The following is a 57,671-nucleotide window of genomic DNA, read 5'->3' on the forward strand; positions in this document are numbered from 1 at the left end:
TACGCAAAATAGTCGTCTGGGTTCAGGTCGCCAGTGCCCACCTATCGCATGCTTGAGGCCGAACACTGGCGTAAAGGAGGCCACGCTGATGCAATCCCAGGAAAAGGACCTGTCTTTTGTTAACCACCTCTCGCTCAGCAGCGACGAAATCGAAGCATTTCGTCGCCAGGGGTTTATCAAACTCAAAGGCTTCTTATCTGAGCACGCCGTTCAATCCTTGAAGCAGGCGGCCCGTTCAAAAGTGATCTCTGCACGGGAGTCGAAGTCCGCCTACGGGGACTCCTTCAGCCGGTTGACCTACGATCTGGGGACAACCGATGCGGTGAAAAACATCTATTCCTCGATCGCTTTCAGGACGGCCCTGGTGACGTTAATCGGGCATCCGCTGATCATGACCGAGTCCCAGAGTTTCGAGCTTACCCCGCATAAAGAGGGTTTTGCCTGGCACTACGATTCCCTGAGTTTCAGGTACATCCGCCCTCAGGACGCAGCCTTCAGCGTGTGGATCCCGTTGGATCCTATCGACAATTCAGGCCAAGGCGGGGGCATGGCTTATCTAGCCGAAGACATCTATAGCGCGAAGGCGAATTTCCAGATGGCCAGCCTGCTTTCCAAACGAATGGCTGCCGGCGTTGCCGTGGAGGATTTTTCCGCGCATTTGAGAGCTGTGTTCCAAACGCCCAGCCTGCTCACAGACCTGTTTGAAGCGTATAAAACCCAGGACGATTTTGCATTGGGCGACGTACTGCTGTTTACCAAGTCGATGTGGCACCGCTCTGAACCGCTCTTGCCAGGGCCGCTCGCGACTCGACTGGCGGTGACCATGCGTTTTCTCGATTGGCGTTCACGATTGGACAAAACAATGTTCGAAGGCGAGTCTGAAAGCGGTGGCGGCGTAGGGATGGGGGTCAACTGGGGCAGGCCGACCCAGACCGCCTATGGCTCGCAATTTATCGACATCAATGACGGCGAGGAAATACGCACTTCCACGTATTGTGGGCCTGTCATCTGATGTCCCTGAAGGTTGCCTACTGAGGAGCGCTAATGACCAGATCCTACGCGCTGGGGGTGGCAGCTGCGGTATTTGCCACCTTCAGCTGGGCGCTTAATTTTCTATCGCCCTACATGATGGGCGCGTTCGGTCCGATTGACTTCATCACCCTGCGGTTCATCGTGTCCGGCTGCATCGGCCTGGTGATGCTGCGCATCTATTGGCCTGGCGACCCTGCTTTAAGCAGGCGCTCAATCCTCAACGCCGGGCTACTTGGCGTGCTTGGCTATGCGGTGTACATCGGCTGCATCATGGGCAGCGTGCTCAATGGCGGCGCTATCATCGCACCGGCATTCCTGAGCGCTACACCGGTCATCATTGCGGTCGCGGGCAATATGATCGAGCGCACCACCACCTGGAGCAGCCTCGCTGTCCCCATCATCCTGGCGGTTTGCGGGTTGGTCGCGGCAAACTATGGCACCTTGGTCGGGGTGTTAGACAATGACCTGACCTCCTACCTGGTCGCGGTCAGCTACGCCGTGGGTGCGGTGCTGACTTGGCTGATGTTCAGCATACTCAACCAGAAGATGCTGGCGAAAATCCCCAAGGTACACGCAGGCCTATGGACCGGCCTGATGATGGTTGGCGCCGGTCTGAGCGTGGTTATTTTCGTGCCGTTCGGGCTTGTATTGGACCTGTACACCTACCCGCATTTGGACCTGCACTTGGGCAAAACCCTGCCGGTGCTGGCTGCTGCAGCGGCGCTGGCCTGTGTTGCCTCCGTTGGCGGCGCATGGGCCTGGAATTTTGCCAGCCAGAGGCTACCGATGGCCTTGTCAGGGCAGCTCATTTCAGTGGAAACCATATTTGCAGTCGCCTTTGGGCTGATCGCCGAGCAGCGCTTGCCTACCGGTCTTGAGGTTCTGGGGATTGTTGGGCTGTTGGCCGGTGCTTCGATTGCGGTGAGGGTGATGGCTCAGGGGGATCGCGAGGGGGTGAAGGTGCGGGTTTGACTGGTTGAACTGGCGGGTGGGGGCGGGGGTATGGCGATAGGTGAACAACAACGTTGATTAGAATTTAATCAGCCTGAAACGACAGGCCACGACCAGCACCGTTGGCCAGAACAGTGTATTGGCGATGTCATGGAGACTCGCGCCCCACCGCCAGTATCCCAAGCTCGCCTTATCATCCATAAGATCGAACAACTCGATGAGGCTCGCCCCCGCCAACACCACCAACCAACTGCTGAGGGAGCCCAGGGATTTTCGAGTGATGCAGCTGGCAGCGATCAGCAATGTCAGGCCTACATAGATATGCAGGGCATCCCTCGAAAGGCCAGTGGCTGAAATAATCCCAAGCTTGAGTGATTGCAGTGTGGAAGCGTCCATTGAGTGTTTCCTCGTTTATCGGGGCTTAGGTCCACAATAATTACTCGCGGTTTGATGGGTTGTCACGCTCAATAGCCGGACCTGAAAGCCCATTCGTTTCAGGGCAACGTTGGCTGTCTGGCTTACGATGGGCTGGGGGAGCGTGCATTGCTTTCGTTTGGCAGGACGCCGTAGAGGGGGTTGCTGAAAAAGGGGCTGAACCTTGCGAGAGTTCGCATCAATCGATAATCACCTGTCATGCGTCCAGATGCAGAGAAATCCGCATTGGGCGGGCTTCTCTGGTGTCTAGATTGGCCGGGGTAAGTTGAATCTGCTCGGTAAGTTATTGATTTATAGAGTCAATATTGGTTCCAATTTTTAGTTGGAATACCAATTGGAATGCCGTGCGAAATTGCACTCCACTTGACCACCCGCTTGCATTCGATCTGACCACCGATTGCATCGGAGCACGCCTCGTCACCATGATTGGCAGTGAACTGCCCGAAGCGGACATCCCGGTGCATGCTTTGTGTGAGCTCCCTAGTCCAATGCACGCCAACTGATTGCGTCTGACTGTTCCCAGATTTGACCTTGCTCAAAGTGAAGGTAGGCGCGCCACCCTTCGATGCTGTTGAATGGTAGATCGAAATCGACCTCAGCCACTGTGACATGGGGGCCACAGTACTGAGCCATGTACGAATTGAGTTGGTCAAAAAAAATGTCCGGTAGCTTGGTGCTACAGGTCATATAACACGAGGTTCCATTTTCGAAAAAGTCGCACGGCCGCACGACCGACCATAATGTGGCAGGCTCTTGATCGGGGTTTTCCGTTATCCAGCTACGGGCTGCCTGATGGATCAACTTATGCCAATTACCGTCAGCATATGGGCCCTCAATACCCCACGTATCAACGACAAATAGCAGTGCAATTTTTTCGGCCGACGGAGATTCGGAGTGAATTCAAGGGCGTCTGTCATTTAAAGTCCTTATTTATTGTGCGATGCTGATAAAATCGTGATGATGAGATTCCGATTACCGTCTATTTTCAGCCTGCATGGTTCCACTCTCACTCATACCCAGCCGCAGCATTCCTCAGCTTTTGCGCAATTTGCTCGCGTAGGTTCAGCGGCATTTCAACCACTAGCGCATCGCCCAGCGACAAGATCCACCACTGCAGTTGCCAGCTATCGCTGATCGTTGCTGTGACGCGATAGCCATCGCCATTGCCAAGGTCGGTTAGCGCCATATCTGCGCTCAGCGGCGTTTCTCGCAGCAGGCGAGCTTGCTTTTCACTTAGCCAAGCCTGGAAGGCGATTCTTTCTGTATTGCCGAACTGCAGCGCATCGCTATTCAAGTAGGCCTGTAGATTGAAATCCTTCAGTCCCTGCGTTGGGGACTCCAAGAGGGACAATTCGCGGAATCGATGGACTGCGTACTGGCGCACATCGGTGTAAGAGTCGGCGGTGCCGATCAGGTAAGTGATCAATCCACGTTGCACCAGGGCCAGCGGATTGAGTTTCAGTTGGCTGACTTTGTCAGAGTGTGCGGAGTAGTACTGACATTGCAACTGTTTCTCCTCCAGCAAGGCCTGTTGCAATGTCTCCAGAATTTCCTCTGGAATCTCCGGCGCTTGCAGGTTCAAGTCGGGGCGCACGCTGGCTACTTTATCCAGCCAGCGTGCGGCTTGATTCTCCTCGCCCAATTGCGCATTCCACGCCATCCGGCCACCCAGCCCACCAACATCCGGCCACCTATTCCACGCTCATCCGGCCGGGCAGTCGGAGCGCAGCGACGCAGGTTTGCATTGTTAGTCTGAAGTCTCTGTCGCCGTCAATTTCGTTGCGCGTCTGCGCATCGATTCGCCCTTCAGTTCGATCCGATAAGCGTTGTGCACCAGCCGGTCGAGGATCGCATCGCCCAAGGTCGGATCGCCGATCAGTGCGTGCCATTTGTCCACCGGCATCTGGCTAGTCACCAGCGTCGAGCGGTTGCCGTAGCGGTCGTCCAGCAGTTCAAGCATGTCGCGCCGCTGAGCAGCGGTAAACGGCGCCAAGCCCCAGTCATCCAGGATCAGCAGGTCGGTCTTGGCGTAGCCGGCCATTAGCTTGGCGAAGCGGCCGTCGCCGTGTGCCAGGCCCAGTTCTTCCATCAAGCGCGGCAGGCGCAGATAGCGCACGCTGTAACCGTCGCGGCAAGCTTTATGAGCCAGCGCGCAAGCGAGCCAGGTTTTGCCTACGCCCGTCGGCCCGCCGATGATCAGGTTCAGGCCATCGCGCAGCCACTGGCCGCTACCCAGTTGCAGGATCAGCGCCTTGTCCAGGCCACGAGGGCTGCGGTAATCGATGTCTTCCAGGCAGGCGTTATGGCGCAGTCGTGCGGCTTTGAGGCGAGTCGTCAGGCGGGCGTCTTCGCGCTCGGTCAGCTCGCGGTCGACCATCAGGCCGAGGCGTTCGTCGAAGCTGAGATCGTTGATGTCGGGCGTTGCGTGTTGTTCGCCAAGCGCCTTGATCATGCCGTGCAGGCGTAGGATTTGCAGCTTGTCGAGGGTCGGGTTAGGCAGCATGTTCGTGCTCCTTTTTCAGTCAGTGGTAGTAGCCAGGGCCGCGCAGATTGATATGTTCATCGGGCAGTAACGGCAGGTTTTGCTGGGCAAGAGGTAGCCGTTCCAGGCCTTGGCGCAGGATCGATTCGAGGCTCTTGTAACTGCATGCACCTAGGGCCAGCGCACGTTGGCAAGCGGCTTCCAGCCGCTCTTCGCCGTGCTGTTTGCTCAAGCGCAGGATGCCCAGGCAGGCGCGGAAGCCATGCTGCGGATGGATTTGGCGTTCGAGGATGTAGGCGATGACACCGGCCGTATTCGGGCCCGTCTGCTCAGCCCAGCGGATCAGCCGCTGGGGCGTCCACTCGGCGTGTTCGCGGTGACTTTTGGGCATGTGCTCGGTGTGGGTAGTGTGGCGGCCTTTGTGCGGCGAGCGCAGATGGCTGGCCACGCGCTGGTTGGCGTGGAAGCACTCGACGGTCTGCGCGGTCAGGCGTACTTCGAGTTGGTGTTTCACCAGTTGGTACGGCACGGAGTAAAAATGGCCGTCGACTTCGACGTGGTAGTCGATGTGGACTCGCACCTTTTTCCATTCGGCGTAGACATACGGATGTTCTGGTAGCGGTTGCAGCGCGGGTTGGTCGATGTTCTCGAAGGCCGAGCGGCGTGAGCCGGGCAGTTTCTTGAAGGGCTTCTGATTGAGGCGATCCAGCAGCAACGCGATGGCTGTGTTGAGTTCGCCCAAGGAGAAGAACTGGCGGTTGCGCAGCACCGCCAGTATCCACCGCTCGACGACCTGTACGCCGACTTCAACCTTGGCTTTGTCCTTGGGTTTACGCGAGCGCGCGGGCAGCACGGCTACGCCGTAATGCTCGGCGAGATCGCGGTAACTGGGGTTGATATCCGGCTCGTAGCGATGCGCCTTGGTCACGCCACTGCGCAGATTGTCGGGCACCAGGATCTGTGCGGTGCCGCCGAAAAAAGCAAAACAGCGGGCGTGCGAGCCCAGCCAGTCGGGCAGTTTCTGCGACCAGGTGGCTTCGGCGAAGGTGTAGCTGGAGGCGCCCAGCACGGCGACGAAGATCTGTGTTTGGCGAATTTCGCCGGTCTGCCGGTCGATGACTGGCACCGTTTGGCCGGCATAGTCGACGAACAGCTTTTCACCTGCACGATGTTCCTGGCGCATGACCACGTCGACCTTGGCGGCCCAGAGCCGGTAGTGCTCGCAGAACCAGCTGTATTGGAAGCCCTGCGGATGGGCGAGTCGATATTCTTGCCAAAGCAGGGCCAGGGTTACGCCGGGGCGGCGCAACTCTGCGTGGACATGAGTCCAGTCCGGCATCGGACGTTGATCGCTGGGGACGTCGGGTGGTGGCGGAAAAAGACGCTGCTGCAACTGCGCCTCGCTCGCCGCACACGGCCAAGTCAGCCCGCTGGCAGCAAAGCGATTGAGGTACTCACCGATAGTTGCGCGACCCACCTGCAAGCTGACAGCGATCTGGCGAGCAGATAGGCCGACCTCAAACTTGAGACGTAGCACTTCCTTAATTTTACGCATGGATAACCGCTCCACGACGACCTCTCTGCTTCGATAAAAGAGGTCGATGGTAGTGAATTAATCCTGCGTTGCTGCCTGCCTTGTGGGTGGCCGGATGGCCGTGGAACGGGTGGCCGGATCATCGTGGAATCAGTGGCCGGATGTTCATGGAATGGGTGGCCGGATGCCCGTGGAATCCGCACGCCCAATCACTTGAGTTTTTGTCGCGCGTGGTTGAAACGAGGCTCCAGCACTCTGAGCATGCTGTTAGGCAGCAGTGGGCGGATTGCGTCTTCGACTAGAGCCAGGCTCAACGCCTCGGTCAGGGTAACTCCCTGCAATTCGACGCTGACACCGGGTTGCCAGTACCAACCGTAAGGCGCGCTTGCGTCATTGCATTGCAGGGGGAACATCAGCGACAGATCGATCAGGTCGCGTTCAATCGTACGCCGGCTGATTTTATAACCCGATAAGTGTAGGCGCGTGGCGAGTTCGGCGGTGGTGATTCCGGGTGATCTGGATGGCAACTGGCGAAGCAATTCCCACTGACGGCTGACGGTGGATTGGGCTTTGGCAGGGCAAGACAGGCTTCCTTGTGTAGTGCTTAAGCTCGGTATGGCGACAAGGGTGATAGATGGCACTAAGCCAGTCAACACCCGTCCGAACGTCCGCTGTCAGTGTACAAACCCTATAGGTCTCTGCTTCCCGGCAGTTTTGAGGCGGGTTTCAGCGATGAGCGCGCTGGCCAACTCGTTCGCATTGGCGAAGGGTTTGAAGCGCGCTTGCCTGGCCACCGAGGCAAAGTCGCCTGGGGTCAATTGCTGTTCGCTTCTCAGCCGCAGGCTTGCCGTCTTGGTGGGGTCCTTGAGTTTAAGTGCCTGCAAGTGGGTGCTGAACAGCTGCTGTACCTGGGGTTGGTCCAGGTAACCAAAGTAGATTTTCATGTCGAAGCGGCGCAGCGATGCTTCGTCCAGATCACGGATCAAGTTCGTTGAGGCAATGAACAGGCCACGATAGCTTTCCATCTGGGTGAGCATTTCGTTTACCGCTGTCACTTCCCAGCTTTGCTTTGCCTTGCGTCGATCCTGCAAAAAGCTGTCGACTTCATCGAGGAGCAGTACCGCGCCGTCCTGAGTGGCTTGTGCAAAAGCTTCGGCAAGATTCTGTTCGGTCTGGCCCACATACGGGGAAACAAGATCAGATACCCGTTGCACCATCAGTGGTCTGTCCAGTTCCTGTGCTAACCAACAGCCGAAGGCGGTTTTGCCAGTGCCAGGAGGCCCGTAGAAACATAAGCGTGCTTCAGCGTGCTTGCGTAAACCTTCGACCAGACCATCGAGCGGTACATCGGTGTTGATCAGTTCAGGCGAGTAAAAGCTCGGCAATCGCTGGCCCTGTGCGCCCTCCAACTTGTCAAAACCTTGGGCTTTGAGTGTGCTGTCGACCAGGCACTCGCCCGTTGCATCAAGCTTTTTGCCGGCGCGGGGATTCAGGCTGCGGGCGATGCGAACCGCGCGAGTGATCACTGCCGGTGTTGCATGTTCATGATCGATAAGTTTCTCCACAAGCTCATTGCCCAGCTTGTCGGCGCTGCACTCCCTAATGATTTGCTCGCGCTGTGCCCGAGGCGGGTTTGGCAGGTTGATGACCAGATCAAAGCGGCGAATGTGCGCCGCATCCAGCGACTCGACACTGTTGCTCAGCCAAAAGCAGGGCAGGGCGTTTTCTTCGAGCATCCGATTGATCCAGCCTTTCTGTGCCTTGCTGCGGGCACCCATACCCATGGGTGTGGGGCTATCGAAAATGTCTTCGATTTCATCCAGGACCAGCAGCGATTTGTGCGAATGCAAGACGCTCATGGCCGAGCGCAATGCGCACAAGCGCTGGCTGGCACTGACCGGATCGCCGTCACTGTCGGTGCAGGCGATCTCATACAGATCGGTATTCAGTGTTTTGGCGAGCAGGCGGCTCAACTGTGTCTTACCCGTACCTGGCGGGCCATAAAGCAGAGTGTTTACCCCGCTTCGGCCTTCGACCAATGCCTTGGCCAGGTAGGCTTGGGCGATATCTACGTGCTGACGCAGGTGTTCGTATTTATCGAGCCCGAGCTCACCCGGCGGGCTAAGCCTGAACGCATACTTGAACAACTCGATGGGCTCGTCCTGATTGAAACGCATCAATCCCGGCAAATCAGAATTACCCACGCTCAAGCGGCTGCTCAGGGTGGTGACCGAGCAGGACAGGGTATTGACTTCAAGCAGACCCGACCGGACCAGTTGACCGTCGTTGCTCAGATACCGTGTCAGTTGCAGCTGTGGAATATCCAACAGGGTGCTGAGTACAGCGAGCATGCGGTTGAAACCGAGCATTCCCAGCTCGTCGGCAGCGTTGGTGAGCGTCGGATCGGTATGCATCAGGACACAAAAACCGAGAATGCGGAGTTCCGCCGCATCAAGTTCGAGCAACTCTCCCAGCGCCTCAAGATTTTCTTCCAGCATGTCGGGGTATCGTAGCTGGTGAACGTCTCATCAAACAGCTTGCGTTCGCCCTTCAAGCGCAAGAGCGCCTGGCGTGGGTGGAAATCCTCTTCATCGATCAGCGCTTGCAGGCCCAGTTCGATGGCCAGTTCGTCATCGTTAAAGCCATGCCGCTGGATAAGATTCCGATGCCCGCCAAGATCGAGCATCATCATGAACGACCACTTCAGGGTCAGGGCGCAGGTGTCCGCGTTATGGGGGCCGGAACTACGTACATTACTGCGATTCAGCGAACGCGGGATGGGCACGACGACTACTCCTGATACTGGCAAGACATGATCATGAGGCCAAGGTGCGTCGTAATGTGTCGCGCTCGGGTCAGGGGTGGAATGGCGATAGATGCCGTGTCGAAAGAGGCTGGCATTCTGATGCGCAGTCCTTGCTGGTGATGAATCAGAAGCAACGGGATGGACTCTCCTCACCTCGGGATCTTGAGTGTCAGACTGCAAGTGCGAACCTCAGTCAACAGTGAGAAGGGGGCCGGATTCCCGGCGTGGAAGTCCACGCCATCCACCACTTGAGCGTCAATCATTCATAAGCCAAGGCTTCAGTTCCTTGAGATTGGTCACCACGATTTGTTGCGCTTCAGGATTAGTGGTCAGGTTTCTGGGGTCGATCTGATAGCGTTGCAATACATACTTCACCAGCGCCCTGCGACTGGGCACAACTAGCTGGCCATCAACCATGCCGAAGTCGGTTTCGATGATTGACTTCTGCGCCGCGTTCAATCGCCCATCGGCGGCAAATATCACCGGTATTTCGGTGTTCCAGTCTTCATCCAGCTCACGAGTGTTTGGCGATTCGTCGAGCAAATCCGGCTGGCCCCGTAGACGGCTGAGCACAAAGTCGCGGTACTGGGCGTTCTTCTCGCAGTAAGCCCGCACATGCCAGCGCATACCGGTGTAGACCAACGTGTGAGGGGCGATGAGACGAATTTCCACGTTAGGGGTATTGAGCGACACGTACTCGGTTTCCAGGCGCAGGCCATCGCGACACGCTTTGAGCAGCGGGCGTAGTACCTCTGGGCGAATCGGGCGATCCGGGACCTCCAGCACCTTGGTGTGGGCGTAGGCTAGGGCGAGTCCATCGATGTGCGGGGCGCGTTCGTTGTTCTGATAAAGCAGGTGCAAATAGGCGCTGGCGCTGTCGTCGATGAACAGCGGGGTGAACGTCTTGCTGGGTACGTAACCCTTTATTTTTTTGTCATATGTAAGATTTTTGGGCGCATGTTCCGTGATGTAGGTGTTGATGTCCTTGGACGCCTGCTGACGGCTGATGCCGAAGCTCTGTATCAAGTGTCCCGTGGTCAACCGGCCCTCCCACCAGGCAACTGTCTCGATCAAGCGATAGCGAAGTGCCAGGTCCCAGCGGACCTGTTCGATGGATTGTTTGCGTTTCATACCCTCTCCATGTGCGTGAATACTTTACCTGTATAAGTCTACATTCTAGACCTGTCACTTAACACTACATATCTTGTGTCTGGCATTCGAAATGAATTGAAGTCACGGAAGGAAGTGGGCATGAGTATGTCGGAATTGGTTTCGACAGGGGCGTTGGTGATGATGGTGGCAATACTGCTGGTGTTACTGCATCAGTGGTTGAGGTTGCGTGACCTCTGGCAGATGGCTATGGATTGCCAAAAGAGTGCGCGCTGGGCACGGATTTGGGAGGCAGAGAACCGCGAGTTGCGTTCGGCACTGCGCGCTGAAAAAGCACACATCGAGCAGTTGCAAAGAAAGCTGGTGATTTTGCAGGAATTGATCCCGGCTGAGGGATAAGGGAATGGACATGAACAGACTTGAGCTGATCAAAGGTTGCCTGCTGGGTGGCGCTGTCGGTGATGCGCTTGGCGCCCCCGTGGAGTTTCTCGAGTGGCCGCTCATCGAGGCCAGGTTCGGTCCGCAGGGCATGATTGATTTTGCCCCGGCGTATGGCATCACCGGCTCCATCGGCGACAGCACGCAGATGATGCTGTTCACCGCAGAAGGCTTGCTGCGGGCATATGTGCTTGGGAGTTCACGGCAGCCTTGCCATGTCCCCAGCATTATTCATCACGCATTGCTACGTTGGCTGACGACCCAGGATTACCCCTCGCTGATACCGGTCGCCACAGATGGCTGGCTGATCAAGGATGTGGAGCTCTGGTCGAGGCGTGCCCCCGACTCAACTTGCCTGAGTGCACTCAAGGCCAGTGGGTGGCTTGGGGCGGTTGCCGAAAACCACAGCAAAGGCAACGGTGCCTTGGTCCGTGCTGCACCCTGTGCATTCTTTGCCAATGCATTCCACCACGCGGCCCAGTCCGGACGGCTGACGCACGGGCATCCGACATGCTATCTGGCGGCTGGGCTGTTTGCCGACATTCTTCAGCGTGTTGTCGATCGACGCGACAGCCTGGAACACGCAGTGACTCAAAGTCTGGCCAGGTATGGGCAAGTGCCTGGCATGGAAGAAACTCGCAACCTCATCGAGCGCGTGCTGTTGTACTTTTACGAGGGTTACTTGCCCACCCCGCAACGCATCGACGATTTTGGCGGTGGCTGGGTCGCAGAACAGGCGCTGGCCATCGGCCTGTGGTGCGCGCTGACCGCACGATCACTTGAAGAAGGGCTGGTCACGGCGGTCAATCACAGTGGTGACAGCAGCAGTACAGGGCTTGTCGTCGGGCACTTGTTGGGCGCGCAGTATGGCACCGCCACCGTTCCTGCTCGCTGGCTCGAGCGCCTGGAACTGCGTCAGGTGATTACGCAGGTAGCTGAAGATCTTGAACACGTTGCGCATGCGTACTGTGGGCTTGACGGCGAGTTTGATGAGCAGATTGAACTGGCGTATCCGGGGAGTTGAGCACGGTGAAGGCAGTGAACTTGCGCAGCGGAAAAGGAGCTTAAAATGCCGATCAAACCCAGACCCTTCACTTTTGAATGTGAAGGTTGTGGTTGGACGAAAACAGTGGCTCCGCAGAGTGATGCGTTGGCGCCCGGTGAGTGGATCGATCAGTGCCCGAAGTGTGGGAGCAAGGCGCTGAAGATGCGCCCTGCGGGGTGGTTTGCGGGGGCGGTGGCGGAGCTGTTGGCGCGGCGGCGATTTTGAGCGGGTGGCGGATGACCGTAGCACCTGCCTGATCGACTAACGTACAGGCCGGGGATGTGCATCCTGGCCTGTAAGGGCCTGCTATAGGGCAGACCCGGGTTCCCAAAAGTGCGCGTTCAGGCATTTAGCGGCGTATTCGAGTGCGCAGAAAGTCATCAGGCTCGGCAGAGGTTCTCGTGCGAACGAGTTCGCAAGCCTCCAAGGCTTTTCGAGCGGCCAGCTTGAGCTTTCGACGAAGGCCCTCGCATTCATCCACCAGTTTTTCCAGCCCGGAAGAATCGAACATTTGCTCAGATATGGGAAATGCTCGATCTATTCTGTCGAACAACACCGTTCCCTCTATTTCCAGCGCATCGAGCTTGAACCCGTTGAACTCGCCTTTGCGGCTCTCCAGCTGCGCTATATCGGTTTTGAGGGCCTGCTTGTAGGCATCGAACACTGCGTCGAGCTTGCTGGTAACTTTCCCGACCACATCCACTTTACGGTTGATAGAGCGCAGGAACTGGTCAAACGTCCGGCGGCTCGAGGGGTAGTCTTTCTTGCGTGTGGATGAATAGGCGCACATGCCCGCGTATTCGATACCAGCAAAGCTCAGGTCGTCGGCTACCTGATCCATGATCTGGCTAATGTCGTCTTGAGACTTCACATCTGCCTTGTTCAGCACGATGTACAGCGACTCTCCGCGAAACGGCGTGGATTCGATGAACTCGATATCGGACTGGTCGATGGTTCCGGCCGGGTCGAGTCCGATGACCCAGACCAGTGCCGATGCCTGATTGACCAGGGAAGCTGCAGTGCTGCGGTCGGAAGCCGCAGCCCCACCCGTATTACCAGGGTTGTAGCCGGGCGTATCGATGATGCACAGGTTGCCGAACAAGTCCGGATCCATGGGAACCTTGACGCTGATGAAGGGCAGGATGCGCCGTAGGTCGAAGCCGAAGGCCTGGACATATTCGTGGCACATGGATGCGTACAGGCTGGGCTCCAGGTCGATGGCCCCTCCGTTATACGAATAGCCCTTGATCCGGGTTTCTTCGGAACATACAACGTAGCTGGGTACCACGGTCACCGGGTTAATGCCAGTCGCCAGTTGCACGCTTGGGTTATGGATGAAGCTGTTGACGAACGCCGACTTGCCGCTACTGAAGCCGCCAGCAATGCTCAGGATGGTTTTGCCGGCAATGCTCGGGAAGTTGTTCAGCATCTGCATCTCGGCGAGAATCGCCTGCATATCGAGCATTGCCTGGGCTTCGCCGGCCAACGACGATTCGCGACTGGCGAACTCCATGTAGTCGTGGTTGATCAGGTCGGCGAATCTATCCAGCTGTTCATTGGTGGGTGGTTGCTGGGCCAGGACTTTGCTCACCAGGGAAAATTTTTCAGTGAGCGACAGGTGTTGCTTGTTGATGTCTGCGTAGTTGTTCTCCAGGTGCTGCTGAGAGGCCTTGAGTTGCTCGGTCAGGCTTTCCAGCAAGTCGACGTTCTGCTCCGTGGACAGTAACTGGTTTTTATGTTCCTCCAGATACGTCTCCAGTTCGGCTATTTGTGCCAGTGCCTGAGCCTTGCGTTCTTCCAGCTCCGCAGCATTGGCCCGTTCTGCCTCCAGCTGGGCAGTGAGCGCTTCATTGTTCGACTCCAGCGAGCCGATTTGCGCAGCCTGCCCGGCGCACTGTTCGGTCAACCGGTGTTGGGCGTCGTTCAATGCTTCGATCTGCTGGCGCGCGTCGGACAGCGTGTGTAGAAGTTCAGCGATACGCTGTTCTTTTTCGATCAGTTCTTGCTTGCGATCTGCCAGGTGCTCTTTAAGGGAGGCGATCTCGGCAAGCGCCTGAACCTTACGCTCTTCCTGCTCTGCCGCATTGACCCGTTCTGCCTGCAACTGGGTGGTGAGCACCTCATTACGCGATTCCAGCGTGCGGATCTGCTCTGCCTGCTCGGCGCACTGATCGGTCAACATCTGTTTGACGTTATTCAGTTCTTCGAGCTGCTGTCTAGTATTGGTCAGCGTGCGCTGAAGCTCTGTGATGCACTGTTCCTTGTCGACAAGCTGCTGCTTGTGATCGGCAAGGTGCTCTTCGAGCCCTGCGATCTGGGCCAAGGCCTGAGCCTGTCGCTCTTCCAGGTCCTTCGTGTAAACCTTGGCCTGGGTCAGCGCGAGCATGGCCTTCTGGAGCTTGCTCTTCTCCTGCGCAAGGGCTTCGGCGGTCGACGCCATGTTGGCTGTTTCAACCTGCAAAGCCTCGGTAAGCGAGTCGTTGCGCGACTTCAGAAAGCCGATTTCGTCGTTCTGGCCAGCGCACTGAGTGGTCAATTGCTGATTAGTGCTAAACAACGTGTCGAGTTGCCACTGGGCATCGTCCAGATGCCCCTTAAGTTCAGTTGCCAACTTCTTACGCTTGAACTGCCAGAACCGGGAGAGCGACTCCAGCGTCGATTGTGCCTGTTCATTGATACTTGGCGGGTTGCTCACAGGGTGACCTCTTCGGCCTTGCGCGCCAGACGTTCAAGCCGATCAATGGTTTGAGCCGCGTTGTCGACCTGATCCTTGAGCACATTGATCCTGCGTTGAATCTCGTCGACGAACGAATCGGAGATGGTGGAAGGCGCTTTGCGCTCAACATCGTTGATAAACGAACTGATCTTGCTTTTGACCTTGCTGCCCAACGAACCGATGAAGTCATCGGCTGCGTCCTTGAAGCGTTCAGCTTCGTAGCCCTTGAGCGTGCCGTTGCTTTTCAGGCTCTCGGGCAAAGGAATGCTCAGGTCAAAGTCATCATCTGGAATAGAATCAATGATTGAGTTAATCGCGAGCTTGATCATTTGCCCATTGGCATCTTGTTCAAGTACCTCACGGATCTTCGGGGTGAGGTTCCGGGCCAGTTCTTCGTTCAATCCACGGTGAGAGCTCTCCACCTTGGCACCCAGCTCATCTTGGATGTCGTTCATGAACTCGTTGATGGTGGAGATGACTTGGCTACTGATGATCTTGGCGCGGACGACCGTTTTTTCTGTAGTACCGCCACCCCATAGTTTGCGGGCAATCCAACTTCCAACCCCGTCGTTGTCGACTGTAATGGTTTCACTGAAAGAGCCTTCCGCGTCTTTAACAGTGGACTGTGTCTCACGGAGCAATTGCGCAGCTATCTTGCGCATGTCGTCACGCAACTTCTGGCGGTAGTCAGCCATGGTGTATTTGAAGCTGACATCCAGTTCCAGCGAGAGATCCAGTCGCTTCGACTCCAACGAAGCCAGCTGCTCGTCCAGCTGATCCACATTGGCGTTCTTGATCTGGATGACTTGGTTACGCGCCAAGTTGATGAGCAGCGCCTTGAATGCCTCAAGGTTCTTTTGTTTGCGAACCATTAGGTTGGCGATTTTTTCGCGTGTGATCTCAGCTTTCTTCTCACGCACCTGTGCAAGCATGGCGTTGATCGCGTCAATATTCGCCAGGCTGTCCAGGCTGCTCAACGACAGTTCCTGATTATCGCGGGTGAAGTAATCCGGGTAATCGGTGGACAGGTTGTCCCACGTCACCTGCTCGTTCGAGTCCCAGGTTTCTTGCGAGTTGAAGCGGCGGTTGAGGCTGTGGCACAAGCCTGAGCTATGCAGCAGGTTACGGTGCACCGAGCCGATCAGGTTGTCGAACACCGAGCCTACCTCCGGGCTGCTCAGCTTGAGGTCTGTCAGGGTGCTCTGCGCCCGCGCCGACAGTTGGGTGCGGATGGCTTCCACTGCATCGCTCAAGCGCGCGCGCTTTTCGCTGCCGTACAGCTGTGTGTCGATCTGGCTGGCAACCAGTACCAGTTCCTGAATGCCTTCCTTTTGGGTAATACGCCCCATCACCTCAAGGTCTTGCTCATTGAGGAACTGGCCGGCCGGGCTGACGATGAACACCACGTCGCAGGTTTTCAGCAGTTCGACCGTGCGCTCTTCGCGCGACTGGACCGGATCGTTCATGCCGGGGGTATCGATTATGCAGATATCGCGCAGCGCCTCGAGCGGCATGGCGACATGAACCGTCTTGGTGAACGGCATGTACGTGCCGTCGGCACCTACATAGTTGTGCAAACGAGCCGCCAGCTCTTTCGGGTTACCTGCCTGAATCTCGCTGTGCAAGTGCAGAGTGGCCGCATCGAGACCAGACCTCTTCATACGCTGGTACTGGTCGTATGCCGCGAACAAGCCTTCTTCGCGTTGCAGTTCACTCATGGCTTTTTTATCGGCCATGAGCGTCAGCTGCGCCATATCGAGGGGCGCGTCATTGGCCTGGGCGTTACGGCGCTTCACCAGCTCTTCCAGGCATTCGCGCTTGCGCGCGGCCAGCCGTTGCTCGAACTGGTCCGACTTGAAGCGGATCGCGGCGATATCCGTTTCGCTGTAGAACTCGACTTTGGCCTGGAACACTTCGCCCCAGGTGATGGTGGTCAACGCAGCAGTCATGGGCGTTGCGGCTTTGGGTAGGATCGGCTCGCCATCAAAGATCAACGCATTGAGCAGTGACGACTTTCCAGCTTTCACGCGACCGACAATACCGATGTTCATCAGCCGGTTCTGGTCTTGCAGAGTCTGGCATGCTTGCGCGAGCTGTTGCGGTTGGTCGATGCCGTTTAGCCGCTTGAATTGCTCGATTTCGCGCTCAAACAGGTCCTGGTTACTTGCGGCCAGTGTGTGCAAGTTTTCGCTAAAAGCGACGAGTGATTGGTAATCCATTAGGTCGTCCGCCTTACTTGTAGAGGTGTTCGTTTGCAGCGGCTTTTACTGCGTTAGCAAGGTTTTCCAGAACAGCGGTCTTTTCGCTGATCTGAGCTTCAAGCTGCAGGCTTTCTTGTGCGATTGAGTCGATTACGTGTTTTTGCTTGTTGATCTGCTCTTCGAAGCCGTCGCTGATCTTCTTCAGCATGGCGTTGAGCTGTTCGTCGATAATTGCCGGAATCTTTCCGCGCAGTTCCGCCTTGATGTTGGGGAATACTTCGCCGGTCAGTTTCTGGCGAAACGTCTCGCGCTCGTTACCGCCGCCTTTAAACATCTTGAGGATTTCGGGCAGGAAAATGATCACCAGCTCTACCAGTGGATTGACCACGGTGGTGGTGACGGCGAGCACGGTTGAAAGGCTGCGATAGAGCATGACGCCGCTTTTTTTGTCGTCCTCGGCCCGGTTGCTCAGGCGTGTAGACCAGTCGCTGAGCATTTCCGTGGTGCGTTCCAGCGAGAACTTGACCTTGTTGGAAAGCTCTTCGCTCCAGTTACCACTGATGTCCAGCACAGACATCTGGCTGCTGGTGGCACTCAGGTTACTGGCAATCCGGTCGACCATGCTGGTGGAGATGTCCTGCACTTCAGATTTGATCGTGCTGGCCAGGCTGCTGCGGATGATGTCGGAGAGGGCATTCGACAGGGCGCTCGAGTTCTTGCTGCTGCCCAGCGTGACCAGTTCGTCCAGGGAATCATTCAGCGCGTTGTCCAGACCGCGCAGGCTACGGTCGAGCATTTTCCCCGAGTAGCGATCCTTCAGGTCCGACTCCACATCCTTGCGTTGCTCCAGCAGCTTGACCAAGGCCTGTTCGAGTGCGCGCGCGGTTTGCTCGCTCTCGGTCTTGTCCTTTTTCAGCATGCTCAGCGCTAGGTTGATCTGCGCCAGCAATTCAAAGTTCTGATCCTTGAGGATGTCGATGAACAGACGCGAGAACAGCGCGTCGGGCTGCAAGGCGGTCAACGCACGCGTTAGTTCTTCGCCGCCCCGGTTGCCGAGCGTAATGCTGCGGCAATGCTCGCCGAAATACACCCCGAGCTGGTCGTCAATGTAAGCCTGCACGTCTTCCACTTGGTCGGCGGCGCGCAGATTACATTTACTTAGTAGGAACGTGAAGTCCGTGTTATAGGTTTTCAGCTCGTCGAGTTTGCGCAGCATCGATTGCGTAATGTTGCCGTCCTCGATGCTGGTCAGCACCACAAAATGCACACCGCGCGGCAGGTAGTAAGCAATCGCCTTGTTGTGGTTTTCCAGCGATGAGCCAAACCCGGGCATGTCGACCAGTACCAGAGGCGCAATGGCTTTCAACGCCTCGCTGTCGAGGTACAGGCGCAAATGTGAAAACTCGCTGGAGCGACGATTGATTGAGCTCAACGCTTCGACAGGCAAGCGTTCCTGCACACCATCGGGCTTGATCGCCAGCAGATAGGGCTCGGAGGAATAACGCAGTTCGGTCGCCAGTTCAGTTTCCGGCGCAATCCCAACCGGCAATATGTCCTTGCCCATCAGCGCGTTCAAAAGTGAGCTCTTACCGGCGCTGAAGGCCCCGATTACGGGAACTACAAGCTCGGTCTCCATTACTTTGGGGAGCAGTGACTGATCGAATGAAAACGCTTGGCCGTTGAGCAGCGCCTGCATTTTCTTCAAGTAGGTGGCGAGCGCTTTCTGGCTGTCGAGCATGGTGATAATCCTTTAAGTGTTGAGGGGCTGCGCGAAGCCTCGGCATAGAGGGCACTGAGGCTTAAGCGTTGGGATATTCAGGGTACTGTTGGTTTTTAATTCGTCGTGCGAGAAGGGCTCCGGCCCGCCGTTCACCAGGTCAGCGCGTCACTGCTTAGCGCCGGTCCAAAAGCATTGAGTGCAATTGAAGGCGTGGGGCAAAGGCATGAACACGTCCTTGTTTATAGGGTATTGATCGCGCATGTCCTGTAACTGACGTCATATCGCTTCCCGGATGAGATGGCGTTGGGTAAATCCTATAGATCGGCGCGATGTGATTTGCCTGCATGATGGCACTTTGATTCGGTATCGTAAACTGTCAACAAAACGCCCATATTCCGGCGATTTCTTCAGCGGAAAGACTCATTCTCAAGCCCTTGTGCGGAGGTGCATGCCTGAAAGTTTTACCTGTGTACTTAACCAGTATTTAGGCGTTATTCGTTTTACAGCTAGCGGGGTGGGGGAGAACGAAAGCAGGCCAAGTTTTTTGCTCGACAGTGAGCGTGTGGCGCTGCAATTATTTTTTTGGTGATGTCTTATTGATATTATGACGGTCGCGTTTTGGGTGGTGGGCCTCGCTTGGTTATCCCGCGAGCTGACAGGAGCAGCAATTAATTGTGGTTGTTATTGGTCTCGTCATCGCATTGATCGGCTTTGCGATAATGTCCCGTCCTTTCAAGATTGGTTTCGGCCTCTATTTGGCCTTCCTGGCTTACTACATCTACCTGTATGGCGGTAAAGGGGGGGTTGGAAGAGGCGTCCACTGCATTTTCACTCGTGTCTGGGGCGGTAGCCCTGCTAGTGCGCCAGTTGCAGGTGAGGAAGAGCTCGAGTACAGCGAGGCGTTTGCTGCGATGATTCTAGAGCAAGAGGAAAGTGGCTTTCAGAAAATGGATGCTGACGACTTGCTCGCGTTACTCGAGCGCAAGCTCAGCGAGACTAGGAGCGGGAGATAGGCTGCGCTCGCGGCAAGGGCGAGATCAGGTTCGATCTCCCGTGCCTGGCCAGCGGCATGGCTGGTCAGGCATTTTGCAGAGTGCTAACGCAGCCCTTCGTTGTTCAGTTGCAAGCGCGCATAGAACAGAATTGCGACCGCTGGAATCAACGCAGAGTAGCCGGGTTTGACCGCGCTTTTCAGGTTGGTGACTGCGGCCTTGATGCGTTCGGTCGAGATCAGCCCGGTCAGCGACGGAAGCATTGATATTGAGGCCAGTGCCAATCCATTGGTCTCGCTCGACAATGCCGAGCTGCTGTTTCGATACACAGGCGCCGGTGGCTCCGGAGTCGAGAAATAGGAGGTAATGGTCAGGCTGGCGGCCAGGCTATCGACCTGTTCGAAGTAGCCTTTCTCTGTCATGGCCGCCATATGCTCAGTAATCTCCTGTCGCGAAGCAAGCACATGAGCCTCACCGAACGAAGAGCGGAAACACGTGCTGATCAGTAGCGCTTCCATCTCCACCACCTGCGCACAGTTGTGTAACTCGCTCAGCAGATCGTAATGCTCCGCCAGCATCAACAGAATCTGCACATACTTCAGGCCCCGGCCGCGTGCCACGTTGACCAGGCAGTGCCCGCCCAGAAGTTGGAATTCCTTGCTCAGCAGGTAGAGCGAATGATCGGTTTCCAGCGTCGTCCAGCTGCTGCTACGCAAGTGCTTGGCGAATTGGCCGCGGATGCGGTCGCTGGTCAGTTCGAGCAGGTCGTACAGAAAGTGGTCGGTTACCACAGGATCGGGGTTCTTGATGATGGGGTGGGGCTGAAGAGAAACGGGTAGGCCACTTTGGTAACTGTGGAAACCTGATTCTCTCAGTACCTGCTCCAGTCGCGGCCAATAGTCCGTGTGGCCGAAAGATTCCATGCGCACATTTTTGCAGTTGGCAACTGGTTGGCGGCCGGCGCTGTTTTCCCCGATATTCAACCGCAGAATGTCATCATCTTTTGAGTAAGCGTTGTACAGCTTGCAGTTGGTGCGCTTGCGGATGGCACGCGCCTCATTGCCCGACAGTTCGGTAGCTGCGGCCATCAACAGCACGTCGCCGATTTCGAGGTCGTGATTGGCGGGCTTGTGCAGCATGTCGAGCAGCGCACTGACGACGACCCGTCCGCCAAGTGAATGCCCGACCAGGTTGATCTTCGACACGTAAGGATGAAATTCGAGGAGGTAGCGCTCGAGTTGTGACAGCAGTGTCTTGCCCATGGCGGTTGCGCGTTTGCGACTGCTGTTGAAGTGCACGGCGCGGTCGACCACTGCAGCCGCAGCGCCCGCTAAGACATTGACCCGGGTGATCGCCGACACTCCGCCGCTGGACAACGCATCGAACTGACTCCAGTGACCCGACGGCCAGAAAGCAAAGATGTTGACGCAGTTGTGCAGGGACGAAGGGATGCACTTTCGCAGCGCGCACCGGTCTTCCATGTCGTGGCCGGCGGAGTAGCCATGGATGAAGACGTTTGCGACCTCTCCTGAACGGTGAGGGAGGCTCAGGAATTTGAATGTATGGCTCACGTGACGGGGTATCCGAGACTGTAAGGTGCGACGTTGATCAAAAATAGCTCGCAATGCCGCTACGAGCATCCTCATCCTCGACGGTCGCCAGTTGGTAGGGGCTTTCTGGTATGAGCTCGGGGGTACTCTTTTAGCGCAAGCGCTGTCGTTTACACTGGATAACAAGCATCGCCGCGTTTATCGCTTGCCGATACCCAGGCCATTGGTAATCCGGCATTTCGTAGGCTCGAGACCACCCCAATGGTTGGACGGATAACGGCCGGCGTTCACTACCGTACCTTCCGTCGTTTGGACTTCTAGCACGGCATTCCAAAGCGACACTCTGGGCGCTTCCAAGAAGGGGTCTAGACACAAAAAGTGAGTCACTATGGTTTTGGCCCGACCTTCCGGACCGTCAATCACCTGACTCTGATAGCCGACCACCAATAGCCAATGACCCTCGCCGCCTGGCCAGTCCACGCCGACAATCGTTGAGTACCCAGCGGTTACCGCTGCGACCAAATCAGTGACAAGTGAACGGGTAGTGCCGTTGAATTTCTTCAGGCTGAGCTGGTTACGAAAGCAATCCAGTAACCAATCCAGGTCGTACTCGTCGGTGCCGTTATTGATTAGCCCACCGAACTCAATCAACCGGTTATAAAATTTTCCCAATCGGGTTCGACCATCGTGCAACCCCATGTAACTCGCTTCAAAGCGGGTAACAATGCCATTGGCTACCAGTGCCATCATCAAGCTATAGGGGCCACAGGCCCCGTCGAGATCCCCCTGGCGGAAGTGCACCGCCTCGCCGGCTTCGTTCACCGGTCCAGATCGCGAAAGGGAAAGCTGGGGCATTACATTCATTACGTTCAAGGGGGAGCGTCCGATGCAAAGGCGAGCGGTAGAAGCGGTACCGCGACTCGCAAAAGGGAAAACGATAGCAGTTGATGATGGCTAATCGCCTTGCGTCTGTCGAGTATCAGTTATGATCAATTGCATTCCAAAAGGCTATCACCCTTGCTGCATTTTTACCCCAATCTAGGATGGTGCGCGAACCAATATGCCAACCATGTGGATGATTCGAGGTGACGGAGGCCGTCTTTACGACCATCCCTTTCAAGGTCCTTTCGTTTTGGCATCCTTGATGACCCTATCTGTTGAAACCCCGCCCGTTCCAATAAGCGCAAAGCTGGTAAAGTGCCACCCGCCAGATAGACGTGGTGGCGTCCTCGACGGACGTTATCACTGCTGAAAATGCATCGGCTCATGCCGCGACTGAGCGGTAATGAATTGATCAGCGGAGTGCCGATCTGTCTGGGTTTATTAGGCGATCGATTTATCTTAATGCAGTTTTCTGTGTACCTAGTGCCCTGACAAGGATTGCACCAATGCAACTGACCCAAGCCCCAGCCCCCGGTGCACGTGCAGTGATCCGCGATGAAGAGTGGATTATCCAGAATGCCGACCAATGCAATCTTGGTGGCTGGCAGCTCTCCTGCATAGGCGTGTCGGAAACCGTGCGCAATCGTCATGCGCTTTTCCTCACTGAACTCGAAGGCGTCACGCTGATTGACCCAGCAAAGACTGAGCTGGTGTACGACGAATCGCCCACATTTATTGCTTCGCGGCTGTTTATCGAGGCGCGTCTGCGTCAGTCGGCGCTGCAAAGCGAGTCGGTAGTGATTGGTCAGCATGGGGTCATGGATGCGCTGCCGTTTCAGTTGCAGCCCGCTCATCAGGTCTTGCAGCAGCTGCGCCCGCGCTTGCTCATTGCGGATACAGTAGGCCTAGGTAAAACCCTTGAGGCCGGCATCCTTACTGCTGAGTTGATGCGCAGAGGTAAAGCGCGCCGCATTTTGGTGGTCACTACCAAAAGTATGATGCGCCAGTTTCAGCAGGAGTTCTGGAACCGCTTTACCATCCCGCTCACCCGCCTGGACTCAGCCGGTATTCAGCGCATTCGTCGCGATATCCCTGCCAATCACAATCCCTTCAACTACTTCGACCGCACCATAATCTCGGTCGATACCTTGAAGCGCGACAGCGAGTACCGGCACTACCTGGAAAGCGCCTGGTGGGATCTGATCATCATCGACGAAGCCCACAACGTTTCCTACAAGGGCAATCGTACCCAAAGTAATCGCTTGGCTGAGTTACTCTCGCAACGCTCCGATGCATTGATCTTGCTCACCGCCACGCCGCACAACGGCAAAAAAGACAGCTTCGCCAGCCTCGTGCGCATGCTCGACCCCACGGTGCTACCAGCAGGGGCCGACTACACCCGTGAGGATGTCGATCACCTCTTTGTTCGCCGTTTCAAGAAAGACGTGCGCGAGCAGATGACGCAGGAGTTCCCAGAGCGAGAAGTGTTTCGTTTGGCCTGCGCCGCAAGCCCGGCGGAAAACCTCGCCTTCGATGCCCTAGCCGAGCTCAAACTTAATAGCGACGGGACCGGTGCGCGCGACGGTGCCATGTTGTTCCGCACCGTGCTGGAAAAGGCGCTGTTCTCTTCCCCGGCAGCCTGCCTACAAACGCTGAAAGAGCGCATCCGAAAGCTCGAGGTAAAAGACGCACGCCATCCTGATCTTGAGGGGCTGCGTGATCTTCAAGTTCTGGTGCAGGCCATCAGTGCCGACAAATTCAGCAAATTCCAGCACCTCATCAGCCAGCTCAAACAAGGTCAGCACTGGCGTTGGGATGGCAAAGATCCAAGTGACCGCCTGGTGATCTTCACCGAGCGAGTGGAAACACTGAAATTCCTCCAGCTAGAGCTGCCCAAGGCCTTGGGGTTAAAAGACAACGCCGTAGCCATCCTGCACGGCCAATTGCCTGACCAGGACATCCAGCAGGCGGTCGAAGATTTCGGCAAAACCCATTCGCCCCTGCGCCTGCTGATTGCCTCGGATGTGGCCTCCGAAGGTCTTAACCTGCACTACCAAGCTCATCGGCTGATCCACTTCGATATTTCCTGGTCACTGATGGTGTTCCAGCAGCGCAATGGTCGTGTGGATCGATATGGTCAACTGCATGCCCCGAAAATCGGCTACCTGCTGACAGAACCTCGCCACGAGAGAATTCGCGGTGACTTGCGCTACCTGGAAATCCTGATTGCTAAGGACGTGCAGGCGGCGAAGAATATCGGCGATCCATCAGCCTTTATGGGGTTGTATGACGAGGAGCTGGAAGCCTTCGAAGTGGCCAAGGCCATTGAAGGCAACCGCACTGTCGAGGAATTCGCCGCGCTACTGGCTGGGGATGATATCGACCCTTTCGAAGCCCTGTGGGGCGCGAACGTACCCGGCACTGATAGCGTTGCGCCCGCCAGCACAGCAGTGCTCATGGTGCCCACTGCTGAACTCACCAGTCTGTTTAACGACAGCTACATTTACCTTCGCGATGCCTTGCGCTGGCTGGCGCAACAGTCGCCGCGCGAACATGCTGCAATCAAAACGGATGATGCCAGCCGCACGCTGAGCTTCCAGCCCAGTCGCGACCTTGCCCAGGTGCTCAAGCGTGATCTGGCCAGCGAAATGTGGCCGAACGATAATACCTTTGCCTTGAGCGCCGATAAGGCTGTGGTTGAAGAGGCCATCAAACAGGCGCGCGACACCAATGCCTGGCCGCAGCTGCACTACCTCTGGGCGCTCAACCCAATTGCCCAGTGGCTCGACTACAAACTTATGGCACTGTTTCGTCGCCAGCGTGCGCCGCTGCTGCGCGTTGCGAAGGGGCTGACCGCAGGCGAAGCCATCGTGCTGGTGCTCGCCCAGGTGCCCAATCGCCGGGGTCAAGCCGTGCTAGCCGAGTGGCTCGGTGTACAGCTCGATGCTGCTGGGCAGGTGGTAGGCGTACTCAGCCTGGCGGAAACACTACAGCGCACAGGACTCACCAGCACCGCGAAAGCCCAGGCCAACGATGGTCAGGCGCCCGACAGCCGTGCCCTGCAAAGTGCACTACCGGCGGTTATTCAGGCAGCTGAAAAACACATCAAACCGATCAAGCAGGCCTTCGATGCCAACTGCCGCCAACGTCTGGAGCGCGAGTTGGCCAAACTGCAAACCCTGCAGCTCAAACACAACGAACAGCTGGAAATCGATTTCGCCAAGGGTATAGAACAGGTCATCGCAGCCAAACGTAAGCAGAAAGAAAGCGCCACCGCAGACCTGTTCAGCAACTACCAACAATGGATTCGCGACACCCTGCAACTGGATGACCGCGCTCAGTTCACCGTTGTTGCCGCACTGATGGCTTAAGGAAGGAATACAGCATGAGTTTTGCCATCACCGGCCTCACCAATGCCAACGAGTTCTACAGCCAGCACTACCTGGACGAGATCCTCGAAAAAGACCTCAAGCCGCTGTTTGACCAATGGAAAGAGCAGGGCGCGCAAAGCCCCGTCGCTCGTCTGCGCACTGCTGCGGGCGCTAATGGTTACTTCCGTGCCCGCGAGCGCTTTCTGAATGAGCGCAAAACTAGCGAGCGCGCCAGCCTGTTTATTGACTTAGTGCAGCCTCTGCTCGCTGCCCTAGGTTACGAGCTAGTGCCTCAGAACCTTACGTTGGCCGAAGGCGAATTGCCGGTGCTCGCGGTGTACCGCGATGCCAAGCACCAGCCGCTGTTGGTTGTTGCGGCAGCTATTGCCAATGCGGAAGACGACGAGAACAGCCCACTGCAATTGCTTGCGCCGGCGGCCAGTGAACAAGGCAAAGGTAAATATGCCCACAGCGATTGGGAGGAAACCCTCAGCAAACGCCTGTTTGCCGACGACCACCCGCCACGCTGGGTATTGCTGCTGCACCATGAAGAGTGGCTGCTGATCGAGCGCAGCAAATGGGGGCGCAAGGCACTGCTGCGCTTCAACCTGCCGGAACTGTTCGGTCCGCGTGATGACAAGCAATTCCGCGCTATGGCCGCGCTGCTGGGCAGCCAGTCGGTGCTTCCGGTGGAAGGCGGCGTGGCGCTGCTCGACAGCCTGGACGACAGCTCGCACAAGCATGCCTTTGAGGTATCCACTGATCTCAAATACGCCCTACGTGAATGCATTGAGCTGATTGCCAATGAGGCTATATGGTACAAACGCACGGTGGCCAAAGAGAAGGTGTTTGAGCGTAACGATACCGACCTAGCCGACCAGCTCAGTCGTGAAAGCCTGCGCTACATGTACCGTCTGCTGTTTATGTTTTATATCGAGGCGCGGCCCGAGCTGGGGTATGCGCCCATCGATGCCGAGGCCTACCTCAAAGGCTACAGCATCGAGCACCTGCGCGAATTGGAACAAACCCCGCTGATCACCAGCGAAGCTCAGGAAGGTTTCTATTTTCACGACAGCCTCAGGCAGCTCTTTGGCTTGATCTGGCAAGGCTATCCGCACCGGGATGCCAGGGCGAGTCAGCTCGACTTGGGTGGCAGTCATGATAGCTTGCTCGACAACGGCTTCACCATCGCGCCGCTACAAGGACACCTGTTTGACCCTACGCGCACACCGCTACTGGGTAGCGTGAAGCTGCGTAACTCGGTGCTGCAGAAAGTGATCGAGCTAATGTCATTGTCCCGGGGCGGTGGCAAGAGCCGTCGTGGGCGTATCAGCTATGGCACCCTCGGTATCAACCAACTGGGTGCGGTGTACGAATCGCTGCTGTCCTTCCGTGGCTTTTTCGCCGAAGAAGATCTCTACGAGGTACGCCCTGACCCCAAGGGTAAGAAGGCAAGTACGGGCGACGAGAGCGAAGAAGACGATTCGAGCGAGAGTGATACGGACAGAGAGGAAGGCCTCGATACCCCCAGCGCCGCCGACAAGAAAAAAGATGCCGAGGTCAACCCGCTGGATGCGGCGTATTTTGTACCTGCTAGTAGCATCAGCCACTATACAGACGCTGAACGCTTGTTTGGTGGCAATACGAAGATTCATCCTAAGGGCAGTTTTATCTATCGCCTGGCCGGTCGTGCCCGCGAGAAATCGGCGAGCTATTACACCCCGGAAGTGCTGACCAAATGCCTGGTCGAGCATGCGCTGAAGGAGATTGTCCCCGGCAAGTCGGCAGATGAAATTCTGAAGCTCACCGTGTGCGAGCCGGCCATGGGTAGCGCTGCGTTCTTGAACGAGGCCGTCAGCCAATTAGCCGAAGCTTATCTGCAGGCCAAGCAGAAGGAGCTGGGCCGCACTATCCCGCACGAGCAGTACACCGAAGAAAAACAGCGGGTGAAGATGTTCATTGCCGACAGCAATGTCTTCGGTGTGGACCTCAACCCCATTGCGGTGGAGCTAGCCGAAGTCTCCTTGTGGCTCAACGCCATTTTCAAAGGCAGCCATGTGCCGTGGTTTGGCTTGCAGCTGTACAACGGTAACTCCCTGGTGGGCGCGCGACGCGAACTGTTTAGCACCGCCCAGCTCAGCCCGGGCAGGGGTGAAAACGGTCTGCCCGAACGCGACTGGCGCGCTGCCGCGCCGCGTGCTTTGCCACTCACACAAGTGCCCGCCGCTACCGATGTATACCACTTTTTGCTACCTGCTGAAGGCATGGGTATGGTCAGCGATAAGGTGATAAAGGCACTGAAGCCCGCGGCCTTCAACCAATTCAAACAATGGCGCAACGCCTTTACTGCGCCGCTGAGTAGCGATGAAATCAAACGGGTACAGGCGCTAAGTGTTGCCACCGAGCAGCTCTGGCAGCAACACGCCCAGGAGTTGGCCCGTGTGCGCGCCGCTACTTGCGATGAGCTTCATGTATGGCCCGACCCGGCCGCGAACCGCGCTCCGACTAGCACCGCGCAGAAAGATGCCGCCTACCAGCGGGAAATGCTTAGCGAAGCGCAGAAAAATGCCAGCCCATACCGTCGCCTCAAACTGGTGATGGATGCCTGGTGCGCCCTGTGGTTCTGGCCACTGGATAAAGCCAGCGAGTTGCCTAGCCGCGAACACTGGTGGTTTGTGCTGGAAACTGTACTGCTCGGCAATGCCAGCCTGAACAGTGTGTCGGCGGATGATCTATTCCCAGAAACCCACCCGCAGCAGGGGCTGGACTTTGCTCCCGAGCGTGACCGTTACGGCTATGTCGATATCGCCGCGCTGATCAACGCCTTGCCTCAACTGCAGGTGGCGCAGCAAGTGGCCGGCCAGCAGCACTTTATGCATTGGGCGCTGGAGTTTGCTGATGTCTTCAAGGATCGTGGCGGCTTTGATGTAGTGCTGGGTAACCCGCCTTGGATCAAGGTGGAGTGGAACGAGCAGGCGCTGCTCTCGGACTTTGATCCGCGTTTTGCCATTCGTAAGCTTAGCGCCAAGCAGACGGCGGATCAGCGTGAAGCGGTGTTTGCCGCCTTGCCGCACGCAAAGGCTGATTTTCTGGCTGAGTGCGTGGCTACAGAAGGTATGGGGCAGTTTCTCAACGCCGTACAGAACTATCCGCTACTCAAGGGTCAGCAGAACAATCTGTACAAATGCTTTCTGCCGCTGGTGTGGCAGATCGGTAGTGGCGTACAGGCGCTACTGCACCCCGAGGGAGTGTATGACGACCCCAAGGCGGGAGAGCTGCGCGCATCCCTATATCCTCGCTTGAAGGCGCATTACCAGTTCACCAATGTGAATCTGTTGTTTCAGGAAGTGATGATCTGGGTCCGATATTCCATCAACGTTTATGGGCGTGTTCAGAACGAGATTCGCTTCCGGACAATGGCCAACCTGTTCGCGACAGCGACGGTAGCGGCCAGCCTGGAACATACTGGCGGTGGCTCCGTTCCGGGTATTAAAAGGAATGAAGGTGGATGGAATACGGCCGGTCATGCCAGTCGAGTGATAGAAGTGGATGAAGCCTTGCTGGCTACCTTTGCTCAGCTCTATGACATTCCTGGGACTCCTGCATTGCAGGCCCGCTTGCCCGCGGTACATAGCCGTGAGCTGGTTGCAGTGCTGGAAAAATTTGCCTGCGTACCAAGAAGACTCGGAGATCTGCAGGGTAATTATGGCACCCTTGAAATGTGGCACGAAACTGGCGCGCAAAAGGACGGCACCATCTGCCGCCGTAACACCAGCGAACACGGTTTTGTCTCTGATCCCGCCGAGTTTGTGCTGTCCGGCCCGCATTTCTTTGTCGGTAATCCGTTCTACAAGACACCTCGTATGGTTTGCACAACTCCACGTGCTTATGATCCGCTCGACCTTGAATTACTACCTGACGACTACCTGGCGCGTACTAACTACCTACCAGCCTGCGACGCACAGGAGTACGCCCGTCGTGTGCCAAGGGTGAGCTGGGTGGAAGAGGGCGAGCGCGAAGCGAGAGCGGCGACAAGGTATTATCGCATGGCTTTTCGCGGCATGCTGTCCCAGTCAGGTGAGCGTACTTTGATTGGCTCAATTGCAGCACCGGGACAGGCGCATATTAACGGCGTGCAAAGCACCGTATTCAAAAGCGTTGAGCACCTGCTGTATCAAGCGATCTTTTCGTCGTCTTTGACCGCAGATTTCTTTATCAAAACCACCGGACGAAGCAATCTGCACTTTATCTGGGAGCAGTTTCCTATGGTGGAAATGCAGGCTGCTGCTGCGTTGAGAACCTTGACACTTAACTGCCTCACCACTCACTACGCTGACCTCTGGCGCGACTGCTGGCAGCCCGCTTTTCAGCAGGATTGTTGGGCCAGTAACGACCCGCGCCTGACGCAGGACTTCTTCACTCAGCTCACCCCCGACTGGCAGCGCAACTGTGCCCTGCGCAGCGACTATGCTCGCCGTCAGGCGCTGGTGGAAATCGACGTGCTCGCTGCCCAGGCACTCGGACTCACGCTTGACGAACTGCTCACCATCTACCGCGTGCAGTTCCCGGTGATGCATCAGAACGAGCGTGACACATGGTACGACGCTCAGGGGCGCATCATCTTCACCGTGAACATTGGGCTTGCGGGCGTGGGCCTGCAGCGCAAGGCCGGCAAGCGCGACGCCAACTGCACCGTGCGCCTGCCCGATGGCAGCACCAAAACCGGTCGTCTCGGTTGGGAAGATGTAAAACCCAAAAACGGCCAACCCCAAGTCCCCGACGGCACCGTCATCGAGTGCCCTATCCTTGACGACACCCAACCCGGCGGCCCAATACACCGCACCATCCAATACACCGCCCCTTTCACGCTGGCTGACCGCGAAGCTGACTATCACGTAGCCTGGGCGCATTTTGCCAAGGAGGCGAACCATTGCTAACCCTACTGGAGGACTCAGCAAGGCGGATATCGGACAGCTCAAAGTTCTGCTGACGGATTGTATGAGCAACAGATGTTGAAGCGTGATGGCGCGAGCCATCGTTATTTCGTGCGCTAGCCGCTAAAGCCTGGATACCAGCACACCGCTGAGCTACCACCATAAGGAAACGGATTTTGGCTACCCAAACCATCGAGCAGTTCTTCACCGGCAAGACCCTGGAAATTCCCGCGTACCAGCGTGACTACGCCTGGACGACCAGCAATATCGACGACTTGTTTGAGGATATCGAGGAAGCGATGGAGCTGGGCGGTGGCCACTATCTGGGCACCTTTATCTTGTCGCAGACTGGAAAGATGGCACCGGTGCGAGTGGTGGATGGTCAGCAGCGGCTTACCACGCTGACCATGCTGCTCGATGCTTTGGTTGATGCAGTCGATGAGTTGCCCATCAAGGAGCATTACCGCAGTACCTACATCACGCATCCTGTATACGGCCCCAAGTTCACCGTTCTTGGCAGTAACAAGTCATTCTTTTCTGCACTACTGAATGATGAGATGCCAGAGCCTGATTCTGATGGCCAGCAGCGCTTACTGGTTGCCTACCAGTGGATTCGCCAACGCATCAGAGCCATCAAGGTGCACCAAGGACAGGAAGCCATCAAGAGCTGGTTGCTGAGCATCAGCCATCTTGAGGTGCTTGAGTTCACCGAGGCCAATGAGGGTAAAGCCATTCGCATGTTCCAGTCGGTCAACGACCGGGGGGTACCTTTGGCGAAGATGGATATCGTCAAGAGTTTGTTGATCTATTACTCCAATCGCTTTCTGGATGGCGAATTGGATTCGATGATCGCTGATAAGTTCGGTGAGGCCTTCCGCAGCTTTAGCAAACTCAAGAAGCTCGCGGCGGAGCCGGGTTATCAGATTCGTCTGATCAATCGTGATCCGTTCCGGGAAGACGACGTGCTGCGGTATCACTATTTCGCGTTTAACGGCGAGCAACACGATGTGGAGTCCGGGGCGGATTACAACGCAACCTCTGAAACAGTTCTGGAGTCTTTCCTCAAGCCGGCACTCAAAGCCATGCGCGGCGACAAGGAGCGCTTAGCCAGGTTTATCAGTGATTATGTCAGTGATTTGGAGGTGTTCTTTAAAGGTCTGCTCGGTTTGGCTGAGGGGGGGCGAACCAACCGAGGCCTTTATCTGCTGCTGGTTGTTCAGGATCTCTCGGCCACGCTTTACCCGCTGATCATCCGCCTGTTCACTTCGAAGATGCTGGAGGTGCAAGTACCTAGCTATCTGAATTATTCGATGCTTGAGTTGATTGAGCTCGCAGACCTTCGTGTGTTTAAACTGCAGGGTACGAATCCGCAAGCCGACATGGCTGCTCTCATGCGAGCGTTTAGTCATTTAACCACTGAGGAGATTGCTGAGCGGTTGATCAATTTTTGTCAGCGGTTTATGCCAAGCGCTAAGTTCGAGTCGCGTTTGGCTGGGGAGGAGATGTTCCGAAACCCTGGGCTTGCGCGAGTTTTGTTGGAATCTGAGAGCGCAGCCAGAGTCGCCGTGGGTTTGCCACAGCTCGATATAGGAGACCTGGTCGAGATCAGTACTGCAGGTCTGACCATCGAGCATATTCTTCCGCAGGAGCCTTCCTTTGGCGTCCGTCTGTATGGTTTCCGCACTGAAGACGCCTATCTCGAGCATATCCATCTGCTCGGTAATCTCGCACCGCTTGAGAAGCGCATCAACAGTGCCTGCAATAACTGCTCAGCGGAGAACAAGATGCGCGATCAGAAATTGTACCGGTCTTCGCAGTTCAGGTTAATCCAGGGGGTGGCGGCCAAGAACGCTAGTGCCAATCCAGCCTTTTCCAAGGATGCGATCCTTGCCCGTAGCATCGAGATTGCCAAGTTCTCAGTGAAAAAATGGCCCCTCACTGAAGCTGATCTTGCCGAGTAAAAAATATGCAGCCACTTATCGTTTCTCAGCAGGTCACTCAGGGCGTCGCAGACTTTCTGCGCACCGCATTCCCGTCCACTACTACTGGTTTTGAGGGCTTGCTGGAGCGCTTTTTGGCTGAGCGCAGCAATATCTTCAAAGGGCCATATCTGACATTGCCACTGCCATTTCGCAAGCAGCTTAATGGCGGGTTACCAGCTTTTCCTTGGTTACCCGCCAGCTTTGTGCCCCATGCACATCAGGCCAAGGCTTTTGCGCGGCTGGCGGGATCAGAGGCTCAATCCACGTTGGTGGCAACGGGTACGGGGTCGGGTAAGACCGAGTGCTTTCTATATCCGATCCTTGAGCATTGTCGAGTGGCGCGTGCCGAGGGGCGGCGTGGCATCAAGGCGATCATCCTCTATCCCATGAATGCCTTGGCCAGCGACCAATCTGGGCGCGTGGCCAAGGAAATCGTTAAGGCCGCTGGCCTTAGTGGGATTCGTGCAGGCTTGTATGTGGGCGATGCACCGGCTGTAGAGTCGCAAACGGTCGCCGAATTGAGTGGCGGCAGTTATTCGGTGATTACCGACCGCAATGCCCTGCGTGAAAATCCGCCGGATATTCTGCTGACCAACTACAAGATGTTGGACTTTCTTCTGCTGCGTGCAGCAGATGCCCCTTTGTGGGCGCATCAGCAGCCGGACACGCTGCGTTATTTGGTGGTGGATGAGCTGCATACCTTTGACGGTGCGCAGGGTACTGATCTGGCCTGTTTGATTCGCCGTCTCAAGGGACGTCTGAAGGCGCCGCCGGGCCAGTTGGTGTGCGTCGGTACTTCGGCAACGCTGGGCGATGATGGCGTTAGCGATTTGCTGGCCTTTGCCGGTGATGTGTTTGGTGAAGTGTTGAATGACAGTGCGGTTATCGCCGAGGACCGCGAGTCGGTTGGGGATTATCTCGCTGAAGCCCTAGTTGAGTTCACCCAAAGCCCGCAGCCCAGTGATCTGGATACCTTGGCACCCGATAACTTTGACGACCTGCATGCCTATCTGGCGGCCCAAGCGCCTTTGTGGTTCGGTGAGCCTTGCTCGGTCACGCAGGCAGAGGATTTTGCTTGGCGCTGTGGCTTGGGTAAGGACCTGAAGAGCCACTTTGCCTTCCAGAATCTTTTGCGTGATTTGGAGCGTCTTGGACCAAAGTCCGTGTTGCTGGATGACCTGTTGGTACTGCTCAAGCGCCGTTTGCCGAGCTGCGATGATGAGCGCTTTGCGCTGCTTTGGTTGTCTAGCCTGCTGTCGTTGGTGGCGCATGCACGCCAGGATGCACATCAGAACTTTTTCTTGCAGGTAAAGGTGGAAATCTGGCTACGTGAGCTGCGCCGCATGGTGGCTGTTCTGGATGCTGAACCGCAGCTTCGGCATCACGATGACTTACGTAAAGCCGATATGGAGCGGCTGCATCTGCCGGTGATCCATTGCCGCGAGTGCCACGCCACCGGCTGGGGTTCTACGCAGCAAAAGATCAGCCCCAATCAACTCACTCATGATTTGCAGGCGTTTTACAGCGCGTTCTTCGCCGAGGATGTGAGTACCCGTTTTATCTTTCCCTCCAGTGCGGGGGCGAACCCAGCAGTGTTCGAGCGCAAGCAGGTATGCCCTGCCTGCGGCTCCTTGCATCAGGCATCACAAACCGAATGCTCACACTGTGAGGATCAGCCTTTGCTGGCTATAGATATTGCCAGCAACCTGCGTGAAGGTACGCGCAATGGCGCGAAGTACACCAAGTCGCACCATGATTGTCCTTTTTGTGCCGGTTATAAAACGCTGACAATTGTTGGTTCGCAAGCGGCCAGTCTGGCGGCGGTGATGGTGGGACAGTTGTTTGCAACGCGCTTCAATCCGGACAAGAAGCTGATTGCTTTCTCGGACTCGGTACAGGATGCGGCGCATCGTGCAGGGTTCCTTGCCGCGAGAACCTGGCGAATGAACTTACGCCCGGCGTTGGCGCAGGTAATTGCTGATGCCTATGCAGCTGGGCGACCTGTGACACTAGAAAATTTGCCAACAGCATTCGCGCAACGTTGGCGCACGGCGCTAGGTGATGGTCATTACATTGCTAACTTCCTGCCGCCGCAAATGCAGTGGCTACGTGATTACGAGACCCTGATGGAAGAGGGGGCGCTGCCTGAAAGCAGCAACCTACCTAGCGAGTTGGCGAGGGTGTTGCCTTGGGTCCTCAATGCAGAGTTTGGCCAGGATGCTCATATTGGTCGCACTCTGGTAGCGACGGGAACTGCATGCGTAGTGCCACTTGCGGGCAAGTTAGACGAAGCCGCTCAATGGCTGTTGCCACGTCTACGTGACACGCTTGAACCGTTAGCCGCCGCGCAGCTGGAAGAAGTTGTTGTTTTACTGCGCGGGCTACTGGAAAACATGCAGCGCATCGGGGCTTGGCGTGATCAGGAGCTAGGGTTTTATGCGCGAATGGGTAGCAGCCCTTGGGGGTATAAGAAGAATCCAAGCCAGTTCAAGCTTCTAACCAGCCCGCGGCCTCCGAGGTTTTTGACACTGGCAGAGTTTGGTCGCTGTGTCAGTATAACTAAGAGCCATGCCCGTTTGTTTAGCGACTGGGCGTTCAAGGCATTGCCTGCTTTGCATGATCTGGCGCTGGGTACGGATGCCTTGATTGCGCCGCTTTATCGGCTTGCTCTTGAGGCATTGGAAAGCGTTGGCTTAGCAGGTTTTGAGGAGGCTACCGAGAAGCCGGATATCCGTGTATGGGGGCTGGAGCCCTCTGCTTTCCACGTTATCTTGGGTGGCAAGGTGTGGCGGTGTGCCAGCTGCCACAGCACAACACTCTCTGGCCCAGAGGATGATTTTTCTGAGCAAGCGTGTCGCCGCGTCGATTGCCGGGGCGAGTTGCACGCACTAGATGTACCCGGTGATTTTTATCGCAAACTCTACCTGAATGCGGACATTCGGCGGGTAGTGGCGCACGAGCATACTGGTTTACTGCCGCGCGAAACGCGCGAGGCAGTAGAGCGCAACTTTAAATCCAACAGTGATCGCCCCGGGGGCATTAATGTGCTTTCCGCGACACCCACTCTTGAGATGGGTATCGATATTGGCGACTTGTCCAGCGTGCTGCAATGTTCGGTTCCTCCACAGCAGGCAAACTACATTCAGCGAGCCGGTCGGGCAGGGCGTAGCACTGGTAATGCGTTGCTGATGAGCATGGCGACCAGCAAGCCGCATGACCTGTATTTCTGGGATGACCCGAAAACCATGATTGCAGGTTCCGTGCAGGCACCTGGGGTTTTCCTTAACGCCTCGGCGGTACTTGAGCGTCAACTTACAGCGTTCACTCTAGATTGCTGGGTGCATGAGAACGGGCGGGCGGCGCAGATCCCTCAGGAAATTCGTGGGGTGTTCACTGCGATCAATAATCAGACCAACAGCAAGTTTCCTTACCCTTGGTTGAGTTATGTGGAGCAGCACCAAGCGTCGCTTCTTGAACGGCTCTTGCGCTTGTTCAATCAGGGAGATATGTGCCCTTTGAGCGACGGTACGTGCCAATGGCTGGCTAATTTCATTCAGGGCAGCAACGGTGATAGCAGCCCGTTGGCGTATAAGATCGTCAACCGTTTGCAGAGCATTGCTAGTGATGTTGAAAGCATCAAGCGCAAGCGTGAGGCCGCAGTGAAGGAGATCGATAAGCTGCAGGCATTGACGGTGCGTGGTGAGGATCAGGAGCTGGAGTTGGCACGACTGCTTCAGGATCGAACTGCGCTTTCGCGTTTGATTGGCAGCATTGAGGGTAAGGCTACGCTCAATGTGCTGACTGATGAGGGCTTGCTACCCAACTATGCGTTCCCGGAGCAAGGTGTGCTGTTGCGCTCGATCATTGTGCGCGATTCAAAGGCCGGGACATCCGCTCCTGATCCTCTGACCTTCGAATATGAGCGTCCTGGATCAACGGCCATCACTGAGTTGGCACCGAACAACACCTTTTATGCCGAAGGCAGGCGGGTGGTGATCAACCAGATCGACGTATCGAAGATCAAGCCGGAGCACTGGCGTTTCTGTAGGCAGTGCTCCTATACCGAGCCGCTATCCTCAGGTGATCAACACTCTAACTGCCCACGCTGTGGCGATACGCTGTGGCGCGACAGTGGCCGGGTGCACGAGATGTTGCGTTTGACCACGGTGTTTGCCCGAACGCTGGATCGCGATAGCCGTATTGCTGACGACTCAGACGAGCGTCAGCGCGGTTTTTATGTGCGCCAAGCTTTGGTGGATAGCCCGCCTGATGCGGTGCGTCAGGCCTTTGTGATTGACGAGCAAACATTTCCTTTCGGCTTCGAGTTTCTCGATCGGGTGACTTTTCGCGAGGTGAACTTTGGCGAGCAGTCAGCGGAAGGCATGCCGATGGAGATCGGCGGGAAGGAACTCAGCCGCCCTGGTTTTAGCATCTGCCCCGAGTGCGGCACCTTACAGCGCAAGCGCAAGGCCGAGGAGCTATATCGAAACCATTCGTCCTGGTGCGCGAAGCGCAAGAACCCCGAGGCGAGCACGCAGCAGTGCGTGTTCCTCTACCGCGAGTTCACTAGTGAGGGCATTCGTCTGTTTTTGCCCGAGGTGGGTTTTGCCGATACCAACGAGGCCCTGCTGAGCTTTGTGTCGGCTCTGGAGTTGGGGTTGGCGCGGCGGTTTAGGGGAGCAGTGGACCATCTGCGTATTGCTCTAGATATGCGTATGGCTGCGGGCTCAGATACGCCGCGTTGTTATCTGGTGATCTACGACAGCGTGCCAGGTGGCACCGGCTATCTCAAGGAATTGATGCGCGCGCCCGAACCGCTGTTGGAAGTATTCGACATTGCACTGCAAGCCCTCAATACCTGTACTTGCAACCAGAATGCGGACACCGATGGCTGTTATCGCTGTGTGTACCGCTATCACAACAGCCATGATCGTAAGTCTATCTCGCGACGTACAGCACAGAAATTGTTGGGTGAGGTGATGCAGTACAAGGGAGCACTGAAGCCAGTTACCCATCTGGCCGACGTCCAGCCAGCTAACCAGTTACTGGATAGCATGCTGGAGAGGCGGTTTGTCGAAGCGCTGCGCCGTGAGCATGAAGGTGAGAAGTTCAAGCTGAGTGAGCTATTGTTCAAGGGCAAGGCGGGCTATCAGATACAGGCTGGCTCGCGTCGCTGGCGGATGGAGTTGCAGGTCAATCTGGGAGCCAGCGAAGGTGTGTTGATTCCGTGCAAGCCTGACTTCGTATTCTGGCCAGACGATGCCGCCGACGACCTGCCCGTGGCGGTCTTTGTTGATGGTTGGCAGTACCACAAAGACATCATTACTACCGATATAGCCAAACGTATGGCGGTGGCCAGGAGCGGGAAGTTCTCAGTCTGGACGCTAACCTGGGATGATGTCGAATGCGCTTTGCAAAACCAGGTATTACCTACGCCATCGCCTTGGGCAACTTTGCTTAATGATGATCCACAGCAGGTAGTGCAGAAGCTGTGCGCGGCACAGGGCATCGCAACACTCTCCAATTTCAAATCGCTGCCGTCCTTTAGCCAGATGCATCAGCGTTTAGCCCATGGGCAACATCAAGCGCTCGGCAAATTGGCCGTCTGCCTGGCTGCGGGAATGTTGATGCCACCGGGTGACACTACTGCGCTTCAAGTCCTGCGCGAAGGGGCTTTCTGGCAGCGTTTGGATGAGCTGGGTCTGCTACCTGACCTGCAACTGCATAGGTTGAGCCTGCGTCAGCTCGGTACAGCCTGGATGCTGGCCATTGCCATGCACCCGGAGCATCTGAAGCAAGTGATGACGGGCAATGGCTCTGCAGACTCTGAGCCTGTTCTGGTTGGCGAGTGGAAAGAAGATGGCCTGCCCGAAAGCGAGCTGCAGTTACGCTGGCAGCAACTTTGGCAGGCACTTAACTTATTGTTGCCGCTGAGTCAGATTTGGGTTGGCAACGCTGAAATGCCAGGGTTACCTGCGCTGCAGGATTGTTCTGCGCTCAAAGCAAAATCCGGCGGACTGTCTGAAGCCTGGCAGGAAGCGCTGAGTCTAGCTGCACATGAAGTACAGTCTTGGGGCTTGGCTCTGGCTGGTCTGGACGTAACCGCCCCAGAAGTGGGCTATGAGTTGATGGATGAGAAAGGCCGCGTAATAGCAGAAGCCGAATTGGCTTGGCCAGATGTTCGTACCGCCGTACTACTGCCAGATTCTGGAGCAGTGGCTGCGCTTTTTGCTGGCCAAGGTTGGCATTCTTTTACCGCTGATGGCAGTGAGTTGCCTGATGAGCTGAGAACCCTTTTGATGGAGACACTGGCATGACGCTGGCACTCAAGATTGCAATGTCCGATGACTTTCTGAAGTCGTTTTCGGTAGTTCCACGTTCTCATCAGCAGGCGGTACTGACCTTCGTTGCAAAGTTTCGTCAGAACCCAATGGCGACCGGCATCAATTATGAGCGCATTCATGATGCCGCCGATCCGAACATGCGCTCGGTTCGGATCAACGACAATATGCGTGGAATCGTGCTTAAACCTGATGTGGGCAACGTTTACTGCCTGTTGTGGGTTGACCAACATGACGATGCCTATCAGTGGGCACGTCGCCATCGAGTCGCGATCCATCCGGATGTTGGCAGCATCCAGGTTTATGCAGTGCAGGAGGTGGCTAACACGAAAGCATCTGACGCCTCGGCCGAGGTGCGTGCAGTGGGACTGTTCGATGCCCTCAAGGATCGTGAGATTCGCCGGCTGGGCGTACCCGATGATCGGCTGGAAGCGGTGCGTGCCGTAACTAATGAAGGCGAACTTGAGGCGCTGGAAGCGCAATTGCCCGATGAGGCATTCGAGGCGTTGTATCTATTTGCTGCCGGCGAGCTTTTCGACAAGATCATCAGTGATCAGGCCGCGCCAGAGTCTGTCGACCCTGCAGACTTCGGGGCTGCGCTGGAGCGCGATAGCTCGCGTCGTCATTTCGTGGTACTGACTGATGACAGCGATCTGGAGGCCTTACTGGCTGCACCTCTAGAACGCTGGAGGGTCTTCCTGCACCCAACTCAGCGCAAGTTGGTGGAGCGTGACTGGAATGGTCCAGTGAAGGTGACCGGTGGTGCAGGTACTGGTAAAACTGTTGTCGCCATGCATCGCGCTGCAAGACTTGCTCGACAATATTCGAACTTGCCTGGTCGTCCGGTCTTGTTTACCACGTTCACCAAAACACTTGCCGAGGACATCCGCCAGCATTTGGCGCTGCTGTGCACCCCACAGGAATTGGAGAAAATTCAAGTAGTGAACCTGGATCAGTGGGCTTCCAGCCTTCTGCGTCGTTTTGGCTACCCACATAACCTGCTGTACAACGAAGGCGATCGTCGCCGTTTCTGGCAAGCAGCTCTGTCTGCGATGCCGACATCGGTTGATCTCAGCCTAACGTTCATGCGTGCGGAGTATGAGCGAGTGGTGCTGCCTCAAGCTTGTGAAACTGCTGAGGACTATATGCGTGCCAGTCGAGTCGGCCGTGGCGGTCAGCTCGGCCGTGCGATGCGTAAGTCTATTTGGCCGGTGTTTGCCGAATACCGTGCCCAGCTGCAAGCCGCCAATTTGCGCGAGCCTGAAGAGGCCTTCCGTGAAGCCTGTCAGTTGTTAAGGACAGAGCAGCCCGCACTCGGAATTCGGTCCATGGTGGTAGATGAAGCCCAGGACATCAGCAACGCAGGTTTTGAGCTTATTCGCACAGCCGTAGAGGAAGCTGAAAACGACCTGTTTATCGTTGGCGATGCTCACCAGCGTATCTACCGGCACAAAGTCGTACTGAGCCGGGTGGGCATTGAGGTTCGTGGCCGCAGCCGTAACCTTAAGGTGAACTACCGCACCACAGACGAAATCCGTCAATGGGCCTGTGCTCAGCTTGAAGGATGTGCTGTCGACGACCTGGACGGGAATGCGGATTCTCTGCGCGGTTACCGTTCGCTTACCCATGGTGATGTGCCGGATATCATTGAGTCGTCTTCCGTTAATGAGGATATGCCGCATATACAAACGATCCTTAAACAACTGCAGGACGATGGCATGGAGCCTCGACAGATTTGCATCACCGCACGTACTAACGAGGATCTGGAAAACATTGCTAGAGCTCTGCAGCAAGCCAATATTATTCACTTGAAACTAGATAACGCAACCTCGGACGATTCGGCACTATTGGGCGTCCGTCTAGCCACTATGCACCGCATCAAGGGGCTTGAATTTAGCGTAGTGATTGTTGCCGCCTACAAGGGAGCCACTACTTATGCAGGGCAATTTAGCCGTGATGAAGATGCCGGGGTAACCGAAGACACTGAAACTTCTGAAAGATGTCTGCTGCACGTTGCTGCTACTCGAGCAAAGAGAAATTTGTTTCTCCTAGTGCGGCCCTCTGTTGGCTGAAGTCTCAGACCTATACAGCTAAAAATTAGCTGTATAGGTCGGCCCAGCATTACTGGCTAACACTGCGACGCCCGGCCAGCTTAAGCTTTGCAAGCCTCCTAAGGCTTGGGCATAAACCTACGTTTTCGCGTCCGATCACCTTTTCAATCCAGTCGAATTGGCTGTCTCGGACTTGCATTCTGGCGTGTTTCAGCGCTTGAAGCGTTGCAACGGCTAAGGCTTTATCTCCGATTGAAATACGCACGGGCTCGTAAGCAAGAATATCGACTGTTGTAATGAGTCGCAGTGTTTCAAAACGTTGGGAGGAAATTTGAGTCGCTTTTTTTTCATCAATGACTGCGGTAAACCCGTTGCTATGTGCAAGCGCGAGTGTCGCGGCTTCTCCGTCTCCGAGCGAGGCCGCTGTGGATCCGGATACCAAGTCGAAGAAGTGCTCTAATGCAATGCCAGAAAGCTCTTCTGTCTTTAAAATTTGATTATGGATTAGCTCCAAAAGCTGTTTCGGCTCAGGCCGGCCGTTTACCGTTCCTAGCTCAATCTCCCGTATTACATTGTCAGTGACAACAATAGGAGTCGGAACTGCTTGCAGGATTGCGCTTGCATAGCCGGTCGCCAGCAAGTTTATGATGACACTGGCGTCGAGAACGAGAATGCTATCTCGATCAGTGAGACAGCTTGAAAAGGTCATCAACCTCATCCTCTTCTGCCTCATCAAGCAACTCGCGTACTTTCGCCCGATCGAGCTTAAGCAAATCCGACATTTGCCCTTCGCTGATTAGATCCTTTTTCCAGGCATCGATAGCTAACAAAAAAAGCCTAGTTGATTGCGCGCCTTCCATCGGCGCGGAATCGTGAGCTATCGTACCTAGTACCTGCTGGGCTTGGTCGTCGGTTATACCGCCATTATCCATGAACCAATCCCACGTTCCCTTTTTCGTCAGGTCCAATTCTTCAAGCCTCATCACCATTGCCTGGCGTGAAATGCCAAAGAAACTAGCGAGCAGGATGATGTGCCGACGAGTGAGGTGGGTTGATCCAATGGTCACTTCCTTGAACTTTTCCATGACAGTGCGGGCAGGCGTAAGAAAAGCATTACCGAAAGCATTCGCGTAACGTTCTTCACGCGAGTTCTCATACTTTTCGGCTTGATAGATCTCGGGCTGACGCCGCGTCGCTATAAAGTGCCCGAGCTCGTGGGCGCCAGTCTGGGTTTGACGGTCCTTCCGGTGTACTGAATTTATTAGCATACAGGCGCCAACGGCGTCGTCATAGGCAAATAGCCCAGACACTTTCGATTCAAGTCTCCGGCTATAGACACGAATTCCAAGTTGCATCTCTATGAGCGAAAACAGATCTTGGATGGGGCTTTCGCCGAGCCCTAGCCAGCTTCGGAGGCTATGTGCATCGTGCTCTGCTTGTTTGCGTACATCGCCTGGTAAGATGCTTTTTTCGGTCGGATAATTCGAGGTTTTCCGAACACCTAAAATGTTCTCAAGTTCTACTTCCGCCCTGACGAGATCATTCAGCATCCGAGCAGCTTGGTCGATGCCTGCATCACCAGTGTCTGGGAGTGAGCGGAAGCGAGGTACAAGGTCCACATGGACCGCTTCTCGGCGTAGCAACGAGTTAGCAGATACTCCATAACAGCGGCTAAGCATCTGGATCTCGTCAAGCTTTGCAGAGCGCTGTCCTTTTTCAATGGCCACAAGAGTGGTTCGAGCAAAGCCAACTGCTTTGGCCGCTGCGTCTTGGGTCATGGCCGCGGTTTCGCGCGCGACCTTCAGTCGTTCACCCAGTTCAGATGGGTTCAGTTCAAAGTTTGGTTTGTTCATGATGCGCCATCTATCCACTTCCTCACGAACGATTCTGATCTCATATCGCTCGTGAACGCTGACCATTCCTTGGCATGTTGCTGCAAGAGTCTGTCAAGGTTCTGCGCCACGGCATGTGGCGACTCGGCCAGAGCTCGAGCCAGTTCGCTCGTTCTGCGGCGTTTGATCAGTTCGTACTGCGAAGATTCCCGAATCGAAGAAAGGTGTTCGAAATGAAGCACCCCTGCAATAGCGTATTGTCGCAAGGCTTTAGTACAACTGGTGAATTCTTTTGCTGCGCCTGTTTCCCAGGTCGGGCTGTCTAGGGATTCCCATACATAATTCGTTGGTGGCTCCTCTAATCCTGCAGCGTGGACGCTAAGGCGGCGAAGCATACACGCGGCGCATATACCGCACTGCCTTCTTGCGCCTGAAACGGCTACCTGTCGGGATTGCTGCCAGCACGACCTGGTCGTTATCCAATTCGCGTGAGGGCCGCAGGTTTCCACAAACTCGCGCAGGGTCTCGCCTTTCGTCATCCAAAGCCTGGGAAAGGTGTACTGGAATCGGTAACCAAGAAGTGCTTCGATAAAGCGCTCCATCAGCTTGGTGAAGACGGGGTGATTTCGATAGTCCTCATACCCATGTGCAACAGGAAGGAGCACAGGTGCAAGTGCACCTTGTCCGCTTTCGGGGATGATGGCCATTGGAGCATCAATTAGATACGCCGCAACTGCCGATATGATACTGAATTTGAATCCGCGGCTGCGTGCACTTCTCTCAGCGCTTCTTGCATCATCAAGCTTGACTGAATATGGGATGGCCGTGAATGGAATCCTTTGGCGTTCCTTTTTTGAAATGTCGTGTTGTTTGCTCCCTATTCGAAGACGAATCAGGCGTTTACCTAGGCGCTTGCTCTCAAGCTCAGAGACCGCACGTGAGTCCATTCCATCACTGAAGGCAATGACAGCCTCTGCATCGGAAGGAAAAGCTATTTGGCCTTGCGGCGGTCTCTGTGCAGCTTGTTTTCGAGGTCCAAAATTGAAATGCCAGTCGTCTCCGGTCAAAAGGTTCAGTGCGTTGACGAGCGCTCGGTTTACCTGGTTACTCGACCACCGCTCAACGTCGTGTACTGGAGCGTGAACGATGAATCGACGGCCCCAATTCATGGAACTGCGGACAAGGTAGCGATCACAGAACTCAACTGCAGCTGATATGAGTAGTGCGTCATACGTTACGGGCTCCCATTTGTCATGGGATGAGAAGGATGCGAGAGCCTCGAGGTCGAACTCGATGTTCTTCTCGATGTAACACGGGATTACGCCGTTTCTTTTGCGGGCGCCAGGTTCAAGTATATCTACAGCTATTTCCTTAGGCGGGAAGGTGTTCATCACAACGATACCCCGTCATCAAGACCTTCCATCTTCCTCGGTGGAGCGATTCGTACGGGCTCTGGGCCCACAAGATCCAGACCGAGCTGGGTGCTCGATAGAGTAGAAATGGCATTCTGGAGTCTCTTACTCACGTGCTCTGCTCTGTGCTCATTCGAGTCGCGAAGGTAGTGTTCTTCGATCGACCGGATGTTTGCGTGGCAGCGGTCTTTAGCGGCAAGGCCTACCGCTTCATGGAATGCTTCAATTCCAAATTTGCCTTCATGGATGAGGGTGATGCTCCATTCCACAAGATTCGTTCCAAAAACGGAGGCTGCTGCAAATGCTTTCGCATCTTCAAGTTGCGTAAGCGCGATTTCTCGAATTTCCAGAGAGTTATCACAACCGGTAAACACTGCTTTCAGGGCTTCCATCAGGAGCCACGAGACCTCCATTTTGAAGTCACTGGCAACTGCATGCTTCGTAGCCTCAGCTATCTGGGAGGCATCGTAGGTGTCTTTGTCCGCACGCTTTGCCAGTTCTTTCCATGGCTTTCGCAGCTTCAAGCTTCTATGTGGCCCATCGCTCATTTCGTCCAGCCCCCAGTGAATACCGGTTTTGACATTGTCAGATATTAGTACTAAAAATCTGACAATGTCAAAGGCGCAATTGGAAACAAGGATGTGCCCGATGATTTCGGTTTCTCAATAGAGTAGAAGCTGATTTTCGTCAGCGCATAGGACATGCCATTTATGCGCGGGGGGTACGGATGAGTCGGTAGCCTTCAATGCAAAACCAGTCTGAGTCTCTGAGCCCTTCGTACAGGGAAGTTTTCCAAGAGTTGGTGTCACGGGCGTATCGCGAACGAAATTGACCATCAAGATGCTGGCGAACCCCATCGGGGCCTGAGCTAGCTCCGACCTCCTCAAGCGAATAAGAGATATCTGCCATTTCACTGGCAGCTTGTGCAGCGTAGAGCTCACCGAGGCCCATAACTCGAAAATGATGATGCACGCGTTTTGTGAGCACTTCCGTGTGTGTTAAATGCTGGCGCAGGGGGCTGAGAGTCACCGAATAGCGCCCGGCGCATCTCTTCTTCCGTCAATTCTGTATTCATAACATTTCTCAGAAGGGCGTTATGTACAACCATGCAGATTCTATCAGCGTGGTCGGACTCTGCATTATTCGTCGCTAGGTCAGACCTGAAGCGGTGCAGGGCCACCAGTCAACGTGGAGCGTCATCATCTGGCTGGCAGCTTCATTCGATGTATAGCTTATTGATACTGCATGCTTGTTTTATCACTGCTTCACATTTACGCTTTGTCCCGCCACGGTCAATCCCGTGGACGGGTGTCAGAACCTGAATTGTTCGAGGCGCATAGCGCCATAGCCAGCTATTAGGTGCTTACATAGGCTTAGCTGCTGCTTTTCTATGGCGGTCCGTGCGGGGCAGGCTTCGGCCTGGCCGGTTCCCTCGGACGCCGGTTTCTGACCCCCGTACGGTCCGCCACCCATTTCGTGTCAGAACGGCTGGGTGGACGGCTCCTTAACTGTCCGAGGAGATAAGGAAAATGACCTGTCCCCCTTTTAAGCTCGTGCGCCACCCCGGTCAAATGATTCAAGCTGCAAACCATCTCGGAGGATTCCGCGATGTTTGATCTTTCGCTTCTCATTGGCCTCCCCAAACCTAACAGCATCGATACTTCATCGCTTACCCCTGAAGATGCAGCGATTAAACTACGGCAGGCTGCAATACTTCGGCTTAATGGAGCACAGAGCGTCCTGCTTCATTTTCCACAGGATGTTGAGCTGGCGGTAGAGCTGTTGGACGACGCGGCTGTGTTGTTCGACAAGGCGTTTCGATGTTTGTCCGGTATCCCAGCTCAGCGCGTTCATCAACAGGTTGGTGAGTACGTCTCTGTCCCTTCAGCTGAAGGCTGTCCTGGTCTTCGAACACCATGGGGCAATGAATTCCGCCCGATGATTGAGGACGGCGTTCGGTGCGCTGAGACCTGGCTCGATGGTTCATCATTGCCGCTGTGGTGGGCACTGGCGCAAAATCGAAAGCATCATCGTCCAGGTGATCCCCAAGAAGCATTTGAAGCAGGTTTTCTGCTGCGGTTGCAGCAGACACTGATCATGCGACGTGAGGCCGTCACTTCTCAATCAACCCGCTTTGATGCCTGAGTCTGTAATTGACGTTTGAGATTTGCTTTTCCCGCCAAACCCTCCGATCAAGCGATCTTTGATCGCGCCGATCGGAGGGTTCACTCGCTTTTCTCGAAGCTGCGGCGTTCCACCCTCCCATTTTCAATTTGACGAACGCCACACTTGCTTTCCCACGTCAGTAATTCCCTGCAACCTTTATCAAGCGCAGCGCCATTTCAGTGTATGTGCGGATCTTTTCGTTGGGCATGGATGTAGGAGTGGCGACAGCGGCGACGCTGGCGACAACCCACGTAGAACGTGGCCTGGAGCATGGCGACAATACTGGCGACAGTCGCCACTTTCTGAGCACTTCGGCAGTGACGCTTGACCGCTTTTTCGAGTGAGTATAAAAATTGGCGCACGGATCGCTGTCGTTGACAGCACCTGCCCAGGTAGCCAGAACCTTTAAGGCTACGCCACTTGTGTGGTGGTTCTCCCGAAGTGCGATTAGCGTCCGGCGGCTCGCACGGTCACTCCACAAGAGTGATGGATGCCTACTCGACTGATCTGCCCACTGCGGCAGACGATGGACCTTCCTCGCTGCACTGCAGCAACCTCACCTCTCGACGCACCTCGCTGCGCCAGACTGCGCCCGTCTCTTTCTTCTGGAAAGAGACGGGCGCTCGTACCACTGCTGCAAGCCACGTCGTACAAGGCATTGCCGCAACTCTCCTCGTGACAATCGGCCTGACAAATCCGATTCGTCGCCATCCGCAACGACACAGGCACCGGTGCCGCAGCCTATGGAAAAGCTGCACCTGACTGACAGTCAGGCATGCCCCAGGCGTCGATGTTGTTGCCTTCTCCCACCCAGGATCTCCAGGTGCCGAACTCGTCAGTCGGCACAGCCTCCACCCGCCCGTATCTTCGGATGCGTCTAAGGAGGCCAGATTCATGGGGTTATGCCCTTGCTCCCGGTCGTAAGGAGCCGTCGTTCCGCGTCAGTGAACACCTCACAGGCCGCAGGGGCCTTGATCCCTGATAACACTCAACAGCCGTGGCGGGACTACGTGAGGACAACCAGTAATGAACGAGGAGAGTGCCCATGCAGCAGTTAGATCCAAAGCTTGAACTCCCACGGCCACCTCGACCGCTGATCGAGTCGAATCCCGTGGCCGAGCCTTATCCAGTCCAGGCATTGGGTGGGATTCTTGGACCTGCGGTGCAGCGCATGGCCGACGTCATCGGCGTGCCCCAGGCACTGGCCGCGCAATCAGTGTTGGCTGCCTCGGCGCTGGCCACTCAAGGTCATGCGGGCTTACAGCTCGACGGGAGAAATTATCCCCTGTCGCTGTACCTGATCACGGTGGCCGCGTCAGGTGATCGCAAGACCGCCGCAGACCGATGTGCATTGCTGCCGGCACGGCAATGGGAGCGTGAACAGTGGCAGCGCTATAGCGAACAACTTGCCCGGTACCGTGCCGCACAGCGACAGGCGGAGCGTATCAAGCCTGGCGATCCTGAGCCCGCAAACGGAATGTCGCTCGAAGCGGAGCCCTCAGCCCCTAGACTGATCACCACCGACCCGACTATCGAGGCCCTGATCAAGGGGCTCTGTCATGACCTGCCTAGCATGGGGCTGTTCTGTGATGAGGGTGGACAATTCCTCGGCAGCAGCACCATGAGTCGGGATAACCGTTTGAAAGCGGTCACGACCTTGTCGTCACTCTGGGATGGCAGCCCGATAGATCGCGCGCGTTCCATGGTTGGTGAAAGCTTGCGAGCCTATGACCGACGCTTGAGCCTGCACCTGATGCTGCAACCGTATTTGGCCATGCAGTTACTCTGTGATCCGTTGCTGCAGGGGCAAGGCATTCTAGGGCGCTGCTTGATGACCTGGCCCACCAGTCTAGCCGGGCAACGTAGCTACCAGGCTGTCGACTTGTCCAAAGACGCTGCCCTCAAGCGCTATCATCATCGCCTTTCGGCTCTGTTTTATCAGCCTTGGTCACTTTCCGCTGACGGAGCCTTGCAGCTGTCAAAGCTGAGCCTCAGTCCGCTGGCGCGTCGTCGCTGGATTGATTTGCATGATGCTATCGAAGCTCAGCTGGGGGAGTTTGGCGAGCTGGCCAGCGTACGGCCCAGCGGATCAAAGGCCGCCGATAACCTGCTGCGCGTCGCCGGCATTCTTGCAGTTGTGGAGGAGAGCAGCGTCGTGGAGGTCGACCATATCCAACGGGCCTCCGCTCTAGTCGGCTACTACCTCACCGAGATCCAGCGCCTGACTGAGCAGGAGCCAGTGTGTCGAGTAAAAGAGGAGGCAGACCGGCTGCTGCGATGGCTACAGGTCAAAGATTGGAAGCGTTTCAGTATTCGGGAGCTGAACCGCAACGGTCCCCGTTTTGCCCGTAAGAGCAGTCGTCATACCGCCAAACTGTTGGTCGAGTTGATTGATCATCAGTGGCTCATTACCGACGGCCACACCTTCGAGGTGCGCCATGTTCAATCTTGATGAAGCGCTGCGCAACCATCTGGCTCAGCGCCAAAAGGAGCCGAAAGCGCGATTTGTCGCCGCTACTGTCGCCACTTTGTCGCCACGCTCAAAGCCAGGCAGGGCAAGGGGTGTCGCCACTGTCGTCGCTGTCGCCACCACCCGCAAAACTGTCACCTCGACGACAGCCATCATTCAGTTGTTGAAAGAGGAGGGCGCGCATCTCTACGTCACCGACAACACGCTGTGTTTTCGCCCGACTGATTGGGCTCAGTTCGCCATCGTGAGTGCGAACTGGCGAGCCCTTTTGCATGATCTCGCGGCAGTCGATCAGGAGCAGGAAAATGGCTCGGGTCGGTAAGCGAGCGGGGCGCAATTTCGGCTTCGGTCGCCAGCTTAGCTATGCTGGACCGCAAGCACTAAAAGACCTGTTTGGCGACGGTCATTTTGCTACCGTCAAAGCCCATAGTGATCGCTGGCAGGCATTCGTGAATTGGTGTCGATCCGAGGAAGGGCCGAGGCTGAATGACGCGCGACAGATCGACCGTGACATCCTCATGCGGTACGCCACTTATGTGAGGGAGCAGGTTGATCAGGGCAACATCGGCATTGCCACCGCGCAGAACCGCCTGTCCAGTGTGAACCGAACGATGGCCGCGCTGCGCGGTGATCAGTACGTCAAAATCCCGAGCCCGAGTAAGGCGCTTGGCTTGCAGCGCTCAAGCGTGCGTAGTGAGGCTCCGCAAGGCCAAGACCGTGCGCAGGTCGAGTTGATCGCGCGGGCGCTGTTAGATCGTCAGCAGGATAGGGTGAGTGCCATTGTGGTCCTCGCCCGGGATACTGGTATGCGCCTGCGTGAAGCGATCTTGGCGGACCTACCTCGGCTGCAACGAGAGGCAGAACGATTGGGCAAGATCAACATTCAGGATGGCACCAAAGGTGGTCGGTCAGGGGCATCTGCACCGCGCTGGATTACGGTAACGGATCAAGTTCGCGATGCCCTGGATTGGGCCCGCGCGACCTCACCCAATGGCAGCCGGAATTTGTTGGCGCCCGACGAAAGCTACAAAGACTTTATGCGGGCAGTTGTGCGACCGGCACGGGACATCTTGCATGAGCATGGATTGAAAGGCTTTCATGAGCTGCGGGCGGCTTACGCCTGTGAGCGCTATGAGCAGATGACCGGCTTTCCTGCACCTCTAAATGGCGTTCGTGTTCATCGTGAAGATCGAGAGCTTGATCTGCGGGCGCGACAGCAGATCAGCCACGAGTTGGGGCATAACCGCATCGATGTGGTGAGTGCCTACATCGGAGGTCGGCGATGACGTTTGAGTTCGACATAGCGTTGTTTCTGAGTCCAGTGCTCAAAGGTGCACATGCCACGCAGCAGCGGCACATCAGGCAAGCAGAAAGGATGCACGAGATGATTCGTGAACGCTGGGGTTGCGCGACTCCCTGGTCCTGGAGAGAAAAGCACGTGAGATGGTTTCTGGAGCACTATTTGCGATGCTCAGCTCCAGCTACCATCTACTACTACGAGTTAACAGCAGGGTTGATCCGCCGTAGAAAGGCAAAAATCGCGGTTGTCTGATAGACCTTAAGCGTGAGCCCGTGAGGATGGAGTGCGCAGTATTCACTGGGTGTCGGGGTTCGCTGTAATTAGCCCGGTATGGCACTTCGAACTTCATCTCTATCAACATGCGCCAGCGCGACTTCGATTGGCTCCGGACGCTACCCACGCTCGTTCAGGATGGTGTTAGCCATGGAGCGGATGCGCGACTGACCAAGAGGGGCATATTTTTAAATAGGGAACATCGTCCTTATCCTCAGAACAGGGTAGGTGATTTCTACGGGCAGTTATTCACCACAGGCTGATCGATATTTTCACCAGTAAGATTGAGCTTGCAGCGATCAATATGGCACCAAGAGTCCCATTGGCTGGGCGTAAGTGTGGGCGCAACCAGTTTTTAGCGAGCAGGAAAACTCCAGAGGCAACCGCTAAAACCAGTCCTTTGAGCAGGCTATAGCTTAGTGAATATAGTAATGCGATCGTCAAATGAGACCTGTTCTCCCCGAGTAGCAAGGGAAACAGAAGGGAGAAAAATACCAAGGTCTTGGGATTGAGCAATCCCGCAAAAAAAGCCTCTAGCCAAGAACCTTGGAAACAGTGTGCCGTGTCAAGGCTATAAGGGCTTGGCCAATATGCATGCCTCAAAATCCTTATACCGATGATGAGAACGTAGCAGGCACCTGCTAACTTGATGCCTACGACGAGCAGGTTTGAAGCCGCAATCACTGCGCCCAGGCCATAAAGCAGAAGAGTGGCGGTGATCAATGTACCGCCGAGGTCGGCAAGCAGGCGTCGTACGGCAAACATCCAGTTATAACGCAGACTGTTACGTACCACGAGGATCGTCGAGGGGCCGGGCGATAAAATTGGCAGCAGTGAAAGTCCGAGAAAATTGACCATGTCCATGGTGATTGCCTCTCTGGATATTCAACTTGCTGGCGTACTGTCGAAGATCATGTCGCGCATCAGTTCACTCGCACCGGCGGCTATAGTGCCGGCCATGGCATCTCGATACACGCGTGCCACCTCGGAGTTAAGTTGATAGCCCTGCGCACCATGCAGTTGCGCGCAAGCCTGCGCGGCGCTAAGAGCGAGTTCGGTGGCGCGCAGTTTGAGGATGCAGGCGGAGCGCGTGTCGAGTTGGCCTTTGCTGTGCTGCCATGCCACCTGATAGGCGTAGTGCCGTAGGATTTGTTGTTCTCCGACGAGGTCTGCCAGACGGTGCCGGACACTTTGTTTGTCGCTGAGTGGGCTGCCCTGGAGTTGATGTCGACGCACGCACCCGTCGAGTACACGGATGCTGTGGTGGGCCCCACCGAGGGCTAGAAGACCTGCGACCAGGCGTTCGAAATCCAGGCCCTGCATCAGGTAGAGCAGGCCCTTGCCGGATTTGCCGAGCACATTGCAGGCCGGCACCACCAGATGGGTGAAGTCGAGATCGCAGACGTCGGCGCTGCACCAGCCAAGCATGGGGCGCGGCGTGCGCACCAGCCCCGGGCTGTCGCCATCGATCAGCAACAGACTGCTGCTGCCCAGTGCGTGCTGGCCTTCGCCGCTGCGCACCAGGGTCACGATCAAGGAGGCGCGGGAACCATTAGCGATATAGCGTTTGCTGCCCTCAACGATAAAACCGTTAGCCGAGGGTAGCGCCCTGCATTGCATCTGGCTGAGATCGCTTCCGGCGTGTTCTTCGCTGATAGCCAAGGCGGTGATGATCCGTCCTTGGCGAATGCCAGGAAGGTAGCGCTGGATTTGTTCTTCGCTACCGAACAACTCCAGGTAGGCGCTGGCCATGTAGGCATGCACCCCAACCGACGCACGGATACCGGCGTACCCCAGAGCGCCTAGCTCTTCAAGGAACACAGCGCTTTCCAGGAAGCCTTCGCCACGCTGTGGCAAGCCGAGCAGGCCGTGCTCGGCCAGGGTCTGCCAGGCGTGTTCGCAGAGATGTCCACGTCCTTCGGCAGCGTCTGCTATCGGTAAAAGCTGACTCTGCAGGATCTGGCGCACCTGTAGGGCGAATTCGCGATGGCTGTCGCTCAGGTAGGGGTTGGGCATAGTCGGTTCGCTTTTATTTCACCGAGATCACTTGGTGTGCCGAGATGATGTCTGTCAGACAGCCAGGAATTCTGAATACGGCGTTAGGGGTACCGGCTGCGGCCCAAATTTCGTCGAACGTCAGCAGGTCTTCATCGACGAACAGCTTCAGCTCTTGCTTATGTCCGAGAGGCGGAACGCCACCGATGGTGAAGCCGGTCACCTCTTTGACGAAGTCAGCATCTGCCTTGAAAATCTTGTCGCCGACCAGCCGCGAAATGGTCTTTTCGTTCACTCGGTTCGGCCCGCTTGCCAGTACCAGCACCGGGATATTGTCGCGGGTGCGAAAAATCAGCGACTTGACGATTTGGGCCTTTTCGCATCCCAGCGCTTGGGCGGCATCGTCGGCAGTGCGGGTCGAGTCCGGCAACTCCTGAACGGTCAGGTCGAGGCCGCGCTCGTGAAGGGTGTCCTGGAATTGCTGAGCGCGTTTACTGATTGTCATAAGCGGGTTCTCCCAATGGATGAAGCGTAGATAGCAGTCGCCGATGATCGATCTTGCCGGTGGCGGACAGCGGTAGGATTTCGCAGAGTTGGATGTGGCGTGGAACCATGTAGGCCGGCAGCTGCGTAGCCAGGCTAAGACGCAGTTGCTCCGGGCAACATGAGGGGTCGACGGCGATCACGAAGGCGACCAGCGACTTCTCGCCCTGCGGTGATTCAGTAACGGTAATGACGCTTTGCCGCACCTGCGGATGGCGGTTGAGATGGTAGGCAATTTCCCCCAGTTCGATTCGAAAGCCGTTGATCTTCACCTGGTCATCAGTACGTCCTTGAAACACTATGGCACCGTCTCCGCGGAAGTAGCCTCGGTCCCCGGTGCGATAGAGCCGTTCCTGGCGTTCGCCGATCAGGCATTCAAAGAAGCGCTCGCGGTTGACGTCTGGCAGTCCGAGGTAGCCTGGCGAAAGGCCGGGTCCGGCGAGACAAACCTCGCCGCTTTGACCCTGTTCGCAGAGGCGATCCTGGTCAATCAGGTAGACGCGGGTGTTCTGGATCGGGAAGCCGATGGGGAGGGCGGTATCCTCGTTGCGCAGCTCGCAGAGCGGATAGTACGTCGCGAATGTTGTGCTCTCTGTCGGGCCATAGACGCTGACGATCCGTCCCGGCCCGTATCGCTCCAGGGCTTTGGCCATATGCCGCAGAGAGTGTGCTTCTCCGCCGGTGAGGACGGTACCGACACTGTCCAACGCCTGTGGCATTTCGTCGATCAGGGTATTGAATAGGGCTGTGGTCAGAAACAGCACGCTGATCTTTTGCGTCTGCAGGATGTGCTGTAGCCGCGAAGCGCGAATGTACACGTCCGGGTAAAGCACACAGGTGCCGCCTAGCAGCAGGGCACCCCAGATTTCGAAGGTAGCCGCGTCGAAGGTCGCAGGCGCCATTTGCAGCAACCTGCTGTTCTCGTCCAGGCAGGCGTAGCGGGCGTTGTATACCAGGCGGGTAATGCCCCGGTGTGGGACAGGCACGCCTTTGGGCTTGCCTGTGGAGCCGGAGGTAAAGTTGATGTAGGCGATGGCGTCGGCTTCGATTATGAGCGGCGGGTCGCCTCGATTCTCAGTCGCTTCTGCAACGGCACTGGGTGCCAACACGTGGTAGCGGGAAAAGCGGGTGTCGTGCCTGGTGTTTTCGCTTCCCATCAGGTAGTCGCAGCATGCTTGGCCTAGCACTTCATGAATACGTTGCTCCGGCCAACCCGCATCAATGGGCAGGTAGCTCGCTCCAGCCTTCAGGATCGCCAGGAGCGCCACGATCAGTTCGGTGCTGCGTGGTAGGCTGACGGCTATTACATCGCCAGGTTGCACGCCCTTGGCAAGCAGGTACCACGCCAAGTGGTTGGCGTGGGTGTTCAACTGTTGATAGCTACACTCATGATCCTGATGCCATATGGCAATGGCGTTCGGGTGGCGCGCTACGGTGCGGGAGAACAACTCGCCGACCGAAAGGTGGTCCGGATAAGGTACGTGGGTTTGGTTGACTTGTTTGTGCAGCGCCAAGGCTGAAGGGGTTAGCTCAAGCGTTTGCATGCTGATTCCTCATTCGAGTGGTCAAGCTGTGCAGCAGTTGATGGCGATGGCTGTCGAGGAAAAAGTGATCGCCATCGATCTCGATCAGCTCAAATTCTTTCGAGGTATGCATGGACCAACCTGCCATGCTGGCTTGTCGGTCGATCGGGTCGTGGCGGCCGAAATAGGCGTGTATGGGAATCTCCAACGGTTGCTCATGCCAGTCCTCCCAAATTTCCGAGAGCCGCATGTCGCTGCGCAGTGCTGGGAGCATAAGGCGCATCAGAATCTCGCTCTGTAGTACCGCCAGCGGCGTCCCGCCCATGGTGTGTAGGGCTTGATGGAAATCCTCGGCGCAGAGTTGATGCAGATAAGGCTGCGCTTGTCGGCTGGCCGGGCTGCGGCAGCCGCTGACGAACAAACGGTGGGTCTGGCCGGGATGGCGATAGCGGATTTTCTGAGCCAGTTCGTAGGCCAGGCGTCCGCCGAAGCTGTGCCCATAGAGCGCATGGGGTGCATTAAGATAGGGTGCCAGCACCTCGAGGCAGTCCTCGATCAGTGGCGACCATTCCTCATACGGCGTTTCCTTGATTCTGGAACCTCGGCCGGGCAGGCGTACGGCGAGCAGTTCCACGTCTGCGTCCAAACCATTTACCCAACTGCGAAATAGATCGGGGTTACCTCCCGCATAAGGGAAGCAGATCAGACGCAAGCGCGGACGAATCCGGGGGCGGGGCACCAGAAGCCAGCGCTCATCGTATGCTTGCCCGGACATATCCTCAGATCTCCGTCAGGGCGTTAAAGTGTTTTGCGTTACGTTGAATGCAGGTAGCAATGTCACTTACAAGGCTCTGTGCGAAGAGATCCTCGGGGGGCAAACTGTCCTCGCCAAAATGCTCCTCAGCCTTCGCAATCAGGCGGATGGCGCTGAGTGACGTGCCTCCTGCGGCGAAGAAGTCGCTGCTGGCATTTTCCACACCTAGCCCCAATTCGCGGCAGGTATTAATCAGCCAGAACTCGATTTTGCCGATTTCTCCTACGTTGCTCATGCTCTGTTCTCCTTCTTTATCTGGCTCAGCGCCGAGGGAATTGGAAGCCGTTGCAGGTGCGATCGACAAAACGGTTGTGAGGGAAACGATTATCCCCGGACACCAATACGCAACCGAACTTGTCCAGGCTGGCCTGGCCGCCGAATTCCTCGAGAGTGTTCGAGTACGGATAGACTTGCACTGAGGTCGGCAGATAACGGGCGGCGAAGCCCAGGCGCATCTGGTCGGTCAGGCCGTTGTGCGGATGCGAGGCATGCATAAGGGTCGACCAGAAAATGATGAACTGGCCTTGGCGCATGACCATGGATTTGGCCTGGGACTCGTCGGGCTTCCAGTTCGGGTCTTTCTGCAGTTGTCGATAGTCATAACCGAAGAAGCCCCGACGGACGCCGTCTTTTTCCATTTTATTGATGGCGTCGGATTGGTAATCCATGGTCTTCGATTCGTCGTAGTTCATGGTCCGGTGAGTACCGGGAATGAACTGCAGACAACCATTTTCAATGGTGGCCTCGGTGAATGCGGCCCAGACCGTGATGGTGCCGCCGAACTGCGCGTCTTCTGGCCAGACTATTTGAGGATGCTTGGAGCCGGCAACGTTAGAGAAATTGTCGGCTTGGTGCCAGTCGGTGCCTTCGTCGCCGGGGTATTTGGGGAAGAACTCGGAGCGCCAGCAAAGCGTGTCACGGCCAAGGATGCTCGACACCCGATCGACGATTTCCGGACGAGTAATGTGCGCTGCGAGGAAGTCGACATCCAGGTGACGGTCATAGTTGGACAGATTGGTTATCCCGGATACCGCCTTGTCCTGGCTGTAGATCGCTTTCTTGGTGTTGAGCAATTTGGGGCGCAGGGCTTGTAAGCTACGCTCCATTTCGTCCTTTTGATAAAGGTCGAAAGGCCCTATGTAACCGTCGCGGTGGAACTTCTCCAATTCACTTTGGCTGAGACTAAAATCCAGTTCAGTGGAACGTACCTGTTCTTCCATTTGACACCTCGCGGGTTTGTGGATCGTGTTCTAACGGGTCATCTGTTTTTCCAGATAATTTTTGAATGTGTCGCAAGCCTTTTGCAGGTGCTGGCGTAAAACAGCAGCCGCCTCTTCGGGGGCTCTGGCCTCGGCAAGCGATATCAATTTTTTGTGGTCATCCTGGGCCATTTCTTCCAGTCCCATGGCCGCCAGATGGAAGCGCAAAAAGCGCTCTTCTTCTTGCAACTCAACGTTGATCAGGTTGAGCAGCTTCCGGTTCGTCGAACGTCCATAGAGCGACATATGAAACAACCCGTTGAGGCGCCCAAGGTTGGCCAGATCGGTTTCGTTTTCCATAGCGGCGACGTATTCGCGGGCTTTCGCGAAATCTTCGTCACGCAGGTTTGGAATTGACTGACGCAGCGCCTCTGGCTCGAGTAGCAGGCGCAGGCAGTATGTCTCCACCGCATCGCTTACGTTCATCTGCAACACGACGGCTCCCTTGTTGGGGGTGTTGCGTACTAATCCCTGGGCTTCAAGTTTCAACAACGCTTCTCGGACTGGCATTCTGCTGACACCGAACAAGCTCGCTAGCTCTTCCTGTCGCAAGGCCGTTCCGCCTGCAAGGGTTCCGTTCAAAATCCCATCCCTCAATGTCTTTTCCACCAAGTTTCGTGATAACGGAGATTGAGCATCTATCTCAGGAAAAGCTGCTTTAAGGTCTACGGTGGCTTTCAATTTTGTCTCGCTGACAGGCTTGTTTGTGGATCCTGGATCCAATATATAATTTTACAATTCAGCTCTGTCAAGTAGCGCTGAAGCGGCTCCTTAGCACGGCGTTGGAACGCCTTCGTCGCCCGAGCGAGCATTCTTACAGAGGTGAGAGAGGGTTGGTCGACCCTTTTTGTCGGGTATTTTTTTGGTGTGCTTGGGTTGCAGTTAATTTTTACTTGGCGATGTAAATCGCCAACAAAATTATAATTACTGAGATTTTATGCTTGTTTTTATGGTTTTTTTGGGATTATTAGCAATTGGTTTTCGTCTGTTTCATTTAGTGTTTGTTCTAGCGAGCGAGGGTGAACGGCCGCTTCGGCTGCCCACTGTCGTAACTGTCGAAAAAAGGAGAAACCGTCATGATGCTCAAGGATCCGTCCAGCAAATATCGCCATTTTAATACCGTGGACCTGCCCGATCGCCAATGGCCCGGCAACGTGCAGGCGCTAGCTCCCACTTGGTGCAGCGTTGATATGCGCGACGGTAACCAAGCCTTGATTGAACCGATGAATGCCGAGCGCAAACGCCGTTTTTTTGATTTGCTGGTCAAGGTGGGCTTTAAGGAAATTGAGGTGGGTTTTCCCGCCGCTTCCCAGACCGATTTTGACTATGTGCGTGAGCTGATCGACAGCGGCTCGATTCCTGACGATGTCACGATTCAAGTGATGACGCAGGCGCGCAATCATCTGATCGAGCGCACCTTCGAGGCGCTGAAGGGGGCTCCACGGGCGATTGTGCATGTATACAACGCCACCGCTCCGGTGTTTCGCGATGTTGTCTTTGGTGTGGATCGT

Annotated in this window: 41 protein-coding genes and 2 pseudogenes (1 of these 43 running past the window's edge); 16 read left to right on the plus strand and 27 right to left on the minus strand. The window is 56.0% G+C overall.

Annotated elements, in window-relative coordinates:
- Positions 1-88 precede the first annotated feature (88 nt).
- Both TX24_RS21760 and TX24_RS21765 read left to right on the plus strand, forming a co-directional pair.
- Entirely contained in the window at positions 89-1,012 is a 924-nt protein-coding gene (locus tag TX24_RS21760; RefSeq protein ID WP_057711068.1) for a phytanoyl-CoA dioxygenase family protein, read from the plus strand.
- 32 nt (positions 1,013-1,044) lie between these two features.
- A complete protein-coding gene (locus TX24_RS21765; RefSeq protein WP_057711069.1) occupies positions 1,045-2,004 on the plus strand; it encodes a DMT family transporter in 960 nt (319 codons plus the stop codon).
- Positions 2,005-2,061: 57 nt separating this feature from the next.
- Here TX24_RS21765 and TX24_RS21770 read toward each other — a convergent pair whose 3' ends face one another.
- From TX24_RS21770 to TX24_RS21805, 8 genes and pseudogenes are all read right to left on the minus strand, one after another.
- Entirely contained in the window at positions 2,062-2,379 is a 318-nt protein-coding gene (locus TX24_RS21770) for a hypothetical protein (RefSeq protein ID WP_057711070.1), read from the minus strand.
- Positions 2,380-3,424: 1,045 nt separating this feature from the next.
- Complete coding sequence (locus TX24_RS21780) at positions 3,425-4,078, minus strand: helix-turn-helix transcriptional regulator (protein ID WP_338059760.1); 654 nt, start codon at positions 4,076-4,078, stop codon at positions 3,425-3,427.
- Positions 4,079-4,165: 87 nt separating this feature from the next.
- Entirely contained in the window at positions 4,166-4,921 is a 756-nt protein-coding gene (gene istB / locus TX24_RS21785) for an IS21-like element ISPsy14 family helper ATPase IstB (protein ID WP_057711072.1), read from the minus strand.
- A 19-nt stretch (positions 4,922-4,940) separates the two neighbouring features.
- Positions 4,941-6,455 carry an IS21 family transposase gene (gene istA / locus TX24_RS21790; RefSeq protein ID WP_057711073.1) on the minus strand — a complete coding sequence of 505 codons (1,515 nt, stop codon included), beginning with the start codon at positions 6,453-6,455 and terminating at the stop codon, positions 4,941-4,943.
- A 191-nt stretch (positions 6,456-6,646) separates the two neighbouring features.
- Positions 6,647-7,021, minus strand: a pseudogene (locus TX24_RS21795) (WYL domain-containing protein); the annotation flags it as partial.
- Positions 7,022-7,108: 87 nt separating this feature from the next.
- The gene (locus tag TX24_RS21800; RefSeq protein WP_338059761.1) at positions 7,109-8,932 is read right to left on the minus strand and encodes an AAA family ATPase; all 1,824 of its coding nucleotides are present in this window, start codon (positions 8,930-8,932) and stop codon (positions 7,109-7,111) included.
- Positions 8,848-9,219: a hypothetical protein gene (locus TX24_RS32830; RefSeq protein ID WP_328825113.1), complete on the minus strand. Its 372-nt coding sequence runs from the start codon at positions 9,217-9,219 to the stop codon at positions 8,848-8,850. The genes TX24_RS21800 and TX24_RS32830 overlap by 85 nt, the downstream gene beginning before the upstream one ends.
- 276 nt (positions 9,220-9,495) lie before the next feature.
- A complete protein-coding gene (locus tag TX24_RS21805; RefSeq protein ID WP_057711074.1) occupies positions 9,496-10,371 on the minus strand; it encodes a BrxR family helix-turn-helix transcriptional regulator in 876 nt (291 codons plus the stop codon).
- 120 nt (positions 10,372-10,491) lie between these two features.
- Between TX24_RS21805 and TX24_RS21810 the strand changes: the two genes are divergently transcribed.
- Both TX24_RS21810 and TX24_RS21815 read left to right on the plus strand, forming a co-directional pair.
- Positions 10,492-10,749, plus strand: a complete 258-nt coding sequence (locus tag TX24_RS21810) for a hypothetical protein (RefSeq protein WP_015093398.1) — start codon at positions 10,492-10,494, stop codon at positions 10,747-10,749.
- A gap of 10 nt (positions 10,750-10,759) precedes the next feature.
- The gene (locus TX24_RS21815; protein ID WP_057711138.1) at positions 10,760-11,812 is read left to right on the plus strand and encodes an ADP-ribosylglycohydrolase family protein; all 1,053 of its coding nucleotides are present in this window, start codon (positions 10,760-10,762) and stop codon (positions 11,810-11,812) included.
- 370 nt (positions 11,813-12,182) lie between these two features.
- On the opposite strand, the gene TX24_RS21825 is transcribed toward TX24_RS21815, so the two are convergent.
- Genes TX24_RS21825 through TX24_RS21835 form a run of 3 tightly spaced genes read right to left on the minus strand, consistent with a single transcriptional unit; the run spans position 12,183 to position 18,488 of the window.
- Positions 12,183-14,528: a dynamin family protein gene (locus TX24_RS21825; protein WP_057711076.1), complete on the minus strand. Its 2,346-nt coding sequence runs from the start codon at positions 14,526-14,528 to the stop codon at positions 12,183-12,185.
- Positions 14,525-16,768, minus strand: a complete 2,244-nt coding sequence (locus TX24_RS21830) for a dynamin family protein (RefSeq protein ID WP_057711077.1) — start codon at positions 16,766-16,768, stop codon at positions 14,525-14,527. The genes TX24_RS21825 and TX24_RS21830 overlap by 4 nt, the downstream gene beginning before the upstream one ends.
- A 13-nt stretch (positions 16,769-16,781) precedes the next feature.
- Entirely contained in the window at positions 16,782-18,488 is a 1,707-nt protein-coding gene (locus TX24_RS21835) for a dynamin family protein (RefSeq protein ID WP_057711078.1), read from the minus strand.
- A gap of 656 nt (positions 18,489-19,144) precedes the next feature.
- Between TX24_RS21835 and TX24_RS32590 the strand changes: the two genes are divergently transcribed.
- Positions 19,145-19,483, plus strand: coding sequence for a hypothetical protein (locus TX24_RS32590; RefSeq protein ID WP_186354989.1), 339 nt, complete (start codon positions 19,145-19,147; stop codon positions 19,481-19,483).
- Positions 19,484-19,566: 83 nt separating this feature from the next.
- On the opposite strand, the gene TX24_RS21845 is transcribed toward TX24_RS32590, so the two are convergent.
- The gene (locus TX24_RS21845) at positions 19,567-21,033 is read right to left on the minus strand and encodes a DUF726 domain-containing protein (protein ID WP_057711079.1); all 1,467 of its coding nucleotides are present in this window, start codon (positions 21,031-21,033) and stop codon (positions 19,567-19,569) included.
- Positions 21,034-21,210: 177 nt separating this feature from the next.
- A complete protein-coding gene (locus TX24_RS21850) occupies positions 21,211-21,867 on the minus strand; it encodes a hypothetical protein (protein WP_057711080.1) in 657 nt (218 codons plus the stop codon).
- Positions 21,868-22,400: 533 nt separating this feature from the next.
- Between TX24_RS21850 and TX24_RS21855 the strand changes: the two genes are divergently transcribed.
- Positions 22,401-25,265, plus strand: a complete 2,865-nt coding sequence (locus TX24_RS21855) for a DEAD/DEAH box helicase (protein WP_057711081.1) — start codon at positions 22,401-22,403, stop codon at positions 25,263-25,265.
- A gap of 284 nt (positions 25,266-25,549) precedes the next feature.
- Here the strand turns inward: TX24_RS21855 and TX24_RS32595 are convergent, their stop codons facing one another.
- Positions 25,550-25,813, minus strand: a complete 264-nt coding sequence (locus TX24_RS32595; protein WP_244175892.1) for a hypothetical protein — start codon at positions 25,811-25,813, stop codon at positions 25,550-25,552.
- Here TX24_RS32595 and TX24_RS21860 point away from each other — a divergent pair.
- From TX24_RS21860 to TX24_RS21875, 4 genes are all read left to right on the plus strand, one after another.
- A complete protein-coding gene (locus TX24_RS21860) occupies positions 25,799-30,202 on the plus strand; it encodes an Eco57I restriction-modification methylase domain-containing protein (RefSeq protein WP_244175893.1) in 4,404 nt (1,467 codons plus the stop codon). The genes TX24_RS32595 and TX24_RS21860 overlap by 15 nt on opposite strands.
- A 173-nt stretch (positions 30,203-30,375) precedes the next feature.
- The gene (locus tag TX24_RS21865; RefSeq protein WP_057711083.1) at positions 30,376-32,160 is read left to right on the plus strand and encodes a DUF262 domain-containing protein; all 1,785 of its coding nucleotides are present in this window, start codon (positions 30,376-30,378) and stop codon (positions 32,158-32,160) included.
- Between the two features lie 5 nt (positions 32,161-32,165).
- Positions 32,166-38,498 carry a DEAD/DEAH box helicase gene (locus TX24_RS21870; protein WP_057711084.1) on the plus strand — a complete coding sequence of 2,111 codons (6,333 nt, stop codon included), beginning with the start codon at positions 32,166-32,168 and terminating at the stop codon, positions 38,496-38,498.
- Positions 38,495-40,594, plus strand: coding sequence for a UvrD-helicase domain-containing protein (locus TX24_RS21875; RefSeq protein ID WP_057711085.1), 2,100 nt, complete (start codon positions 38,495-38,497; stop codon positions 40,592-40,594). Before TX24_RS21870 ends, TX24_RS21875 begins: the two co-directional genes overlap by 4 nt.
- Before the next feature lie 49 nt (positions 40,595-40,643).
- Here TX24_RS21875 and TX24_RS21880 read toward each other — a convergent pair whose 3' ends face one another.
- Genes TX24_RS21880 through TX24_RS21895 form a run of 4 tightly spaced genes read right to left on the minus strand, consistent with a single transcriptional unit; the run spans position 40,644 to position 44,341 of the window.
- On the minus strand, positions 40,644-41,282 hold the full coding sequence (locus tag TX24_RS21880; protein WP_057711086.1) for a PIN domain-containing protein: 639 nt from the start codon (positions 41,280-41,282) through the stop codon (positions 40,644-40,646).
- Positions 41,257-42,426 (minus strand): XRE family transcriptional regulator, encoded by a 1,170-nt coding sequence (locus TX24_RS21885; protein WP_057711087.1) that lies wholly within the window; start codon positions 42,424-42,426, stop codon positions 41,257-41,259. Before TX24_RS21885 ends, TX24_RS21880 begins: the two co-directional genes overlap by 26 nt.
- The gene (locus TX24_RS21890; protein WP_057711088.1) at positions 42,423-43,796 is read right to left on the minus strand and encodes a 7-cyano-7-deazaguanine synthase; all 1,374 of its coding nucleotides are present in this window, start codon (positions 43,794-43,796) and stop codon (positions 42,423-42,425) included. Before TX24_RS21890 ends, TX24_RS21885 begins: the two co-directional genes overlap by 4 nt.
- Positions 43,796-44,341: a hypothetical protein gene (locus TX24_RS21895; protein ID WP_082628846.1), complete on the minus strand. Its 546-nt coding sequence runs from the start codon at positions 44,339-44,341 to the stop codon at positions 43,796-43,798. The genes TX24_RS21890 and TX24_RS21895 overlap by 1 nt, the downstream gene beginning before the upstream one ends.
- 1,084 nt (positions 44,342-45,425) lie before the next feature.
- On the opposite strand from TX24_RS21895, the gene TX24_RS21900 reads away from it, so the two are divergent.
- The 5 genes from TX24_RS21900 (at position 45,426) to TX24_RS32600 (ending at position 50,005) form a co-directional block, all read left to right on the plus strand.
- A complete protein-coding gene (locus TX24_RS21900) occupies positions 45,426-45,962 on the plus strand; it encodes a LasR-specific antiactivator QslA (RefSeq protein WP_057711090.1) in 537 nt (178 codons plus the stop codon).
- Positions 45,963-47,028: 1,066 nt separating this feature from the next.
- Entirely contained in the window at positions 47,029-48,435 is a 1,407-nt protein-coding gene (locus TX24_RS21905; RefSeq protein WP_057711091.1) for a YfjI family protein, read from the plus strand.
- On the plus strand, positions 48,422-48,775 hold the full coding sequence (locus tag TX24_RS21910) for a hypothetical protein (RefSeq protein WP_057711092.1): 354 nt from the start codon (positions 48,422-48,424) through the stop codon (positions 48,773-48,775). Before TX24_RS21905 ends, TX24_RS21910 begins: the two co-directional genes overlap by 14 nt.
- A complete protein-coding gene (locus TX24_RS21915; protein ID WP_057711093.1) occupies positions 48,759-49,739 on the plus strand; it encodes an integrase domain-containing protein in 981 nt (326 codons plus the stop codon). Before TX24_RS21910 ends, TX24_RS21915 begins: the two co-directional genes overlap by 17 nt.
- A complete protein-coding gene (locus TX24_RS32600) occupies positions 49,736-50,005 on the plus strand; it encodes a hypothetical protein (RefSeq protein ID WP_057711094.1) in 270 nt (89 codons plus the stop codon). Before TX24_RS21915 ends, TX24_RS32600 begins: the two co-directional genes overlap by 4 nt.
- Here TX24_RS32600 and TX24_RS32970 read toward each other — a convergent pair.
- The 9 genes and pseudogenes from TX24_RS32970 to TX24_RS21960 form a co-directional block, all read right to left on the minus strand.
- Positions 49,935-50,187 (minus strand): annotated as a pseudogene (locus tag TX24_RS32970) (hypothetical protein); the annotation flags it as partial. The gene TX24_RS32600 and the pseudogene TX24_RS32970 sit on opposite strands and share 71 nt — an antisense overlap.
- 88 nt (positions 50,188-50,275) lie before the next feature.
- Positions 50,276-50,890 (minus strand): LysE family translocator, encoded by a 615-nt coding sequence (locus TX24_RS21925; RefSeq protein ID WP_057711095.1) that lies wholly within the window; start codon positions 50,888-50,890, stop codon positions 50,276-50,278.
- Positions 50,891-50,911: 21 nt separating this feature from the next.
- Positions 50,912-52,042, minus strand: coding sequence for an acyl-CoA dehydrogenase family protein (locus TX24_RS21930; RefSeq protein ID WP_057711096.1), 1,131 nt, complete (start codon positions 52,040-52,042; stop codon positions 50,912-50,914).
- Between the two features lie 13 nt (positions 52,043-52,055).
- The gene (locus tag TX24_RS21935) at positions 52,056-52,526 is read right to left on the minus strand and encodes a YbaK/EbsC family protein (RefSeq protein ID WP_057711097.1); all 471 of its coding nucleotides are present in this window, start codon (positions 52,524-52,526) and stop codon (positions 52,056-52,058) included.
- On the minus strand, positions 52,513-54,108 hold the full coding sequence (locus tag TX24_RS21940) for an amino acid adenylation domain-containing protein (RefSeq protein WP_057711098.1): 1,596 nt from the start codon (positions 54,106-54,108) through the stop codon (positions 52,513-52,515). The genes TX24_RS21935 and TX24_RS21940 overlap by 14 nt, the downstream gene beginning before the upstream one ends.
- Entirely contained in the window at positions 54,095-54,862 is a 768-nt protein-coding gene (locus tag TX24_RS21945; RefSeq protein WP_057711099.1) for a thioesterase II family protein, read from the minus strand. Before TX24_RS21945 ends, TX24_RS21940 begins: the two co-directional genes overlap by 14 nt.
- A 4-nt stretch (positions 54,863-54,866) precedes the next feature.
- On the minus strand, positions 54,867-55,136 hold the full coding sequence (locus TX24_RS21950) for a phosphopantetheine-binding protein (RefSeq protein ID WP_057711100.1): 270 nt from the start codon (positions 55,134-55,136) through the stop codon (positions 54,867-54,869).
- Positions 55,137-55,161: 25 nt separating this feature from the next.
- Positions 55,162-56,121, minus strand: a complete 960-nt coding sequence (locus TX24_RS21955; protein WP_057711101.1) for a chlorinating enzyme — start codon at positions 56,119-56,121, stop codon at positions 55,162-55,164.
- A gap of 30 nt (positions 56,122-56,151) precedes the next feature.
- Positions 56,152-56,841, minus strand: coding sequence for a GntR family transcriptional regulator (locus tag TX24_RS21960; protein ID WP_057711102.1), 690 nt, complete (start codon positions 56,839-56,841; stop codon positions 56,152-56,154).
- A 395-nt stretch (positions 56,842-57,236) separates the two neighbouring features.
- Here TX24_RS21960 and leuA point away from each other — a divergent pair, with 395 nt between their 5' ends.
- A protein-coding gene (leuA, locus tag TX24_RS21965; protein ID WP_057711103.1) for a 2-isopropylmalate synthase crosses the window boundary here: on the plus strand, positions 57,237-57,671 show its 5' portion. Its footprint extends 1,260 nt past the window's final position; 435 of the gene's 1,695 nt are visible here — the first part of the coding sequence; its start codon is at positions 57,237-57,239; its stop codon lies off the right edge, out of view.

This window comes from Pseudomonas lactis, assembly GCF_001439845.1.
GTDB classification, from domain to species: Bacteria; Pseudomonadota; Gammaproteobacteria; order Pseudomonadales; family Pseudomonadaceae; genus Aquipseudomonas; species Aquipseudomonas lactis.

What these genes read in the sequence shown, in the direction of transcription:
- TX24_RS21815 (WP_057711138.1), top strand. Translation starts at nt 10,760, where the DNA reads ATGAACAGACTTGAGCTGATCAAAGGTTGCCTGCTGGGTGGCGCTGTC.
- TX24_RS21830 (WP_057711077.1), bottom strand. Translation starts at nt 16,768, where the DNA reads ATGGATTACCAATCACTCGTCGCTTTTAGCGAAAACTTGCACACACTG.
- TX24_RS21850 (WP_057711080.1), bottom strand. Translation starts at nt 21,867, where the DNA reads ATGCCCCAGCTTTCCCTTTCGCGATCTGGACCGGTGAACGAAGCCGGC.
- TX24_RS21875 (WP_057711085.1), top strand. Translation starts at nt 38,495, where the DNA reads ATGACGCTGGCACTCAAGATTGCAATGTCCGATGACTTTCTGAAGTCG.
- TX24_RS32600 (WP_057711094.1), top strand. Translation starts at nt 49,736, where the DNA reads ATGACGTTTGAGTTCGACATAGCGTTGTTTCTGAGTCCAGTGCTCAAA.
- TX24_RS21855 (WP_057711081.1), top strand. Translation starts at nt 22,401, where the DNA reads ATGCAACTGACCCAAGCCCCAGCCCCCGGTGCACGTGCAGTGATCCGC.
- TX24_RS21760 (WP_057711068.1), top strand. Translation starts at nt 89, where the DNA reads ATGCAATCCCAGGAAAAGGACCTGTCTTTTGTTAACCACCTCTCGCTC.
- TX24_RS21900 (WP_057711090.1), top strand. Translation starts at nt 45,426, where the DNA reads ATGTTTGATCTTTCGCTTCTCATTGGCCTCCCCAAACCTAACAGCATC.
- TX24_RS21910 (WP_057711092.1), top strand. Translation starts at nt 48,422, where the DNA reads ATGTTCAATCTTGATGAAGCGCTGCGCAACCATCTGGCTCAGCGCCAA.
- TX24_RS21885 (WP_057711087.1), bottom strand. Translation starts at nt 42,426, where the DNA reads ATGAACAAACCAAACTTTGAACTGAACCCATCTGAACTGGGTGAACGA.
- TX24_RS21955 (WP_057711101.1), bottom strand. Translation starts at nt 56,121, where the DNA reads ATGGAAGAACAGGTACGTTCCACTGAACTGGATTTTAGTCTCAGCCAA.
- TX24_RS21765 (WP_057711069.1), top strand. Translation starts at nt 1,045, where the DNA reads ATGACCAGATCCTACGCGCTGGGGGTGGCAGCTGCGGTATTTGCCACC.
- TX24_RS32595 (WP_244175892.1), bottom strand. Translation starts at nt 25,813, where the DNA reads ATGGTGCAGCAGCAATACCCAGCGTGGCGGGTGGTCGTCGGCAAACAG.
- TX24_RS21950 (WP_057711100.1), bottom strand. Translation starts at nt 55,136, where the DNA reads ATGAGCAACGTAGGAGAAATCGGCAAAATCGAGTTCTGGCTGATTAAT.
- TX24_RS21940 (WP_057711098.1), bottom strand. Translation starts at nt 54,108, where the DNA reads ATGCAAACGCTTGAGCTAACCCCTTCAGCCTTGGCGCTGCACAAACAA.
- TX24_RS21870 (WP_057711084.1), top strand. Translation starts at nt 32,166, where the DNA reads ATGCAGCCACTTATCGTTTCTCAGCAGGTCACTCAGGGCGTCGCAGAC.
- TX24_RS21935 (WP_057711097.1), bottom strand. Translation starts at nt 52,526, where the DNA reads ATGACAATCAGTAAACGCGCTCAGCAATTCCAGGACACCCTTCACGAG.
- TX24_RS21905 (WP_057711091.1), top strand. Translation starts at nt 47,029, where the DNA reads ATGCAGCAGTTAGATCCAAAGCTTGAACTCCCACGGCCACCTCGACCG.
- TX24_RS21930 (WP_057711096.1), bottom strand. Translation starts at nt 52,042, where the DNA reads ATGCCCAACCCCTACCTGAGCGACAGCCATCGCGAATTCGCCCTACAG.
- TX24_RS21915 (WP_057711093.1), top strand. Translation starts at nt 48,759, where the DNA reads ATGGCTCGGGTCGGTAAGCGAGCGGGGCGCAATTTCGGCTTCGGTCGC.
- TX24_RS21810 (WP_015093398.1), top strand. Translation starts at nt 10,492, where the DNA reads ATGAGTATGTCGGAATTGGTTTCGACAGGGGCGTTGGTGATGATGGTG.
- TX24_RS21780 (WP_338059760.1), bottom strand. Translation starts at nt 4,078, where the DNA reads ATGGCGTGGAATGCGCAATTGGGCGAGGAGAATCAAGCCGCACGCTGG.
- TX24_RS21945 (WP_057711099.1), bottom strand. Translation starts at nt 54,862, where the DNA reads ATGTCCGGGCAAGCATACGATGAGCGCTGGCTTCTGGTGCCCCGCCCC.
- TX24_RS21925 (WP_057711095.1), bottom strand. Translation starts at nt 50,890, where the DNA reads ATGGACATGGTCAATTTTCTCGGACTTTCACTGCTGCCAATTTTATCG.
- istB (WP_057711072.1), bottom strand. Translation starts at nt 4,921, where the DNA reads ATGCTGCCTAACCCGACCCTCGACAAGCTGCAAATCCTACGCCTGCAC.
- istA (WP_057711073.1), bottom strand. Translation starts at nt 6,455, where the DNA reads ATGCGTAAAATTAAGGAAGTGCTACGTCTCAAGTTTGAGGTCGGCCTA.
- TX24_RS21805 (WP_057711074.1), bottom strand. Translation starts at nt 10,371, where the DNA reads ATGAAACGCAAACAATCCATCGAACAGGTCCGCTGGGACCTGGCACTT.
- TX24_RS21800 (WP_338059761.1), bottom strand. Translation starts at nt 8,932, where the DNA reads ATGCTGGAAGAAAATCTTGAGGCGCTGGGAGAGTTGCTCGAACTTGAT.
- TX24_RS21770 (WP_057711070.1), bottom strand. Translation starts at nt 2,379, where the DNA reads ATGGACGCTTCCACACTGCAATCACTCAAGCTTGGGATTATTTCAGCC.
- TX24_RS21880 (WP_057711086.1), bottom strand. Translation starts at nt 41,282, where the DNA reads ATGACCTTTTCAAGCTGTCTCACTGATCGAGATAGCATTCTCGTTCTC.
- TX24_RS21835 (WP_057711078.1), bottom strand. Translation starts at nt 18,488, where the DNA reads ATGCTCGACAGCCAGAAAGCGCTCGCCACCTACTTGAAGAAAATGCAG.
- TX24_RS21890 (WP_057711088.1), bottom strand. Translation starts at nt 43,796, where the DNA reads ATGAACACCTTCCCGCCTAAGGAAATAGCTGTAGATATACTTGAACCT.